This window comes from Parabacteroides faecalis (assembly GCF_022809355.1).
Classification (GTDB): domain Bacteria; phylum Bacteroidota; class Bacteroidia; order Bacteroidales; family Tannerellaceae; genus Parabacteroides; species Parabacteroides faecalis.
Genome location: NZ_JAKZMM010000008.1, coordinates 1 through 55,769, shown reverse-complemented (window position 1 = coordinate 55,769; position 55,769 = coordinate 1). Strand labels below are relative to the sequence as shown.

65 protein-coding genes and 2 pseudogenes (1 of these 67 running past the window's edge) are annotated in these 55,769 nt (G+C 48.1%); 22 read left to right on the top strand and 45 right to left on the bottom strand.

The window, feature by feature from the left end; translation table 11 throughout:
* Positions 1-1,842, top strand: partial view of a RecQ family ATP-dependent DNA helicase gene (locus tag MUN53_RS04655; RefSeq protein ID WP_243323572.1) — the 3' end only. 3,045 nt of this gene lie to the left of the window's left edge; 1,842 of the gene's 4,887 nt are visible here — the last part of the coding sequence; its start codon lies off the left edge, out of view; it ends in the stop codon at positions 1,840-1,842.
* A 140-nt stretch (positions 1,843-1,982) separates the two neighbouring features.
* Here MUN53_RS04655 and MUN53_RS04650 read toward each other — a convergent pair whose 3' ends face one another.
* Together MUN53_RS04650 and MUN53_RS04645 are read right to left on the bottom strand one after the other, a co-directional pair.
* A complete protein-coding gene (locus tag MUN53_RS04650) occupies positions 1,983-2,822 on the bottom strand; it encodes an SDR family oxidoreductase (protein WP_243323571.1) in 840 nt (279 codons plus the stop codon).
* 754 nt (positions 2,823-3,576) lie between these two features.
* Entirely contained in the window at positions 3,577-3,789 is a 213-nt protein-coding gene (locus MUN53_RS04645) for a hypothetical protein (protein WP_007837487.1), read from the bottom strand.
* A gap of 65 nt (positions 3,790-3,854) precedes the next feature.
* Between MUN53_RS04645 and MUN53_RS04640 the strand changes: the two genes are divergently transcribed.
* The 3 genes from MUN53_RS04640 to MUN53_RS04630 all read left to right on the top strand — a co-directional run bounded on the left by MUN53_RS04640 (position 3,855) and on the right by MUN53_RS04630 (position 5,853).
* The gene (locus tag MUN53_RS04640; RefSeq protein ID WP_005816332.1) at positions 3,855-4,439 is read left to right on the top strand and encodes a hypothetical protein; all 585 of its coding nucleotides are present in this window, start codon (positions 3,855-3,857) and stop codon (positions 4,437-4,439) included.
* 15 nt (positions 4,440-4,454) lie between these two features.
* Positions 4,455-4,637, top strand: a complete 183-nt coding sequence (locus tag MUN53_RS04635) for a hypothetical protein (protein ID WP_004319908.1) — start codon at positions 4,455-4,457, stop codon at positions 4,635-4,637.
* Between the two features lie 829 nt (positions 4,638-5,466).
* Positions 5,467-5,853, top strand: coding sequence for a single-stranded DNA-binding protein (locus tag MUN53_RS04630; protein ID WP_004319910.1), 387 nt, complete (start codon positions 5,467-5,469; stop codon positions 5,851-5,853).
* 355 nt (positions 5,854-6,208) lie between these two features.
* On the opposite strand, the gene MUN53_RS04625 is transcribed toward MUN53_RS04630, so the two are convergent.
* Positions 6,209-6,523, bottom strand: a complete 315-nt coding sequence (locus MUN53_RS04625) for a hypothetical protein (RefSeq protein ID WP_224204806.1) — start codon at positions 6,521-6,523, stop codon at positions 6,209-6,211.
* Positions 6,524-7,405: 882 nt separating this feature from the next.
* On the opposite strand from MUN53_RS04625, the gene MUN53_RS04620 reads away from it, so the two are divergent.
* From MUN53_RS04620 to MUN53_RS04595, 6 genes are all read left to right on the top strand, one after another.
* A complete protein-coding gene (locus MUN53_RS04620; protein ID WP_005816324.1) occupies positions 7,406-7,960 on the top strand; it encodes a hypothetical protein in 555 nt (184 codons plus the stop codon).
* Positions 7,948-8,199: a hypothetical protein gene (locus MUN53_RS04615; protein ID WP_007837480.1), complete on the top strand. Its 252-nt coding sequence runs from the start codon at positions 7,948-7,950 to the stop codon at positions 8,197-8,199. Before MUN53_RS04620 ends, MUN53_RS04615 begins: the two co-directional genes overlap by 13 nt.
* A 47-nt stretch (positions 8,200-8,246) precedes the next feature.
* Positions 8,247-8,603 (top strand): helix-turn-helix domain-containing protein, encoded by a 357-nt coding sequence (locus MUN53_RS04610; protein ID WP_007837478.1) that lies wholly within the window; start codon positions 8,247-8,249, stop codon positions 8,601-8,603.
* Between the two features lie 53 nt (positions 8,604-8,656).
* On the top strand, positions 8,657-9,082 hold the full coding sequence (locus tag MUN53_RS04605; RefSeq protein ID WP_005816321.1) for a single-stranded DNA-binding protein: 426 nt from the start codon (positions 8,657-8,659) through the stop codon (positions 9,080-9,082).
* Between the two features lie 119 nt (positions 9,083-9,201).
* A complete protein-coding gene (locus MUN53_RS04600) occupies positions 9,202-9,957 on the top strand; it encodes a ParA family protein (protein WP_005816319.1) in 756 nt (251 codons plus the stop codon).
* Positions 9,958-9,964: 7 nt separating this feature from the next.
* On the top strand, positions 9,965-10,243 hold the full coding sequence (locus tag MUN53_RS04595) for a plasmid partition protein ParG (protein WP_005816317.1): 279 nt from the start codon (positions 9,965-9,967) through the stop codon (positions 10,241-10,243).
* A gap of 306 nt (positions 10,244-10,549) precedes the next feature.
* On the opposite strand, the gene MUN53_RS04590 is transcribed toward MUN53_RS04595, so the two are convergent.
* Positions 10,550-10,801: a hypothetical protein gene (locus tag MUN53_RS04590; protein WP_225494525.1), complete on the bottom strand. Its 252-nt coding sequence runs from the start codon at positions 10,799-10,801 to the stop codon at positions 10,550-10,552.
* Here MUN53_RS04590 and MUN53_RS04585 point away from each other — a divergent pair.
* Positions 10,795-11,361, top strand: coding sequence for a hypothetical protein (locus MUN53_RS04585; RefSeq protein ID WP_005816315.1), 567 nt, complete (start codon positions 10,795-10,797; stop codon positions 11,359-11,361). The two genes, MUN53_RS04590 and MUN53_RS04585, sit on opposite strands and share 7 nt — an antisense overlap.
* A 3-nt stretch (positions 11,362-11,364) precedes the next feature.
* Positions 11,365-11,856: an SLOG family protein gene (locus tag MUN53_RS04580; RefSeq protein WP_005816313.1), complete on the top strand. Its 492-nt coding sequence runs from the start codon at positions 11,365-11,367 to the stop codon at positions 11,854-11,856.
* 300 nt (positions 11,857-12,156) lie between these two features.
* Here MUN53_RS04580 and MUN53_RS04575 read toward each other — a convergent pair whose 3' ends face one another.
* From MUN53_RS04575 to MUN53_RS04525, 11 genes are all read right to left on the bottom strand, one after another.
* Complete coding sequence (locus tag MUN53_RS04575) at positions 12,157-12,336, bottom strand: transcriptional regulator (RefSeq protein ID WP_005816310.1); 180 nt, start codon at positions 12,334-12,336, stop codon at positions 12,157-12,159.
* Between the two features lie 24 nt (positions 12,337-12,360).
* On the bottom strand, positions 12,361-12,597 hold the full coding sequence (locus MUN53_RS04570; protein WP_005816304.1) for a hypothetical protein: 237 nt from the start codon (positions 12,595-12,597) through the stop codon (positions 12,361-12,363).
* A 9-nt stretch (positions 12,598-12,606) separates the two neighbouring features.
* On the bottom strand, positions 12,607-12,813 hold the full coding sequence (locus tag MUN53_RS04565) for a hypothetical protein (RefSeq protein WP_005816302.1): 207 nt from the start codon (positions 12,811-12,813) through the stop codon (positions 12,607-12,609).
* Positions 12,810-13,247, bottom strand: coding sequence for a DUF4186 domain-containing protein (locus MUN53_RS04560; protein WP_005816300.1), 438 nt, complete (start codon positions 13,245-13,247; stop codon positions 12,810-12,812). Before MUN53_RS04560 ends, MUN53_RS04565 begins: the two co-directional genes overlap by 4 nt.
* The gene (locus tag MUN53_RS04555; RefSeq protein WP_008144459.1) at positions 13,247-13,450 is read right to left on the bottom strand and encodes a hypothetical protein; all 204 of its coding nucleotides are present in this window, start codon (positions 13,448-13,450) and stop codon (positions 13,247-13,249) included. The genes MUN53_RS04560 and MUN53_RS04555 overlap by 1 nt, the downstream gene beginning before the upstream one ends.
* Positions 13,431-13,676 carry a hypothetical protein gene (locus MUN53_RS04550; protein WP_243323570.1) on the bottom strand — a complete coding sequence of 82 codons (246 nt, stop codon included), beginning with the start codon at positions 13,674-13,676 and terminating at the stop codon, positions 13,431-13,433. Before MUN53_RS04550 ends, MUN53_RS04555 begins: the two co-directional genes overlap by 20 nt.
* 14 nt (positions 13,677-13,690) lie before the next feature.
* A complete protein-coding gene (locus tag MUN53_RS04545; RefSeq protein WP_007837469.1) occupies positions 13,691-14,266 on the bottom strand; it encodes a DUF6155 family protein in 576 nt (191 codons plus the stop codon).
* 10 nt (positions 14,267-14,276) lie between these two features.
* Complete coding sequence (trxA, locus tag MUN53_RS04540) at positions 14,277-14,576, bottom strand: thioredoxin (RefSeq protein WP_005816294.1); 300 nt, start codon at positions 14,574-14,576, stop codon at positions 14,277-14,279.
* A 194-nt stretch (positions 14,577-14,770) separates the two neighbouring features.
* The gene (locus MUN53_RS04535) at positions 14,771-15,307 is read right to left on the bottom strand and encodes a hypothetical protein (RefSeq protein ID WP_005816292.1); all 537 of its coding nucleotides are present in this window, start codon (positions 15,305-15,307) and stop codon (positions 14,771-14,773) included.
* 3 nt (positions 15,308-15,310) lie between these two features.
* The gene (locus MUN53_RS04530; RefSeq protein ID WP_005816290.1) at positions 15,311-15,994 is read right to left on the bottom strand and encodes a DUF3800 domain-containing protein; all 684 of its coding nucleotides are present in this window, start codon (positions 15,992-15,994) and stop codon (positions 15,311-15,313) included.
* Between the two features lie 16 nt (positions 15,995-16,010).
* The gene (locus tag MUN53_RS04525) at positions 16,011-16,634 is read right to left on the bottom strand and encodes a recombinase family protein (protein ID WP_005816288.1); all 624 of its coding nucleotides are present in this window, start codon (positions 16,632-16,634) and stop codon (positions 16,011-16,013) included.
* A 254-nt stretch (positions 16,635-16,888) separates the two neighbouring features.
* On the opposite strand from MUN53_RS04525, the gene MUN53_RS04520 reads away from it, so the two are divergent.
* The 4 genes from MUN53_RS04520 (at position 16,889) to MUN53_RS04505 (ending at position 19,448) form a co-directional block, all read left to right on the top strand.
* Positions 16,889-18,001, top strand: coding sequence for a hypothetical protein (locus MUN53_RS04520; RefSeq protein WP_243323569.1), 1,113 nt, complete (start codon positions 16,889-16,891; stop codon positions 17,999-18,001).
* Between the two features lie 24 nt (positions 18,002-18,025).
* Positions 18,026-18,472 (top strand): hypothetical protein, encoded by a 447-nt coding sequence (locus tag MUN53_RS04515; protein ID WP_004319947.1) that lies wholly within the window; start codon positions 18,026-18,028, stop codon positions 18,470-18,472.
* 54 nt (positions 18,473-18,526) lie between these two features.
* Positions 18,527-18,964, top strand: coding sequence for a hypothetical protein (locus MUN53_RS04510; protein WP_224204808.1), 438 nt, complete (start codon positions 18,527-18,529; stop codon positions 18,962-18,964).
* 73 nt (positions 18,965-19,037) lie between these two features.
* Positions 19,038-19,448, top strand: coding sequence for a hypothetical protein (locus MUN53_RS04505; RefSeq protein ID WP_008766906.1), 411 nt, complete (start codon positions 19,038-19,040; stop codon positions 19,446-19,448).
* Here the strand turns inward: MUN53_RS04505 and MUN53_RS04500 are convergent.
* Entirely contained in the window at positions 19,432-19,842 is a 411-nt protein-coding gene (locus MUN53_RS04500) for a hypothetical protein (protein ID WP_229127720.1), read from the bottom strand. The genes MUN53_RS04505 and MUN53_RS04500 overlap by 17 nt on opposite strands.
* Here MUN53_RS04500 and MUN53_RS04495 point away from each other — a divergent pair.
* The 3 genes from MUN53_RS04495 to MUN53_RS04485 all read left to right on the top strand — a co-directional run bounded on the left by MUN53_RS04495 (position 19,804) and on the right by MUN53_RS04485 (position 23,533).
* Entirely contained in the window at positions 19,804-20,412 is a 609-nt protein-coding gene (locus MUN53_RS04495; protein ID WP_243323568.1) for a hypothetical protein, read from the top strand. The genes MUN53_RS04500 and MUN53_RS04495 overlap by 39 nt on opposite strands.
* 208 nt (positions 20,413-20,620) lie before the next feature.
* Positions 20,621-22,072 (top strand): MobV family relaxase, encoded by a 1,452-nt coding sequence (gene mobV, locus MUN53_RS04490; RefSeq protein ID WP_005816278.1) that lies wholly within the window; start codon positions 20,621-20,623, stop codon positions 22,070-22,072.
* 54 nt (positions 22,073-22,126) lie between these two features.
* Complete coding sequence (locus MUN53_RS04485; RefSeq protein WP_005816276.1) at positions 22,127-23,533, top strand: OmpA family protein; 1,407 nt, start codon at positions 22,127-22,129, stop codon at positions 23,531-23,533.
* A gap of 140 nt (positions 23,534-23,673) precedes the next feature.
* On the opposite strand, the gene MUN53_RS04480 is transcribed toward MUN53_RS04485, so the two are convergent.
* Entirely contained in the window at positions 23,674-24,936 is a 1,263-nt protein-coding gene (locus MUN53_RS04480) for an ATP-binding protein (protein WP_005816273.1), read from the bottom strand.
* 394 nt (positions 24,937-25,330) lie between these two features.
* Between MUN53_RS04480 and MUN53_RS04475 the strand changes: the two genes are divergently transcribed.
* Together MUN53_RS04475 and MUN53_RS04470 are read left to right on the top strand one after the other, a co-directional pair.
* Complete coding sequence (locus MUN53_RS04475) at positions 25,331-25,624, top strand: hypothetical protein (RefSeq protein ID WP_005816271.1); 294 nt, start codon at positions 25,331-25,333, stop codon at positions 25,622-25,624.
* Positions 25,625-25,626: 2 nt separating this feature from the next.
* Positions 25,627-25,992 carry a DUF2958 domain-containing protein gene (locus MUN53_RS04470; RefSeq protein WP_005816269.1) on the top strand — a complete coding sequence of 122 codons (366 nt, stop codon included), beginning with the start codon at positions 25,627-25,629 and terminating at the stop codon, positions 25,990-25,992.
* 106 nt (positions 25,993-26,098) lie between these two features.
* On the opposite strand, the gene MUN53_RS04465 is transcribed toward MUN53_RS04470, so the two are convergent.
* The 16 genes from MUN53_RS04465 to MUN53_RS04390 form a co-directional block, all read right to left on the bottom strand.
* Complete coding sequence (locus MUN53_RS04465; protein WP_005816267.1) at positions 26,099-28,021, bottom strand: zincin-like metallopeptidase domain-containing protein; 1,923 nt, start codon at positions 28,019-28,021, stop codon at positions 26,099-26,101.
* A 6-nt stretch (positions 28,022-28,027) separates the two neighbouring features.
* On the bottom strand, positions 28,028-28,633 hold the full coding sequence (locus MUN53_RS04460; protein WP_005816265.1) for a hypothetical protein: 606 nt from the start codon (positions 28,631-28,633) through the stop codon (positions 28,028-28,030).
* A 72-nt stretch (positions 28,634-28,705) separates the two neighbouring features.
* Positions 28,706-28,888 carry a hypothetical protein gene (locus MUN53_RS04455; protein WP_005816263.1) on the bottom strand — a complete coding sequence of 61 codons (183 nt, stop codon included), beginning with the start codon at positions 28,886-28,888 and terminating at the stop codon, positions 28,706-28,708.
* The gene (locus MUN53_RS04450) at positions 28,885-30,441 is read right to left on the bottom strand and encodes a glucosaminidase domain-containing protein (protein WP_005816260.1); all 1,557 of its coding nucleotides are present in this window, start codon (positions 30,439-30,441) and stop codon (positions 28,885-28,887) included. The genes MUN53_RS04455 and MUN53_RS04450 overlap by 4 nt, the downstream gene beginning before the upstream one ends.
* 4 nt (positions 30,442-30,445) lie before the next feature.
* Positions 30,446-32,902 (bottom strand): MutS N-terminal domain-containing protein, encoded by a 2,457-nt coding sequence (locus MUN53_RS04445; RefSeq protein ID WP_005816257.1) that lies wholly within the window; start codon positions 32,900-32,902, stop codon positions 30,446-30,448.
* A gap of 82 nt (positions 32,903-32,984) precedes the next feature.
* Complete coding sequence (locus MUN53_RS04440) at positions 32,985-34,784, bottom strand: hypothetical protein (protein WP_005816255.1); 1,800 nt, start codon at positions 34,782-34,784, stop codon at positions 32,985-32,987.
* Between the two features lie 9 nt (positions 34,785-34,793).
* Positions 34,794-35,066, bottom strand: a complete 273-nt coding sequence (locus tag MUN53_RS04435) for a hypothetical protein (RefSeq protein WP_007897422.1) — start codon at positions 35,064-35,066, stop codon at positions 34,794-34,796.
* Positions 35,067-35,098: 32 nt separating this feature from the next.
* Positions 35,099-35,920: a M23 family metallopeptidase gene (locus tag MUN53_RS04430; RefSeq protein WP_005816253.1), complete on the bottom strand. Its 822-nt coding sequence runs from the start codon at positions 35,918-35,920 to the stop codon at positions 35,099-35,101.
* 15 nt (positions 35,921-35,935) lie between these two features.
* Entirely contained in the window at positions 35,936-36,598 is a 663-nt protein-coding gene (locus tag MUN53_RS04425) for a hypothetical protein (protein WP_005816251.1), read from the bottom strand.
* 93 nt (positions 36,599-36,691) lie between these two features.
* Positions 36,692-37,375: a hypothetical protein gene (locus tag MUN53_RS04420; RefSeq protein WP_005816248.1), complete on the bottom strand. Its 684-nt coding sequence runs from the start codon at positions 37,373-37,375 to the stop codon at positions 36,692-36,694.
* Positions 37,376-37,392: 17 nt separating this feature from the next.
* Positions 37,393-38,094, bottom strand: coding sequence for a hypothetical protein (locus MUN53_RS04415; protein WP_005816246.1), 702 nt, complete (start codon positions 38,092-38,094; stop codon positions 37,393-37,395).
* Positions 38,075-38,560 carry a PH domain-containing protein gene (locus MUN53_RS04410; protein ID WP_005816244.1) on the bottom strand — a complete coding sequence of 162 codons (486 nt, stop codon included), beginning with the start codon at positions 38,558-38,560 and terminating at the stop codon, positions 38,075-38,077. Before MUN53_RS04410 ends, MUN53_RS04415 begins: the two co-directional genes overlap by 20 nt.
* Complete coding sequence (locus MUN53_RS04405; RefSeq protein ID WP_005816242.1) at positions 38,557-39,699, bottom strand: toprim domain-containing protein; 1,143 nt, start codon at positions 39,697-39,699, stop codon at positions 38,557-38,559. Before MUN53_RS04405 ends, MUN53_RS04410 begins: the two co-directional genes overlap by 4 nt.
* A gap of 30 nt (positions 39,700-39,729) precedes the next feature.
* Positions 39,730-41,325, bottom strand: coding sequence for a hypothetical protein (locus MUN53_RS04400; protein WP_005816239.1), 1,596 nt, complete (start codon positions 41,323-41,325; stop codon positions 39,730-39,732).
* 37 nt (positions 41,326-41,362) lie between these two features.
* Positions 41,363-41,587, bottom strand: coding sequence for a hypothetical protein (locus MUN53_RS04395; RefSeq protein ID WP_005816237.1), 225 nt, complete (start codon positions 41,585-41,587; stop codon positions 41,363-41,365).
* A gap of 23 nt (positions 41,588-41,610) precedes the next feature.
* A complete protein-coding gene (locus MUN53_RS04390; protein WP_005816235.1) occupies positions 41,611-42,372 on the bottom strand; it encodes a DUF4099 domain-containing protein in 762 nt (253 codons plus the stop codon).
* A 220-nt stretch (positions 42,373-42,592) separates the two neighbouring features.
* Here MUN53_RS04390 and MUN53_RS04385 point away from each other — a divergent pair, with 220 nt between their 5' ends.
* Positions 42,593-43,222: a M23 family metallopeptidase gene (locus MUN53_RS04385; protein ID WP_007837448.1), complete on the top strand. Its 630-nt coding sequence runs from the start codon at positions 42,593-42,595 to the stop codon at positions 43,220-43,222.
* A 221-nt stretch (positions 43,223-43,443) separates the two neighbouring features.
* Here MUN53_RS04385 and tnpC read toward each other — a convergent pair whose 3' ends face one another.
* The 12 genes and pseudogenes from tnpC to MUN53_RS04325 all read right to left on the bottom strand — a co-directional run bounded on the left by tnpC (position 43,444) and on the right by MUN53_RS04325 (position 55,647).
* Complete coding sequence (gene tnpC, locus MUN53_RS04380) at positions 43,444-45,231, bottom strand: IS66 family transposase (RefSeq protein ID WP_243323567.1); 1,788 nt, start codon at positions 45,229-45,231, stop codon at positions 43,444-43,446.
* 88 nt (positions 45,232-45,319) lie between these two features.
* Entirely contained in the window at positions 45,320-45,664 is a 345-nt protein-coding gene (gene tnpB, locus MUN53_RS04375) for an IS66 family insertion sequence element accessory protein TnpB (RefSeq protein WP_243323565.1), read from the bottom strand.
* 1 nt (position 45,665) lies between these two features.
* Positions 45,666-46,034 carry a hypothetical protein gene (locus MUN53_RS04370; RefSeq protein ID WP_243323564.1) on the bottom strand — a complete coding sequence of 123 codons (369 nt, stop codon included), beginning with the start codon at positions 46,032-46,034 and terminating at the stop codon, positions 45,666-45,668.
* Between the two features lie 116 nt (positions 46,035-46,150).
* Positions 46,151-46,708 carry a DUF4411 family protein gene (locus tag MUN53_RS04365; RefSeq protein ID WP_005816230.1) on the bottom strand — a complete coding sequence of 186 codons (558 nt, stop codon included), beginning with the start codon at positions 46,706-46,708 and terminating at the stop codon, positions 46,151-46,153.
* Positions 46,699-47,841, bottom strand: a complete 1,143-nt coding sequence (locus MUN53_RS04360) for an ImmA/IrrE family metallo-endopeptidase (protein WP_007897423.1) — start codon at positions 47,839-47,841, stop codon at positions 46,699-46,701. Before MUN53_RS04360 ends, MUN53_RS04365 begins: the two co-directional genes overlap by 10 nt.
* A gap of 234 nt (positions 47,842-48,075) precedes the next feature.
* The gene (locus MUN53_RS04355; RefSeq protein ID WP_005816226.1) at positions 48,076-48,264 is read right to left on the bottom strand and encodes a hypothetical protein; all 189 of its coding nucleotides are present in this window, start codon (positions 48,262-48,264) and stop codon (positions 48,076-48,078) included.
* Positions 48,261-49,025: pseudogene (locus tag MUN53_RS04350) on the bottom strand (SIS domain-containing protein); the annotation flags it as partial. The pseudogene MUN53_RS04350 and the gene MUN53_RS04355, both read right to left, overlap by 4 nt.
* A pseudogene (locus MUN53_RS04345) lies at positions 49,022-49,336 on the bottom strand (hypothetical protein); the annotation flags it as partial. The pseudogenes MUN53_RS04350 and MUN53_RS04345, both read right to left, overlap by 4 nt.
* A 137-nt stretch (positions 49,337-49,473) precedes the next feature.
* Positions 49,474-50,832, bottom strand: a complete 1,359-nt coding sequence (locus MUN53_RS04340) for an efflux transporter outer membrane subunit (RefSeq protein WP_005816221.1) — start codon at positions 50,830-50,832, stop codon at positions 49,474-49,476.
* Positions 50,833-53,946, bottom strand: a complete 3,114-nt coding sequence (locus MUN53_RS04335; RefSeq protein WP_005816215.1) for an efflux RND transporter permease subunit — start codon at positions 53,944-53,946, stop codon at positions 50,833-50,835.
* A complete protein-coding gene (locus MUN53_RS04330) occupies positions 53,943-55,064 on the bottom strand; it encodes an efflux RND transporter periplasmic adaptor subunit (protein ID WP_005816213.1) in 1,122 nt (373 codons plus the stop codon). Before MUN53_RS04330 ends, MUN53_RS04335 begins: the two co-directional genes overlap by 4 nt.
* A gap of 43 nt (positions 55,065-55,107) precedes the next feature.
* Complete coding sequence (locus MUN53_RS04325) at positions 55,108-55,647, bottom strand: GNAT family N-acetyltransferase (RefSeq protein ID WP_032939761.1); 540 nt, start codon at positions 55,645-55,647, stop codon at positions 55,108-55,110.
* Between the last annotated feature and the right edge of the window lie 122 nt (positions 55,648-55,769).

Sequence of the window (55,769 nt, the reverse complement as noted above, 5' to 3'; positions counted from 1 at the left end):
GTTGGGGAATATGCCAATCTGATGGTCCGCGATTATAACGCGGCTTTGCAATATGTACAAGATTATTTCCAGATGGATTATCGGAAATTCATCTCCAAATATTTTAAAGGAGAACGAGGAAACGAAATACAAAGGAATCTGACACCCGGAAAATACAAGCAGTTGTTTGGCCAGTTATCCAAACGGCAAATGGAGATCATCACGGATAAAGAATCCTGCTGCATTGTTGTCGCAGCCGGTCCGGGCAGTGGAAAAACCCGTGTATTGGTCCACAAGCTCGCTTCGCTCCTGCTGTTGGAAGATGTCAAACACGAACAACTGCTGATGCTGACATTCTCACGCGCAGCCGCCACCGAATTCAAGCAACGACTGATGGAACTGATTGGAAATGCGGCCCATTTTGTGGATATCAAAACCTTCCACTCTTATTGTTTCGATCTGCTTGGACGGATCGGCAATCTGGAAGATGCCAAAAACATCGTAGCCAAAGCGGCCGATATGATTAATCAGGGAGAAGTTGAGCCCAACAGAATCAGCAAAACGGTGTTAGTCATCGATGAAGCTCAGGATATGGGCACAGAAGAGTATGCACTCGTGAAAGCATTGATGACTCAAAACGAAGAAATGCGCGTGATTGCCGTGGGCGACGATGATCAGAATATCTACGAATTCAGAGGTTCTGATTCCGGATGTCTGTTCCAACTCGCCCAAGAACCCGGAAGCCGCTTTATCGAAATGACCGAAAATTACCGCAGTGCCCGGCATTTGGTGGATTTCGCCAACGAATTCACTCAAAACATCCATAAAAGGATGAAAACCGCTCCGATTATCTCCATGAGAGAAGAGGAAGGATGGGTAGAAGTGACTTATCATTTGTCTAAGTATATGTACCAGCCTCTCGTAGAAAATCTGATGAAACACAGGAAGAATGGCACGTCGTGTATTCTTACCCAGACAAATGAAGAGGCAGCAATCCTAGTAGCTCTCTTGAGGAAGCAGGGAATCAACAGCAAACTCATACAGTCAATGGATGGCTTTCATTTCCGGAACTTAGCAGAGATGAGGTACTTCCTCAAATATATCGACCAACGGGTAAACACGCCTCTAATTCCGGACGAAGTATGGGAAGCAGCCAAACAGGCAACTTGCTCAGCCTATGCCAATAGCCGAAATCTGCCGTACGTAAAACATTGCGTGACATTGTTTGAGCAAACCAACAAAGCCAAATATGTGGGCGACTTCAACGAATTTGTATTCGAGTCGTCAATAGAAGATTTCTGTGATATCGCCGATGCCGAAGTGGTAGTATCAACCATTCACAAAGCCAAAGGAAAAGAATTCGACGACGTCTATATGCTTATTGCCGACAATTATTCGAAAACCGACCAGCTGATGCGCCGGTATTATGTGGGAATCACCCGGGCCAAGAACCGATTGTTCATCCATACAAACGGAAACAGCTTTAAGCAGCAGAGTACAGATCAATACCTGATTGATCAGCGACAATATGCCTTACCCGAAGAAATCGTTCTGCAACTTTCCCTCAAAGATGTTTATCTTGATTTCTTCAAAGGACTCAAGCGGGAAATCTTATCATTGCGGAGTGGAGAACCATTGAAGTATAAAGACTGTGTTTTATTCAATAGCCAAAACAAAGCCGTTGCCAAGCTGTCGGCCAATATGCAGAAAACAATATCCGACTGGAAAGAAAAAGGCTATGAAGTGAAAACAGCGTCCGTTCATTTTATCGTAGCCTGGAAACCCAAAGAAGCAACAAAGGACGAACCTGAGACAGCTGTTCTCTTGGCAGATTTAGTACTCAACAGGATGCAAAATACATAAAGGGAAATATCAATAACATCACGGATGCTTGCTTTATATCCTCATATCTAAGAATCTGTTGCATAGCTAAACATAAGCTGATTTACAAGCTATTTCTGGTTTATTTCGGACAGCTCCCATAAAATATAGGTATTTCTCAATTATCCATTTTTCCCAGGTTGTAAAGGTCCATAGAAATAAGAAGCTGTTGCCCCACCATCAATCAGAAAATCAGAACCGGTAATAAAGGCTGCCTTATCATCCAGCAAAAGTTCTGCTACATGTGCCACCTCATCTGCCGTTCCCGGACGTCCGGCCGGACATTTGGCAAACATATTCTTGTAGAAATCTCCACGTGGACCATTAAACTCATCGATGGCCAGCGGAGTAACAATGATACCTGGAGAAATAGAATTGATACGGGCACCTCGTTCTCCCCATTTCACGGCCTCAGACATTACTCGCTTCACATTACATCGCTTGGCCATTTGATAGGCATGCAATGTATCCCGGATATTTTCCGGACGAAGCATTTCCAAAGAGAGAAGTTCTTCTGTTGGTGTAGTGGCAAGCAGTCTGTCTTCTTCAGGCGTAAGAGCCGGCATACGATGCCCAGACTGACTGGAAATTGTTACGCCTGCTCCACCTTGAGCAATCACTTTGCCCACTTCTTCCAACAAAACAGCAGTGCCATACAAATCCACCTTCAAGATAGTTTCAATTGAAGCCTGGCTTGGTGATACTCCAGCTGAATTTACCAGATGACGGATGTTACCATACTTATGAGCCTCTGATATAAGTGAAAGGATAGAATCTCGTGATGAAAGATCGGCTTCCATCGCTACCGCATCAAATCCCGTATTGTTCAATACCTCGGCTGCAGCCTGCGCATTCACGATATTTTTATCTCCAATAATTATTTTCTTACCGGAAGCAATCCGGCGTACGATAGCAAGCCCGATTTGTCCGGCTCCTATCCAAATAACACTATCTTTTTTCATGACGAAAGTTATTAGTCGCTAATGCATCATTTTCACAAACTGTTTTTACGGGGTAAAAATAAAAAACTCTATTTACAGGCAACTTAAACGAATTACGGATTGATTTACCCGAATTGTGGTTTTACACTTATCCTTATTCAGAACTATGAAAACCACAATACAAAAAAAATAGGGTGTAACTCCGTAATTAAGTTACACCCTATTTTATATTATCGGTTATGAATGTTTACTTACTTGACCTCCTCAAATATAAAGTATATTGATAATCAGTTAGTTACTGTTATCAAGATACAAATGATATGCAAATGTAAGTATAAAACCATATAGAAAAAGTACAAATGGACATTACTTTGTATGATAACATCCTTTTCTACAGATTAAGGGTTAACACAATGTTATACTACTGATATTCAGCATATTGAAGCTGTTCTTCCTTGCATTCAACAAAGAGTGTTAAATTATATTAAATCCTACAGGGCAATTATGATTCGTGCAAAGATAATATTTTGCAGTCAAAGGAAGAAAGACTTCTTGAACCACTTCTATGGTTCTATACTTCTGTTTCTGACGTAAGCTGACCCGTACGGTTTTCGGGTTTTAGACGGACATATATACAGTTTACTTTAGGTTAGCATATATATAAGAGCTAACCAAGGTAAACTAAAGTGTTTTTGTCCTGTAGATACTGCACTTTGTGGACTCTTTTCTCCTTTGACTGCAAAAACCTCTTATAGCCTTATCTCCACCTATAACGTCACTTCACACTGCTGTACCATGCAGTCTGCCATGTACCACCCCATCGGGCTTTGATAAGAATTGTGTTGCAAAGGTACCTGTCATGGCGTTCATCCTGCAAGGTCGGTGCCTGTGGTTTGTCCGTGAAATCTCCACGCTCTGATTGTGGCAGAGGTAGTATTTGACGGCAAAACCTTGCATTGATGAGCCATAACACCTTTTGGGGCAACATAATTCTTTAATCAATCCCGATGGTAGTTGGTTCTACATAAGGGAAGAAAATAAAAATTTTATCTTATGGCTAACATTTGCGACACTCAGTACAAGGTGACAGGCTCACGCAAAGCCGTGGCAGACCTTTGGAACACACTCCAAGAGTTGGAGGTGAACAGTAATAATGTGTATCTGTATCTCTTGGCAGAACACTATGGCATTGACTACGAGAAGAAAGGCATCTCGGTGAGAGGACACATCTATTGGGCAGAGTATGAGGAGAACGTGGAAGACGATTATGCCCTCTTGTCCTTTGACACCGAAAGTGCTTGGTCTTCATGCGACTTGTTCTTTGAGGAGGTGAACAAGGCACTTGGCGATGAACTTTCAATCAGTTGGCGAGAGGTTGAGCCAGGTTGCGACATCTTCTATACGCACGATGAGAACGACTTCTTCCCCGAAGAGTGCTACGTCACTGCATACGGAGAACTCTTTGAGGATTGTGAGGGTGCTTACTCCACCTTTGGTGATGCTATCAAGTTGTGGTGTGAGAAGACTGGTGTCTCACAGGACGGAAGAAGCGAACAGAAGATGATTGACTTCATCAATGAATACGAGTATGAGGCAGAGGACACGAATTTCTGCATCAATCCAATCACATTCGGCTAACAAGGAGGAACGGATATGGCAACGATAGACATGGAGCAGTTGGACGGCGTTGTAGGGTGTTTCTGCACCTTGCTTTATCCCCGAAGAGGTCAGACAGAGGGAACGATTGTCGAGGACTTGGGTTGTGAGGTCATTGTCCAGCTCATCAACGGCAAGGAAGTGACGGAGTACAAGGATGATGTTGTCATCTGTGAATAATCAGGAGAGAGTCTGTTGGCTATGTGGCTTGCAGACTCTTTCTTCCTTTGACTGCAAAAACTCTTTTAGGACAATCCTCCAATGAGGTTATGGCTGTTGTAACTGAAATACCTTGGGAGCAAGTTGTGCGGTTTGCTCACTTGCTCCAGTCCTGTTATAGAAGCGATGCTTCGACACCTGTATAGCGATACGTCGCCAAAGTCCCTTCGCCGTTTTAAGCGTCTCTGTACCTTGTTATAGGAATGGTCATTTCGCCTTTTGGTTTTACTCGTCTGTCTTTTGCGACTCTTCCTTGTCGGACACAGAACTTGGTCTTAGCATGATGACAGTGCTATCGCCAATCCTCTGATGTCTGTCCTCTTTTGGCTTGATGCCTCTATTGCTAAGCTGACCCTTAGGCTTGTCGTTCATCGTGCATCAGTGTTCATGCTCCTCACTCTTCTGATGATACAGCTGTAAGGTCGGATTTCCCGCTTCGTTTCTCCAGGCATACAGCCATAGCAGTGCCCCTGTCTGTTGCATACGGATTGCCTCCTTGCTTACAACCTTTGTTCCATTGTTTGGCCCCGTCTTTTTCTGAATTGAGCTATTTGAAAGCCACTTATTTTTACCATGCAAAGGTAGCGTGATGCTGCGAAGGACTTCCTCCTTCTTGTGTGGCCGCTATCGCTGTGACCAATAAAATAGTGCGTAATCTTCCTTTTTCTCCCTTACCGCCAACGACAAAAAGAGTATTGCGAACGATTTTCATGGTGCTTCCCACATGGTGCCACATCCCTGCTTTTGAATGCATGTAAAAATTAAGTTTCACTTTTAAATTCAATTCAAAATGAAAAAGATCGAGAACAACTTCACAGTTTCAGGTTTCGTAGGTAAGGATGCAGAAATCCGTCAGTTCGCAAACGCCAGCGTAGCACGCTTCTCATTGGCAGTAGGCCGTCAGGAGAAGAACGGCGAGGAAACCAACCGCGTATCGGCTTTCATGAATATGGAGGCATGGCGCAAGAACGAGCACACCGAATCATTCGACAAGCTCACCAAGGGCACGTTGCTCACCGTCGAGGGTTTCTTCAAGCCAGAGGAGTGGACAGACAAGGATGGCGTGAAGCACTCCAGAATCATCATGGTTGCAACCAAGTTCTACGAGTGTCCCGACAAGGAGGAGACTCCTGCGGAAGAGCCGGCCAAGCCAGCAACCAAGAAAGGCAAGAAATAGCCTTTCCTCTCCATAACAAGGCGACCTTCGGGTCGCTTTTGTTTTGCTCAGGGACATCAATCTGCTGTTATAGCGTGTGATAATCTTCTCTAATAACAACCATGTGCATTTATTAACCATAACGGCAACGCCGTCTTCCTTTATTCTAACCACTTCGTCCCTCACCATTTGCGAAACGTCACCAAGATGGTTGGCATACAGATATTCCCGGCTGATGGCGACAAAGTCGCTATTAGCCAAGAAAGACAGTATGCCAAGGTCTGAACGCGAGAGGACTGCCATCTATGCCACAAGATGCCGAAGCCGAGGCTTCTGATAATTGTGTCCTTTACTGGCTATCCACTCGCCTTGATATTCAGACCGTCAATCTTGCGACAGCTTCACTACCCACCCACACCTGCTTTACTATTCTTCTTCTCTTTGACTGCAAAATATTTTCTGTTATAAGCGGTGGTTTCGTCCAAGTGCGTTGTATCGCTTCGCCCCACACCTTCAGAACGGCATTACTGTACGGACACCGCACGAATCCCATGTGACAGGCAGCCAACAATGTCACTATCAGAAACTGACACTTCTGATAACTGCCTTTATTGCTGTCTGGCTGTCCCATTATCGGGCTTCGGCAATGTCCGTGTAATGCCATTCTGCCCACCCATACCACCTTTACCACTAATCAACTGTTTTACAATTTCTCTTCTGCTATACAAGAGGCAGTTCTTGTCCACTCAGGCATATTGAATGTGGCAGACATGTCTGCTACGTCCAATCTGCCTCAGTGTCCTGCGGCAAGGACAAGGCACATTTGTCATGCTGACAGGAGTGCCCGATTTGTCCGTTGCGCAACTGTCTCTTCTTGCCTGATATACGTTACTATCTACTTCTAAATTATACTGCTTTGCCCCACGCCTTTGCGAAGCGTTACATGGTCTGTCGTCATACAGACATCCTTGGCTGATGGCAACACGTTGCTATTAGCCAAAGCTGACAGTATGCCGAAGTACCGACGCGAGAGAATTGTCTGTCCGTGCTACAAGCTATCAAGGCTGAAGCTTTGATGACTTGCATCCCGGTCAGCCAACACACTCGCTTTATGTCGGTACAGCAGACCTGCAAACACTTCACTGCCCACCCTTACTGTTTCAATCTTTCTTCTTACCTCTTTATATATAACACATCATTCCTCTTGCAGCCAATATCAATAATCTTCTTCCAATCAGCGCAGTGGTAGGCATATTTCCTGCAAAGTTAGCCGCGTCTGAGACAATCGTCAAATTCTGCTTGAGGTCTTGTGACTGTGAACAATCTTCCTTTTCCTCGGAAAAGAGTATTCTTCACACATAATTTGTCTTTATGTCTTTTCTTGCGGCTTGTGGGAGCAGAAAATATCCCTCCACAGGCTGAAAGGTCTCGAAAGGAGGGAAGAGAAAGAAACGGTTAAGCGAACGCAGAGGGAATTTATTCACTATGCTGAGCGTAAGTTTCTTCAACGTAGTTAAACAAGTCCAGCGACATGGGCGACAAACTTATTTGTATCACTAAAAATAGAAAGGCAATGAAGATTATCATCCTGCATGATGCTGACGCACGCATCGAGTATCTTGACGTAGCCGACCACCTTCTCGGCTCAGACATCGAGGAGTTCCTCACCAGACAGGGCTTCTCAGTGAACAACATCACATGGCTTGTCACATCGGCAGACCATATCCCAGTGGTTTACCACAAGTATGACATCGACTGCAAGACCGGCGAGGCAACCCACACCAAACGAGAGGCAGAACTGCAAGACCTCACTATCCACGGACAACTCCAGGCATTGCAGCACCGGGAGCAGGACGAGCTGAAAGCGGCTCTTCGCAAGTACGGCACGGAGGTGGACGGAGGCTTTGAGGTGCATTTCGAGGGAGAGCAGCCCATCGTGGCAGGTTATCTCTTTGACGAGCCTCGTGACATCGTCATAGACGCAGCACGTTTGGATGCCGACGGAAACTTGTCGCTTCTTGGAGAGGACAAGGAAGTGAGGGATGGACAATACGACATAGAGCCAAGCGACATATTTGGCGGTCAGTTGGACTATGTCACGTCGAGTATAGGTGCATGGATGAAGTAGGAGCATGTATGACCCAGTGCATCGTATATGACGAGACGACCAAGGAGAGCGAGACCTTTTGCTCATTGACCGCAGCCAAGAAGTGGATGCGAGAGCGCATCAAACAGAAGCATGAGGTAAGCGGACAGAAGTACAGAGTCTATTCCGACGGAGAGTTTGTTAATTGCGGCTCTATCAGTCTCACAGGCAGCAACAAGTCTTTTGTCGCCAATACAAGGCAGACGAAGAAAGGATATTAATAACAAGGTAACGGCAAGCCTAACCAACTTGCCACACATATATTGATATGGAAAAGCAAATATTGAGTTTTAATGACTTGCCATCAGCATTGTCATTAGTAATAAACAAGCTGGAGATTTTAGAAGAAAAGTTTTCCACACTAATGACTCAAATTCAGCCCGATAAGGGATTGGAATGGCTTAGTGTTTCCGAATTGAGTGAGTATCTCCCTACCCATCCAGTTGAACACACAATCTATTGTTGGACAAGCAATAAACAAATACCATTCCATAAGAAGGGGAAACGTATCATGTTCCTCAAATCTGAAATTGATGAGTGGATGCAAGATAACAAGAGTAGGTCACGAGCAGAAATTATGAATGAAGCAATAGCTTATGTTCAATCAACAAGAAAAGTCATTTAAATAACAAGGTAACGGCAAGTCTAACCAACTTGCCACTATAACATTTTCACATTATGATTTACACTCACACTATCGGACGCATCGGAGCAAAGGATTGCCGCGTCATCACAGGTACACACGGAACATTCATGGCTGTTGACATCGCAGTGGACGACTACAGTAAGGGCAAGCAAATCACCACTTGGGTAAGGGTGAAGAGCAGCAAGGAGAACCATATCCGTTTGGCTGAATACCTCACCAAGGGTCGTATGGTGCTTGTGGAAGGCACACTGACTTCTTCCATTTGGACAGACCGCAACGGAGAGAACCACATACAGCATAGCATCATAGCTGACTCCATCGCCTTTGTCAATGCAGGGAAGAAGGATGCAACCGACACACCTGCAACAAAGGCACGCAAGGCAGCCAAGGCAGAGGGCGAGGCTCCCGTACCGCCAGCCGATGCACCGCAGGACAAGAGCGAAGACCTTCCCTTCTGAGGGTAGTATCAACTGAGAGTAGTACGTACTAATCGTAGTAAATCCGCTTTTACTATGGTTAGTATGTACTATCAGTAGTAGAATAGTAAAGTAGTATTCACTAATAGTAGTATCATGTTATGACACAGATAATTGCAGTATTAAATCACAAGGGTGGTGTAGGGAAAAGTACGACCGCAGTAAGCCTTGCGGCAGCTCTGCAACTGAGTAAGAAGAACGTCTTGGCTATTGACATGGATGGACAAGCCAACCTCACGGAAGCCTTGGGATTGTCCATCGAGGAAGAACAGACAGTCTATGGCGCAATGTGTGGACAGTACACCTTGCCGTTGGTCAAGTTGCACAACGGCATCACCGTCTCACCCTCATGCCTTGACCTGTCTGCGGCTGAGTTAGAGCTTATCAGCGAGCCGGGACGGGAGCTTATCTTGAAGGGACTTATCACCAAAGCCATCGCCAAAGAGCATTTCGACTACATCATCATCGACTGTCCACCGTCATTGGGCTTGCTGACCTTGAATGCCCTCACCGCAGCCGACTACATCATCATCCCTGTTCAAGCGCAATACCTTGCCATGAGAGGTATGGCAAAGTTGATGGACATCATCCGCATCGTTCAGGAGCGGCTCAACTCCAACCTTAAAGTGGGCGGCATCGTCATCACCCAGTTCGATCGCCGCAAGACGTTGAACCGAAGCGTGAGGGAAATCGTCAATGACAGTTTTCACGAGAAGGTTTTCAAGACCGTCATCCGTGATAATGTGGCTTTGGCAGAAGCACCCATCAACGGCAAGACTATCTTTGAGTATAATCCCAAATCCAATGGTGCCAGTGATTATATGTCTTTGGCAAAAGAAGTGTTAAACTTAAAATAGCATAGCCATGAGCAAGAGCAGTATGTTGAAAGAGGGAATGAAAGGCGGTCTCAACGGACTCCTTTCTTCCACAAAGAAGCCGAGTAAGGAGCAGATAGTCACAGAAACTACACCAGCACCACCTGTGTCTGTTTCTGAGACTACCGAAGTGCCGGTGCATTGCAATTTCCTTATCAACAAGAGCATCCACACGAGGATGAAGTACCTCGCCATCAAGAAAGGGATGTCCTTGCGTGATATTGTCAATGAGGCAATGACAGAATACCTAAAGCGGCATGACACATGAGTGCCGCGCGGTATCATCGCCGAACAGACGATGATACCGCTATCTCTTCTATAAACAGACTTTACTATCCGTAGTATGGTAGTAAAAACTATTCGACTATTATACTATTCGTAGTCGATACTACTTTTAGAAAATACTATCCAACTCATTTTTAGGGCAATAGTTTTCTCTGCTTGTAGGACTGTCTCCATGCTGATAAAAGGCAATGTCGTTCCCTATTACAAGATTTTCTCTTTTTCCCTCATATCAACTATCGTCCTTCCCCATATACAGCTTCGCCCCACGCCATCCCGCCCGTTTCCTCTTTTACATAACAGATTTCTTTTCGCCTGCCTTGCCGCTGCGGATATTGTTTTGCAAAGGTAATGCTGGCGATTGTTCAAACACCAAATCGTCCATTGCATTTGACCGAAAAATCTTCCTCTGCGTGCAGAGCGTATTTTTCGCTCCCGATTTGGCTTTTTGATCGCCATCACTCTTGGAAAGCAAAAAATATCCCTTGGGCAGGCAGGAAAAGCCTCCGAAATAAGGGAAGAAAAAACATAAGAGCAATGGCACACAAGAATGACTATCAAATCCAAAAGCAGTTAGACAAGCCTCAGACTTGGTTCTGCAAATACTATCCCGCACGCATCCGCAATGTGGGTGAGAAGGAGATTGCCGACAGACAATTAGTGTTTGACTTCAAGGACGGAAGAGCCTACGAGGAAGTGGCGCAGCGCACCGCAGAGAATATGCTGACACTCTACGGCAAGGGTTGCGTGAACATCGTCTTCGCCCCCGTTCCAGCATCCACAAGCGAGAGCAACGAACTCCGCTACAAGGCTTTCTGCCACAGGGTGTGTGAATTGACAGGAGCGGAAAACGGCTACGAGCACGTGAGGGTATGCGGAGAGCGTAAGACCATCCACGATAACCGCAAGAACGAGGATGAAGTCCGCAAGGCGAATGTCGTTGAGTTTGATGAGCCGTTCTTCGACAACAAAATGGTGTTGGTCTTTGACGATGTGATAACCAAGGGTCTCAGCTATGCCAAGTATGCCAACCAACTCGAAAGGCTCGGGGCATGTGTTATTGGCGGTATGTTCCTCGCACGCACACATTATAAAGTAAGGTAAAGTATGACAAAGTACGACAAGGCAGTGTCCGTATGCTTCAGCGGACACCGCAGCGTACCTTTCGCCAAGCGGAGGGAGTTGAAGCAATGTCTCAAATCGGAGATAGCCAAGGCGTATGCCGACGGCTACCGGTATTTCTATTGTGGCATGGCAATGGGATTTGACCTGCTGGCGGCAGAAGCCGCCCTTTCGTTGCAATGCGAGTTGAAGGACTTGCAGGTGATAGCCGTTGTGCCGTTCCGTGGTCAGTCTGACCGGTGGAGCAAGGAAGAGCAAGCCAAGTATGATGCCATCCTGCGCATCGTGGATGACGTGGTCGTATTGAGCGAGCAATACTACAATGGCTGCCTTCTGAGGCGCAACGACTATATGGTCAACCGCAGTTCACGTCTCATAGCCTACTTCGATGGCAATCCCAAGGGCGGCACGTTCTACACCGTCAGAGAAGCCAAGAGGCAGGGATTGGACATAGTGAATCTTCATAATAGTGTATAACCCATAAAACAGAAAATGCTTATGGACGATATTGTTGCAATCATCGTTTGCTACTTCGTGTTCGGAGCTTTGGGCAATGTGCTCAGAGCTTTGTTCGGCGGAGAGAGACGAAACGACTTCCGCCGTGACCGCTAAGCGTCTTTAAACCAAGATACGCTGACAGCCATACGTCTGCACCTTACCCCAAAAAGATGCAGCGGATAATTGTGTCCGTAGGCAAGGATATTCAGATTCCTCACCTTAACATTTTGATAAAAATAAAGATACTGCTGCCTATATTTCAAGACAGCAGTATAAACCTTACTCTGCAGGTGCCCATTTGCAACGCACAGGAGAGACGATTGCACCCTCTGCTTTCAGCTGCTTCATGGCTGCATCTACCTCTTTGCGGTCGAGACCGCTGAGTTCTGCGATTTTACCTGCGTTGAGAGGCTGACCAGCCTCTTTCATTGTTGCCAATACTTTTTCTTTTGCGTCCATTGTTTTGATGATTTGATGTTTTGTTTATAATCTTGTTATTAACTCTTGTATTTTGTCTTCCCTTATAATCTTCGGTTGTGCCTTACCTGCCAGAACGAGAATTTTCTTCCCGTTTCTGTAGATGTGCAGCTGTCTGCTTCGTACCACTGCTGTCAAGGTCTCATCATCCTGCATGGCTTGCCATATAGGATAATACACACCTTCTGGTTCAAACAACTTCTTCTGAAGGTGTGAGCACATGTTGGTTGTATCTATTGTCATATCGTTACGTCATATCATTAACATGATTCTGCCAGCTTCTTTTGTGAACATTTCAGGGAAACGGCAGATTGTTGCATACACCTGCTTGCTTGTCACAGGCTGACCGTCCTTTCTCAGGTGCAGCCTATGACGATTGATGGCATCGGCAATCTGGTCGGTTGTCATGCCGCCATTTCGCTTTACCATCACATATACTATGGCTTCTTCTATCTTCATCCTTTATTCATCTGTTTTTCAATCCATGCCATCAATACGGCAACAGCATATTCCTGTTCTTCCTTGGTCAGTGCCCTGCCTGCTGAGATGTGATGCCACTTGAAGAAGCATCCCCGGCAACAACAGCCAGTGGCATGTTGAGCCAGGAAAACAGGATGCCCACGCATGGGAGTCTGCTTGCCGTCGTTCGGTATGACAGCCGGAGCAAGTCTTTTTGCCACAAAGTCCTCTGCGTGTTTTCGTATCGTCGGCAATCCCTTTTCCATTACATACTCCCTGTCTTGCTTGGACAGATGGAACCGGCTGCGAAAATCAGACTTTGCCAATCTCTCAAAGAGATTCGTCAGGTCATACTCTTTCTTATCACCAGGAACGCTTTCTTGCGGCTCTTCCTCTTGGAACAACGATGGATATATGTATTTCTGTGACATCATTATCTGTTGCTTCTGATTTCTAATGTTATATCCATATATGACCGCTTGCCGTCTATATAGTCTGCATAGAGTATTTCTTCGCTTCTGCCTTTCAGAATATGGCACTTACCGCACAGCTCACAGTTGTGCAGACATCTCCATTCATTCAGAACGTAATCCAAACGTTCCTCTCGTGTAGATGATTCAATAGAGGGTGTGCTCATAATCAGTGTCTCCCACAGCGTGGTCAATCAGTGCCTGAAACTCTTCTTCCGTATAGTCTTCTTCCCAACCATACGTTACGTCCTTTATGCCCAAAGTAAACCCAAATGCCTCAGAATAGGATATGCCAATTTCAGCTGCAAGGTCTCTTGCCGCTTGAAAAATCTGCTCTTCTTTGCTTAAGGGCAGTTGTTTCGCTTTCTTATGTTTTTTCTTTGGTTTCCCCATTTGAGTATATTCGTTTAATAATCAGCGTTGATGGGCATCTTGAAATTCCTGTATTTCTTTCGGAGTTCCTCATTTTGCGCCTTCATTTCCTCATACATATCATTCAGTGCGTCAGGAAATCCCCATCCACAAGGGCTTGCCCAACGAAGGCATTGCTTGATTCGGGAATCATACTTGTCCCAAAGGTCATAAAGCACGATGTGGCGCAATGTCTTGTCGAAATTACTCTCAACAGAATCATAGAATTGCTCCCACATGTCTCCATAGTCATAAGTGAACTGACAGGCATTCTCCATATAGAACACCATCAATTCTGCGACTGAATCTTCCGAAGGCTTCAGTTTCTTGAAGTCGGACAATGCCTTGCGGCACACTGAGAAGCGTGTCTTTGGCTCTCTGTTTCTGCTCGGATAGAACTCTTCCCGTATGATGTGCTTATACTCTTCCAGCTTCTGGCCCTCATTCGGCTCTGCATAGAAGTCAAGATATTCCTTTGCCTCTTTCCGTGCAGAATAAAGTTCCAATACCATTTTTATTATTTCACTCTTGTCCATGGACATGAGGACAGACTTTAATTTAGATTTTGACATTTCTGCTCTTTTATCTTAAAAACGGGTCAATCGTTGCCAGCAACTCTGATTTCTGCATCACACCGCTCGTCCTCCACAACACTTCGCCGCGTCTGAACAGCATCAATGTGGGCACAGACTGTATGCCATACTGACTTGCAGTCACCCCATACTTGTCCACATCTACCTTGATGATGCGGATTCTGTCACCCAACACTTCCTTCACCTGCTCAAGGATGGGGTGCATCATCTTGCATGGCTGGCACCAGGTGGCGAAGAAATCGACCAAGACAAGTTGGTCACTTGATATAACGTCTTTGAATGTTTCCATTACGATTTTCTGTAAAATTATGCTATTTTCTTTCCTGTTATCTTACAATACTGCCCTGCAAATGTTAAAATCGAGAAGAATTCAATGAAAAACCTTCGTTATTTCAAAGAATATTCGTACCTTTGCAGCGCTCATCTATAGATAGAAGGAGTTTCGAGACCCGGTTGCCTTTGATGCAATTCGGGTCTTGCGTTTTATAGTGGTGTCTGCAATCTCTTTTTCATCTTCTTTTCCAAAGCCTTTAGTCCATACTCTTTGTTAAGATGGTATGCTGTCAACAGATAGAATCCGTTGCTACGTTGTTGTTCCAAGACAATAACATACTTTTCCACTTTATCATAGATGTATGTTTTCTTGACCTTACGCTTTTTGCCGTCCCTCTCTTCTATGGTAAATACATCCAGATTGTCTGGTGTCAATTCTCTCACATGGTGATTTATCCAATGAAGCCTTTGTGAACGAGCCATCTCGAATACTCGCTTTGGATAAGTCGTACCGTCTTCGTTCTCAACCATGATTTCTTCACAGGTAAGATGCTTGAACAATCTTGCCATGTCAATCTCGCCATCTGTCTTTATAGGATAGATGCGCCACCCTCTGAATGAGAATTGACAGTTATCTTCTATATCACGCTTGAATATTGCATGAAGATCATGCTCTCTTTCTCGTTCACTGAGATATGCCAGTTCCAGCAGCTCAGGGTATTTCTTGATAATATTCAAACTGCTCATTGGCTATTTCAGTGCGATAAAAAACAAATTAAACTTCTTTCTAAATTTGGGAGTTGTGGTGTTGAGACTGATATTACTGTGTTTTTTTATCTTTTCAATCAGCTTCATTTTGGCTCTCACCCTTCCTTCAACTTCTCCCTTTTCATATCTAAGGTTGTAGTTGATGGCTCCCATTAGAACATCTGCCAATTGGATGAAGACACTTTCGTGTGAACGTATAAACTGAAACCTGCCAATGGAAGAGTTGTATTCCATTATTTTTCTGAGCCTCTCCAGCTTATCGCTACTGCATGTGTCCTTGATATCCATATATATGTTATATGTATAATCCATGTCCATCTTGTGATGCAGCAATTGGTAGTACATGCGAAAGTAGAAATCATTAAACGTATAGTCTTCTCGTTTCTCGTCAATCTGACTCTTGTCAACAACCACAGCCCTAAATTCCATGTCATTCATAAAGAACCAGTCTATAAGCTCTGCATAGACTTTATACGTGGCCTCGTGGACATTTGTCCATTTCAGCTCATCACTATAGCCGTGCTTCTTCTTAATATCTTTTATGGCATCTTTTGCCATGCGGATTTGTGTGTATGCTATACTTGTACATCCCAAAAGCATGTAGGGATGACCGTCATGCACCATGTGGGTGCTTTCATCACAGTAGATGTTGAATGTCTTATTCATTGTATCTGTTTTTTGTTTATTCTTTATTCCTTTTCTTCAGCGGTCCACTATGAGGTCCACGGTTCAGCGTCACACCATGCTTGTTGAGTATGCGGAACACGGAACTTCGGCTTGTGAAGCCGCTGATGGCAAAGATGTCATCTATGCTGTGCCCCTCGTTGTACATGTTCACGATATTCTTCTCACGCTCCAGTTTCGACAGTGCCCTTTCCGACTTCTTGGGCGGCCGGATATTCTGTTGCAGATGGATGATGTGTGCCGATGCCTTGCGCAGCACGGCACACTCCTCAGAGAGTGACCCGAACATACGGATGACCTGTGAGGGCTTGGTGTCGGGGAAAAGTTCGTCAAACGTATCGATGCGGTCTTGGATGGAGATGATGCGAACCACCTTCACACGGCAGTATTCTATGAATGTAGCCAGTTCACGGGTGCCACGCAGTGCGTTACTGAACCTCGACACCACCAGCTCGTCGCCGCGCTCCAGACTCGATATGAGCTGCTTCCACATCGGGCGCAGCCTCTCGTGTTCGGACAGTTCCTCTATCACCTGAACACAGCCGTATTGCTGCATCCAAGCCTTGTCTTCTGCATACTCTTCGCCATTGGTGGCGATAAAGATGTAACCTACTTTTGCCATACTGTTGTACGCTATTAAATGAAATCAAGTGCAAAGGTACACTATTTTTCCGAGAAACAATCATACTTGAACGAAAAATCATACTTAAACACGATAATTTGCCATTTTCTTTTCACTTGATTTCATTGAAAATCATACTCGCAAGTATGATACACAAATAAGATTAAACTTACTGTCATTCTTGCAAATATATCGCTGAAACGCATTAACTTTGCACCGTCAATTTCAAAATCAGACTCAAAATAATGACAACAATGAAATATGAAACCCAACTTTTCGGAGGACAAACCAACCTCCATTGCATGAAGCAAATATTGCATAATGCAAAATCAAACTCGCATGGCTGTATCAGACTTGCCATTTGTATTGCCACTGCGTTTGCCGTAGTCATGCTGACAGCATGTTCAGACGGAAACGGCACGAAGTCGTTCCATTCGAGCGATGAAGCCATCAGAGAGTATCATGGCTTTCTGACCACTCTTCGACAGAACGGCAAGGTCTCAATTCAGACATTAGTTAAGATTGTCAACGAATGGCGCGTGTTGGACGATTCCGTGACATCGTGCATCTCACGTGACACTGTCAGGAAAGCCCACTCATACCCGTTCACGGTATATCATGAGTTGAACGACTCCATCCACATCGAGCTGTGCCGTATGGCGATGTCTAAGCAACGCACCTTTCACGACCTGCTCTATCTCAGAGAACAGACCTCTTCCCATGTTGGTGATGAGGAACTACAGCAAGCCGTGAAGGAAGCACAGCCATTCTTCGCTTCCTTGGATAGCCTGCCTATATATAATAAAGGTGGTAAACAGGCGGTACTGAAGCGTTACCTGCTGTTCCTGCAAAAATCCGCCAAGCAAGGCATTCACGGCAAGGAAGACCTGCTCGCTTTCATCAAGGAAGAGCATTTGTATTTCAAATCCTTCCTGCAATACCTGCCGGATTTTGCTGACGATGACATCGGTGACATCATACGAAACACCGAACACTGCTGTCGGGAGATACTCCGTGCCGCCGACCGCAAGGATTTGTCCCACAAGGATGCAATGATATACCTCTCCATGCGCACCAACCACCGTCTGCTGCGCAACGCACAAGCGGCTATCGAGGATCTGAATAGTGGCAGGGTAAAGGACGAGCACACCATGCACGCCTACCTCCTGATGATGATGCAGCCGTTCATGACGATGGATGACCTTTCCGTGAGCGTGCTCTCCGACAAGGACAAGGCAGACCTCTACAAAATAGCCGATGCGCTCCCCAAGGAGATGGACGGTCTGGCCAAGAAACTGCACCTCGACAAGCAACGCCTGTCGGATATGCCCATGCTCATGATGAAGATTTATGTCACAAGATTATAAACACCCCAAACAGAGAATACGATTATGTTAGAACAGTTTTGCGATGATTTCCTTGCCGTCGTGCCTTTGCAGTTGCCAGAACTGCTGGACAAGCGCAAGATGGAGAAGCCTGTCAAGTATGACGATTACGTGCTTCTTACTTTCCAGTTGAACACCCCTTTCACGATAGAGGAGGTGATGGATATGCTCGAAGACGAGATGGAAATGATAATCCTCTATCACCACATTCCAAGCCGTCATACGGAGTTCGGACACAGCTGCTGTGCCTATTCCAACCCTTCTTTCGGACGGATGTTCAAGGTCAACGGCTCCACAGATGAGCGTGGCATGGTCAGCCAGATAAAAGTGACCATCTATGACTCGCTGGAGCACATGTCGGCAGATGTATGCCTCGACCTCAGTCTGCATTGCAAGAACGGGTTCTTCAAATACATGAAGCCCAAGGAGGAAGTCCTGCTCGACTTCATTTGAAAGTTACATTTGCCAGATGACAGTCCTGTTCTACCGCAACAACGCTCCATTCTGTTGTCCACAACAAAGGCCAAAGTCATGCCACAAGCTCCCGACCATCTGATGAAGGAAACGCTTTACATGAAGATTATCCATCTTCTCGACCGTCACCGCACATGGCTGGAGATTGAGAGCATCGCCACTGTCCGCAACCACACGATAGTCAGGAACGGCAGAATGACCGACATCCTCAGCCGTGTGCTTGTGGTCAAGGCCATCCACCATCATTTCCCCTACACGAGAGGGCAAGTGTGGCAGATAGCCGAGTACGACTTGGAACAGGCTATCAAGAGCCTTCGGACAACCGACGGAGCTTTCCGTCAGAGAATAATCAAGGGAGAACTGACACTGGAGGATGTGGAGCGTATCATATCCACTGCCACACACGGTGTCGTCCAGCCCGACCTGAGTCCACTTCCATTATTCACATGCTATACATATTATGACAAGTAAGATACTGTTTCTCATCCTGATGTCAGCGTTCTTCTTTGTGACGATGATTCTGCACAGAAGCCGCAGACAGTTTATGACACGGTTCTATCTGCGCATGACCGCGCTTGTGACAGCAAGGAAGCTCTACCGGTTGATGCTGCTCATCCTGCTGTACGTGTTCCACTTCCTCTACCTCTGTGTACACTATAACGACATAGGCGTAGTGGCTTCCACCATAGCGTTTGCCATATTCTTTGTCTTTATGGATGTGGAGAGGTGGCTACAGCGTCTGCACGAGGAGCGGACACCCTTCTGCATCGCCGCGTTGGCGGCAGTGGTGTTTGTCTTCACTCCTCATCTGTTCACGCTTGCTGTCACCATCTCCTTTGTCCTTCTGGCATCACTGTTCTATCCCTCGCGCATAGTCATATCGCTGTGGAAGAACAAGGCTGACCGCAAGATGCTCCTCGAAGACACAGAAATGCTCATCATATACTACTATTAAGTATCACCTGTATCATGCCGTTCCTTTTGTATAATGGAGCTGGCGACAAACAACAGTATTCACCAAACAGATTATTGAAATGAAGAAACAGAAACATAGAACGAGTTCCGGCAAGATGTCTGAACGGATGTCCCTGTTGGAGTTCTTGAAAGAGAGGTCCGGGATAAGGCTGTCGAAGCTCGAAGCCTACCTTGACCTTGTAGACAAGGCTTCTGTACAGTACATCCCCAAGGATCTGTGCAAGCAGGAGTTCAGCCTGTCCAACGGGCAGTTTGTAATCACCATTACCGAACTGGCAGGATGCTGGCATTGGCACCGCGCCACTGTCCGCACCTTCATCGAGCAGTTGGAGAAGATGAACCAGATTTCCGTCACCCGTCTCACGAAGAGCCAAATCATCACCATCCCGATGTTGGCTGAGACACCTGCCGTTTCTCCGATTGACGCAGCCTTGGATGTGTTCCGCCAGAAGATGTGTACCGCATTGGACGAATGGCGAAGCGGCAAGATGTCCGCATCGGCTTGCGCCTCGGAATGTGAACAACTCTACGAAGATGCAACAGAGGAAGTAGCCATTATCTTGCAGAAAGCCGACAATGGCAATTCAATTGGCAAGGTGCCATGCGTAAGAAACATTCCCGAATCTGTAGGACACGCCTTTTGTATGACTGCACTCACAGCTGTCTGCGAAGCCACCTTCCATCAGGTGCTTTCGCAGGAAACAGATAACGCCCTCGTTACCTCCCTTCTTCCCTTCTTTTACAAAGACCTGGGAGGAGACTGGCTCTCATTCATCGAGGCGGCAAAGGCAATATCAGAATTGGCATTGGATGGCAGCTCACCAGCCTTGCATCAGGAAAGCGCAGCCATCAAGTCACAGTTTCAGTCACTCTGCCGACCGTTCCTTGCCATTGTAGCCAACCAAGAGGGCTCCTGTCCATCAAAAGGCTGTATTAACCTCTAATAATCACCGTACAACGCTTCTTCTTTTCTACTGGCACAGTGTTTACACGTCTGCCATTGCTGTAAAATAATCGGGCTTGCCCGTTGGTCGGAAATGAGGGAATTTGGGTAGCCTAATACCCCTCTTGGTCTCCGACCATCGGGAGGCTGTCCTTACAAGCAGCAAGCTGGAGACAGGAGAGTTGTACACACATAAAAGGAAATAGGTTATGGCAACACCAAAACAGGTTATGGATTTCCGACCATCTAAGGGAATCACCACAGCACAGAGCAACGAGCACCAACGCCGTTGGACGGAAAAGGGTTGGGGATCCGCTGAATCAACAGGCAACTACGACCGCAGCCGTGAGCGGCTCAACTTCGAGGTTCGGGGCGGCAAGGTTTGTCCTATAGACAAGAGCCGAAGCATCCCGGAGCGCATGGCAGACATCCTGCGGAGCCGTGGAATCAAAGACCCCAACGAGGGACTGGCAGAGCCACGCTTCCGCACAGTGGTCAATTTCATCTTCGGAGGCTCACGAGAACGTATGACAGAATTGGCATTCGGTGACCAGAAGGTGAATCTCACTCACGGAGCGGACAATTCGCATCTAACCCGATGCAAGGACATTGAGGAATGGGCAAAGGATGTTTACCGCTTTGTTGCGGACAAATACGGTGAGGAGAACATCGTCGCTTTCATCTTACACTTGGACGAAACCAATCCGCACGTTCACTGCACCCTCTTGCCAATCAAGGACGGCAAGTTTGCATACAAACAGATATTCGCCGGAAAGGACAAGTACGAGTTTTCTGCCAGGATGAAAGCCCTGCACAGCGAATTTGCCGATGTCAACAAGCGTTGGGGCATGGAGCGCGGAACTTCCGTCTCAGAGACGGGAGCACGCCACCGCACCACCGAAGAATACCGCCGCCAGCTGTCAGAACAGTGCACCACCATTGAGCAGTCCGTCGCCACCCATCAGCGGACACTCGCCTCGCTCCAATCGGACATCCGTCTGGCAGAGCGGAGAGTAAAAGGACTCACCTCAATGGTCAACAACCTCTTGCAGGAGAAGGCTGAGAAGGAGGCGGCACTTGCTGAATTGCATCGGCAGATTCTTGCAGGTCACGACAATCCTGATGCTCTCCGTCAGCAAGTCCAAGAGCTGGAGCAGGAACTGTCCGCTATCCAGTCGAAACTGGACGACAAGCAGGAGAAGCTCTCAGAGGCTGACCGCAAGCTCGATGCCCTGCGTGAGGAGATGACCGCCATGAAGGAGCGCACGGAGGAGTTGCGGCAGGAGGCACACAGATATTCCGATACTATCCGACAAGGTGCGGACACCGTTCTCAGAAATGCCCTTCTCGAAAACATGGTCAGCGAGTTCTCCGAACGTGTGGCACGGCTTTCCAATGAGGGCAAGGACGTGTTTGACGGTTCCCTGCTTCAGGCCTTTGCGGAGAATGGAACGGAGGTGATGTACTGTGCCACGCTTCTATTCCTCGGCTACGTCGATGATGCCACCACCTTTGCCGAAGGTCATGGCGGTGGCGGCAGTTCGTCCGACCTCAAATGGGGACGTGACGATGACGAGGATGAACGCGCTTGGGCACGCCGTTGCATGATGAAAGCTGCACGCATGATGCGCCCCTCTTCCGGCAAAAGGAAGAAACGATAAGCGGCACTGTCACGTATCACCTGTTATAGTATTCACCAGATTAAATTGAACAACATGAGAAAAATACTTATTCTATCCCTTGGCTTCGCCCTTTCATTGGGTGCGCAAGCCAAAGACTATCACCGCACGGCGGACACCACCACCGTTGTATGCAGACTTTCGGCAGACGGTATGCTTCGTCCGCTTAAACCTTCCTACATGAAAGGGGCATTGGTAGCTTCGCCATGGACGGACAACTGGTTTGTCCAAGCGGCAGGAGGAACTACGGTCTTCCTCGGCAAACCGCTCGGATGCAACGACCTATTCGGTCGCATGAAACCGGCATTCTCCGTGTCGATCGGCAAATGGTTCACACCTTCCGTCGGCGGTCGTCTGAACTATGGCGGTATGCAGTTCAACGACTGCAACAACTCCTCGCAGGACTACCAGTACCTGCGTGCTGATTTCATGTGGAATGTCCTCGGCAACCTCTACAAGGACGATGTACACACTCTTGCCAGATGGAGTGTCATTCCATACGTGGGCGTGGGTATGCTGCACAACAAGGTGAATGCCCACAAGCCCTTTGCCATTTCCTACGGCATACAGGGGCAGTATCATCTCTCCCCACGCATTGCTGTTACGGCAGAGATAGGCAACATGACCACCATGCAGGATTTTGACGGCTATGGCAAGGCACACCGCCTTGGCGACCATCTGCTGTCCGCATCCCTCGGCCTCTCTGTCCGCATCGGCAAGACTGGCTGGAAGCGAGTGATAGACGCTCGCCCGTACATCGCACAGAACGAATGGCTTTCGGCATACGCCTCATCCCTTTCTGACAGCAACAGCCGCTATCACGCCCAGCACGATCGAGATTGTCAGACTCTGGAGCAGCTGCGCAAGATTCTTGCCATCGAGGGACTTCTGGACAAGTACGGCCACCTCTTTTCTGACGATGCCGCTTCTTCCGTCACAAATGGCTATCCTCGAAACGACTACAGCGGTCTCAACTCGCTGCGTGCAAGAATGAGAGACAAGTATGGTAATGGTCAAAAGACAAAGGTCATGGAGTCCGCCTCTTGTACAGAAGAATATGGCAATGCTGAAGGTGAGCCGGAAGACGATTACCTATCGCTCATCCACTCAGGAAAGGCTTGCATAGGTGCGCCCATCTATTTCTTCTTTGAACTTGGCACTGACAGGTTGCTCAACAGGTCACAGCTCGTCAATCTCGACGAAGTAGCACGCATCGCCAAGAAATATGGCTTGAAAGTTAAGGTCATCGGCGCTGCCGACAGTGCCACAGGCAGTGAAGCCATCAATGATAACCTCAGCCGTTCCCGTGCCAGATTCATTGCAGAGGAACTGATGAAACGTGGTATGGAAAATGGCACCATCTCTCAGATTTTCGATGGCGGCATTGACGATTACTCGCCCAATGAGGCGAACCGCCATACCAGAATCCTGCTGTATCTATAGCCAGACATACAGCTCCGAACAAGAGCACTAAAACTTTTTTTTCATTGATAAATTTTAGAAAGGGAGGGCTTGTCCGTGATGGATAGGCCCTCCCTTAATCATATATGTATTAACGCATATTCTATGCGCATATCTTTTTTTTATCCGTGTTTCTCAGTACTTGACCAGTCAAGCAGGAAGTCATATATACTCATTATCTGTATGCCGTTTTCGTCGCTCCACTGCTTGGTATGTTCTCCCACGATCAGCAGTTTGCGGAAAGAGTCATCTACAAGACGCAACGACCGTTTCTCCTGTTCCATCTTTTCTGCATCGGGCATACGCCACGCCGACTGGATGTAGATCCGCTCGCTCCCTTTGTTGCAGACAAAATCCACTTCCAATGTCACCCTCTGCTGCTTTCCTTCCGTATTCCTCACTCGATGATAGACGTTACCCACATCCACGAGCCATCCTCGCATACGCATCTCATTGTAGATGACGTTCTCCATGATATGTGTCGGCTCGCTCTGACGGAACGACAGAATAGCATTCCTCAGACCTACGTCCTGATAATAATACTTGGACAACGAACCTATGTATTTCCGTCCTTTGATGTCGAACCTTTCGGATTTTTCGATAAGGAAAGCATCCTGCATATATTCCAGATAAGCCGACACTGTCTTGTCGGTTATGCTCTGCACATTGCTTACGGACTTGAACGTATTGGCTATATTCAGTGCATTGACAGGTGCTCCTATACTGGATGCTACGGTCTTCGACAATTCTTCAAATTCAGGTCTCAGTTCTATGTTGTTCCGCTCGTAGATGTCACGTAGATATACCGTGCGATAAAGGCGACGCAGGAAATCAGCCTTCTTCTCATCCCCAACCTGTGTAAGTAGTTGCGGCAAACCTCCGTACAGTCTGTATTCAGCCCAACCGTCTTCTTTCGAACCATCATACACCGTCATGAACTCCTTGAAGGATAGTGGCCACACATGTATCTCGTCACCTCTGCCTCGGAATTCCGTCACCAGGTCAGAGGACAGGAAACGCGAGTTGGAGCCTGTGACATACACATCCGCCCCTTCGGTAACTGACAAGGAAGAGAGCACCTCTACAAAGTCTTCCACCTCCTGCACCTCGTCGATGATGATATAATAAGTCTCATAGTCAATCATCATCTTTTCCACCCAGTCCAACAGGTAGTCCGGGTTCTTGAACTCTCTGTTCTTCCTACTCTCCATGTCGATGACGAGAATATGGTCTTCTCTCACGCCCTCATCCAATAGATGCTGATGAAAGAGTTTCTTCAGAAGGAACGACTTGCCTGAACGTCGCAATCCTGTGATTATCTTTATGAGCCCGTTGTTCTTTGAACGGCTCAACTGTTCTATGTATCTATATCTGTTTACTATCATATTTTACGAAAAACTGTCACTTGTGACACTTTTTCGGAGGCAAAGTTATATATTTTATCCTAAATCAAAGAAAGAAATAAAGAAAAATGCACTAAAAATCAATGATTTTCCTGTTTTGTAGTGTCTATTCCACTTGCCGATGCCCATTTTTCTTTGCAAAGTTACTGCCCGGGCGAATGGTCAAGTACCGCCATGCTAACAGGCAGAGGACTGAACGACAGCTTTCCGCAAATCAAAGATTTGGGTATTTCATTAACTCCTCCGTCTGTTTTCTTGCCTTATCGCCCTCATTCCGCAGTCTTTTGATGCACGAAAAATCAGTTCCCGACAAGAGGAGCCGAAAGGCTTCAAAAGGAGGGAAGAAAAACAAGTTGAACAAATAATTTCTTTGCGTATGGAATTACACAGATTATCAGAAAACGAGCAGGCATTTGTCGAGTGCTTCTCACGGTTCGTAAACGGTCAGATGGGGTCAGCCGCCAAGGTAGGCAATGCCCTTGCAGATGACCATCGCTATCTTATCAACGAAAAGGGCAAGGTGGTGTTTGCCTTCTTGGAACGCCTTGCCAACGACTATCAAAAAGGTCGTTATGACCAGCGTGACGAGTGGGTGTGCCGATTGGCAGCAGAGGCCATCGAACACCTTGTAGAGAACAGAATGTATTACAGAACACTTAACAACGATTGACTATGGCAAGCAGATTGATTACACCCGTATTGGAGGAGATACTGAAATCCTATCCTCTGTATTCACAGGACGGCAAAGGCAAGGATGCCGTTTGTGTGGCAATATTCTTCATCGGACACGTCCGTTGGTTCGTACTTGAAGGACAGCCGGAAGGTAACGACACCACGTTGTTCACCATCGTATGCGGTCTGCATGAAACGGAGTATGGCTATACCTCCGTCAATGAAATGGAGAGCGTAAAGGTGGATGGCTCCAAATATGGAGTGGACGAGATATTTCAAGTGGAGCAGTTGGACGGCTTCAAGCCGGTGAAACTGAAGAGCATTCCAGACGAGGATTTACAAGCATTCCTTCATAATATGGAATGACCCCAAATTAAATCAGCCGCAGGGACATTACTCCTTGCGGCTGACTATTGTTAGTACCTACTATGAGTAGTAAAGCCTACGATTAGTATATACTACGATACTACTCTCATCTTCGGAAAGCGGACTTGGCAACGTGCTCCTCTTGTACCTCTTCCTTCTGGTACTCCTCCATGTCAAGCAGTTGCTCATACGCAGAGCTGATGTTTGCGTCCATAGAATGGTTGTGGCTGAAAGGGAAGGTATGCTTCACAGAGAGTCCTGCATTGGTCACAGTCCCCACATCCAGGCTATCCTTATCCTTGTTATATTGCAGGTTCAGCAAACCACCATTCGGCATTTGGAATATCGGCATTTTTCGCTGCGCCAATTCCGAAAACTCTTCGGCGGTCATCTCCCTCGCCACAGCCTTCACGTCCTCACTGGCACGTCCTATGCCATAGCGAGTGATATGGTCACGCACTTCTTGCTCCGTATGCTTCAGGAACACCTCATACGTACCGCCGACACTCCCGTTATAGACCACTGCAAAGTCCTTGTCCTCTATTAGCAGGTCATCGCCTCTGTTCTGGCACGGCTTCCTGTAGGTCTGCTCCTCGTCCATGCCGTTCCCGTCATAGTATTCCTTGGCAAGCGTCAGCAGTCCTTGATAGTCACCTTTCTCCTTTAGCTTATCCAGTTCCGATGTGTCATCCGTTGATTGGAGATAGGCGATGGAGGCATAATAGACGTTTTCTTTCGATTGTGAAGGCTCTGTCAGGCTTTTGTACTGGGCAAAAGCCTCCTGATAATTGGTGTCAAGGTCTTTGCCGTGGTCGTAAGGAACAGAGAGTTTCACTTCCAGACCGTTACTCGTCGGCACAGCAATCTTTACAGAGTCCTCCTTCTCATGATGCTGGATATATACAGCAGAACCATTATATGCCAAGACTGCATGGTCGCCGTCATCTATGGATAGATAACTTTTCCCTTGCCCGTTTTCCTGCTCAGCCTTTTTCTCCTGGTCTATCTCCATAGCAATCTTGTCGATATGCTGCGTGAGCATTGAGGTAGCTTTTTTCACATCGAGTAGCGTGGTCTTGATGAACTGCGGCGACTCCTTCAGCGAATCCAGCCAAGACTTCAAATAGGCAGCCGAATCTCCTTTCAGATGCTTTGTCATGCCATACCGCTGAGCGGTCAGCGCAGCCGTCAGTTCTGCCACCAGTTCCTCGCGTGCATACTCTGCCGAGCCGAAGGTAGCGGGCTTGATGCGGTCTAACTGTCCCTCCGCACCCGTGGAGTGTCCCATCTCGTGGAAAAGGTTCGAGTAGAAAGACTCCCCATCCTTGAACTGCCTTTTCTCAGGCATCACAATCTCATTCTTGCTGATGGAGAAATAGGCGGAATCACCGAACATCGGTTTGATGGGACATATCCAACGGTTGTCCGCTATCATCCTATCCACGGGTTCAAAGGCAAACTGCTCGTCCTTCTCTACCTTGGGCATCGAGTATTCCTGTTCCAGTTTCTCCCAAAACTCTGGTCTGACCTCCTTCAGGTTGGTCTGCGCCACATTGAAGACATGGTAAGTCTGAAGCTTTGGATATACATTGTACTTTTCGCGCTCTTCCTGAGAGAGCAGTTTGTAGTCCTCCCACTTGATGTGTTCCTTTGTTTCCTTATTGACCACCGTAAACGTGGTGAGCATCACGGGGAAAGAATGCTCACCTTTCAGTACTGACACACGGGGCTTCTGTTCCTCGTCTTTCTTGCCAGTTTTGTTAAACTGCTGTATGCGGTCGAAGGTACAGAAGCGAGGAATCTTGTAACCCTCCTTCTCGCAATGCAGGAGCAACATCATAGCGTTCATGCCATTATATTCTCGTCCGTTCAGGTTTTTCGGCCATTGCAACGCACCTTCAGTAAACCAGGGCTTTTTCCATCCGTCTTTGCCCGACAGCGACTGAATACGCTCAATCATCATATCGGCAAACAGGTCGAGTGCCTTGTCTTCGGCACTCGGACCTTCCTTAGCATAAGGCTTTCCCATAGTCAATTAACCATTATAGGGCTGCGGAACATATTCGCTCATTTCAGACACTCGGCAGGAGAAGTCCAGTTTGTCATTGAAGACACTGACAGACAATGCCCCTTTGATGTTCGCTTTCACGCCTGGTTGCAGCCATGCCTCGCATTTGCCATCGAATAGGAAGAAACTTACCCAGATGTATTCAAATCCGTCCTGTACTTTCTCTGCGCTGAAAGCGGAGAACTGGCAGTACGGCACACCATTCTTGTCCGTCTTGTCCTCAATGCTCTTGCCCACCTTGCCGCGGAACTCCATCACGCCCTTGATGCAGTCCTCTGCCTCGTCAGGCTGGTGGCTGATGCTGCTTGCCGACAGGTTGAAATAAAGGACATCGCCCCATTTTCTTGGTACCAATACACCGGCTACCTCAATGCGTTCGCCGATGTTGCAGCTGCCCACCTCCGTCAGTGTCCCATCTTTGATGACCGACACCTCGATGGTCTTGTTAATCCCGCTCTTCGCTGGAATGACTACGTTCATGGCAAAGCTCACGAATGCCTTGCCCTCCTTGTTCGTGCGGCAGGTCGCAGCCTTGCTGACCGTTCCGCACACTGTTACATTACATTTGATCATTGCTCGATACTATTTGAATTATACATATCCATCGTCCAAGTGAAATGTCTTAGCAATGACAATAATCTCTTTTCAATCATCATATACTAGCGCACGTATCAGTTCATAGACTATCCACGCTGCTATGATAAGTTGGAAGCCGAGATAGATGATGGCCACGGTCTGACCGAAAAGCCATTGGGTAAGCATGAAGTGTCCTGCCACAGCTACCATACCCACCAGCAATGTACACAGATGACTTGCTATCCTTTTCATTTCCTTTGCAGATTTTGTTGTTGACTCTCAGCCTCCATCCCTTGCTCGAAGTTCTGCGAAGCCTGCTGTGTCGCCACGATGCCTGTCACCATTCCCGCAATCTTCGTCCGTTTGCTTTCTTCCGACAGATTGGCATTGCCCAAAATGAGCGACAGGCGGTTCATCTCCGAGGAGGTCAGTTCACGGTCAATCTTCACCGTACCGCTCTCTGCATGAAGCACAGTCTTGCCGTTCTCACCCACAGTAATGGTGCATTGCCTCATGCCTGGAACAAGCGAGGTCAAATCTACGAGCCGGTTGGCTGCCATGGCAGAGATAAGTCCTTTTTGTCGTTCCTCATCATTGCTGTCAATCTGCGCTGCCAACATCATCAGCGACATGAAGGTGGTCATCGCCATGTCGAGTATAGGGTCATTCGTTCCCGAAATGCCCACGCCGCTGTCCTCCGAGGAAAGGATTTTCTTCATCCAGTCCTCCGACGAAACCTTCTGCTCCTGTGGCGCATTGCTCTTGTATTTTGCCAACAGGTCATTGCCGTTATGCAGGGCCTGTAGCTTGATGTTGCCTTTCTGTCCGATTTCTGCCAGATAAGCGGCTGGATCCATATCCCTTTTTGAGCCGTCAGCCGATACACTCTTCACTCCGAAATGCAGATGCTCGCCAGTGGTTCTGGTGCCGGTATTTCCCGACACCCCCAACTTCTGACTGGCATTAACCACGTCACCTACCTTTACTGCTATGTCAGACAGATGCAGGTAGGAGCATTGCACCTTGCTGCCATCCTCACGGCTGTATTCCACGGTGACGGATTTCCCTCCTGCCGTGTTCGCATTATGGTTCACCGCCACCACCTTGCCGCCGTTCTCCGTGGCCAACACCGCCTCATGGTTCGTCTTGATGTCAATGCCCTTGTGCATCTGCTGCTTGGTGGCATCCATCGGATCCTGGCGATTGCCGAAAGGCGAGGTGATGAAGAGAAACTCCTCTCGCTCCACAGGAAAGGAATACCCGGCAGACTGCGGTACATGGGCAGCAGGCATTTCTCTACGAGGATTATTCTCCACCCCGAACGACCGACCTTCTGCCCGCATCTCAGCCATCACCTCACTGTCATACTTGTCCAGTCCGTTGGCTTCAATGATGCGCTGCAGACTTGCAGCATAACCGCCGCCCGTGGCATAGCCGGCACGCTCAATGCCCTTCGTCCATCCCTTGTAGTCGTCAGGCGACAGCGTGAAGCACTGCGCATAACGCTTGTTCTGCTTCAGGAACTGCGAGTGATGCTCATAACTGTCACCCACGCTTTTGTACTTACAGAATTTCTCGTTGGGCCTATCATCCGTATAGACTCCATACTCTCCGCCATTCTTCAACCACGATGCCGTAGCCTTGATGCCAAAGTGGTTGTTGCATTCGCGCGACAGTTGGCTCTGTCCGTTGCTGCTCTCCAGTATGGCTTGCGCCAAGATGACGGAGGCAGGAATCCCATACATCCGCATCTGTTCTTTGGCTTCCTCCGCATATTGTGCGGCATACGCTGCGTTCTTTCCCATAAGCCTATCTCCTTAGACTGGTGTGTTGTTCTGTTTCTTGACTTTCCTGTGCCATCTGCTTTCCTGTCTCTTTTCCAGGTGACACCATCTCCGTAATTCCACGCTTCGATGATGTTGTCTGCTTCGGCATTTCCAACTGGTCACAGATGGCCACCCGTTCACCAGCACGAATGAGCTTCGGCAGATAGGTGTCGAGGGCATGATATGGGAATCCTGCCATTGCCAACGGCTTGCCTTCATCATCCTTGCGCCCATTGCTCTTTGTCAGCGTAATACCCAATATTTTGGATGCCTTCACCGCATCATCCTTGTAGGTCTCATAGAAGTCACCGCAGCGAAACAAAAGAATGGCATCAGGATGCTTCTTCTTCAAGTCAAGATATTGTTGGACAAGGGGAGAGACAGCAGCCTTGACAGCCTTTTCATCCTTCTTTTCTTCTTTCTTTTCCTCTTGTTTCTTCTCTTCCCTTTGTTCAGAGCTTTTATCTTCCTTAAGTACCACTTCCTTCTGTTCATCATGCTTATCGACAATTGCCGTCTCCGCTTGCTTCACCTCCGTCGCTTCTTCCTGCTTCTCTTGTGTACTTTGCTCGACATTGTTGTCTTTCTGCAATACATCAGCAAACAGCGAGGCGGCAAGGTTCTGCTTGTAGGAATCCCTGTCAGGAGCCACCCACAATCGTTGCCATTGTGACGGACTGACACTTCTCGGCTGCAACTTCTTGCCGTCAATAGTGGCTGCACACAGGCATTCGCCCGATTTGGCACGGAATACTGCCACACGCTGGATGCGGTTCAAATCAACCTCCTGCTCATTACCTCCGAAGATGTCCACCTTCAGGTCGGGTTTCGCCTCTGCCATAGCATAATACTTCTGTGCCAGTTCCTCACGCACACGCTCGATGTTGTCCATCGACTGCTTCAAGGTGGTGAAGAAATGATTGAGGTCTCCTTTGTCGGGATAGACGGCAAAGCCCTCCTTACCTTCGGGCTTGATGTACAATGCCCACCGCTCCTTGTCATCCTTTACCAACTGCACATTGTCGAAACCGATGTCACGGCTGTGGGTTACGGCCTCAGAAGCATCCAACGAGGATAGGTCTTCGATAGACCAGTTGCGCAGTCTTGATACCGTGATTTTCTTGTCGGCGAAATAACTGTCGTCGGGACGGAAGCCCAAGGCTCCGTCGGGATTGTAGAAACGCACGTTGTCATAACCCTCTTTCTGCAAGGCATTGGTGAAGCGTTGCTTGTTCATGCCCTTGATCTCGTTGTTCACCTCCAACGATGCACCCTGTGGCAGCACCACATCGGCGGTCTTGCTGGCATCATCACGCACGATGACCACAGTACGCTGCTCCTCGTTGGGATGCTGCTTGATTTCGTCTGCTACGAAGTAGTGGTTGGGCAACTGCACCTGTATCTGCGCCGTCTCTCGCTGATGCTGGTCGGTGGCATACTCCACCTTTTCACCCAGTTCGGCTTTCTTCAACACCTTCAGCGCACCGTTCACCTCACTCTCGATGGCATCAATCAGACAAGGGTCTTCCTTCAGTTCCCTCGTCCAATAGTCCACCATGCTAAGGCTGTCCTTTGACAGACGGGCAGGCAGTCCCAGTTCGAGCATCTTCACGCCCGAAGCTATCTCAGTGATGAGTCGTTCCTTCTTCACGGCATCCTCCGACGGGGCTTTGCCGTTCTTCATGACCATGCCCTCACGTGCCAACCGCTGCTGATGACCGGTGGCAGACACCAACTGACGCATCATCTCCTGTACATAGTCATTGTAGTGCTCGAAGTCACGCTGCCGTGGCAGGTAGATGACATCCTTCTCGGTGTCGTAGTGCGCCACACCCGTGCCGTCCTGACGTACATTCACGAGGTTGTCCTTCATCTTCTGAAGGAATCCGTTGACGCACCCATGCAGCTGCTTGTCCTCCTTGTCGCCATAACCTCTATCCTCCACCGTGCCATCCTTCTTCAATGCCGTAGTGTAGGCTGTTTCGTTAGCCATAGGCAGTAGCGTCTGGTCGATATTGAACAGCACACGGATCTCACGGTTTTTCACTCCCTTGTACTGCTGTTTGTCCTGTTCCGACAGTTCTGCGTATGCCTCCTTGGTGATGACATCGTCGGGATTGTTGCGGTTGACGTACTTATTCCAATTGTAATACAGGAACGGCACACCTTTCTCATGCTCCCTCACGCTCTCACCCCGTGCCTTCGCTTCGGAGAACTGCGTAAACAGATTGCTCTTGCAACCCTTGGCATCGGAGTCAAGGGCAAGGACAAGGGCATTGAACGGACTGACCGAAAAGCCCTTGGGATAGAGCTTCGGATAGAGTTTGCCGCTTGCATTCAACCAATGTCCCTTGGCATCCACCGCACTCGTCAGTGCCTCAGTGAGCAGCGACACCTGCTTCTCCGCCGTCCGCTTCTCAAATTCTGATTTCTCTTTCATGCTTTTATCTTTTTGTTTATCTCAATCACATTCTATAATTGGCTTACCAAGCCACCGTTCCCGACAATTTTGTTGTCGGGCTTCACTGTATTCCCCTCGGTCGCACCACGCTCTCCCGTGCCTGCTCTTCGTACTGCATTGCTGCCATCTGTCGCATCTGGTCGTTCTTGGCAAGTATGGCGTTAGCCAATGTATTCAGCGGCAATGCCCCCGACTGATGCGCCCCAATCACACTGTCAGGCAGTTGAATGGTACAAGGCACATGGTCAATGTTGGCAACGAGACACCGCCCTTGCAGCATCGGGTTGCTGATACGAGGATTGAGTGGTTCATCAGGATATTGGCGGTACTGAATGCGAGATGCAGCAGGACTAACTGTAGGTGCAATGCCTTCCTGCTGTTTCCTGCCCAGCACCTCATGTCCCGCTTTGTTGAGCAGATTGGCACCTCCCATACCCATCAACAGCATCTTCAGTATAGGATTCTTCACGAACATTCCAGCCACGATAGAGGCCAAAGGAAGGAGGCTATTGTCCATATTCAGCGATTTTGTCTTGCCAGTGAACAGTCCCACCAGTACATCGGGCAGCATCGCCAACACATAACCAAGGTTCTTGCCGATGTCTGAAAAGCCGTTCAGTCCAAAACTCTGCAACAGCCCGTCCCATCCATTTTCGTTTGTTTGTAAGGCTGTTTCCTCCTGCTGGACTACAGATGGTGTTGCCTCTTCAGTCGATGAATCAGGAGTTTCTTTCGGTTCTGCCTTCTTCTCCTTCTCAGCCTCTGCATCCAGTCTCGCCTTAACCTCCAGATACTCGTCTTCCTGTCCAGGCGCAACTATCAAGGGCACATCCTTGTACTTGCCTGTACGTTTGGTTGCTTCGTTTCTCTGAGGGTCAAGGAACGTACCTTTGTTCCAAGGAAAAGAGGTCTGCTCGGTTTGTTTCGTCCAATCCATAAAAGTGATATTGCTCGTGGGAATCTTGTTCTTGAAATGGCTGTTGGTAGCCTTGATATAGCTGTTCTCGTGGTTCTTGATGACTTTTGCCTGTTTGCGGAATGAGGCGAAGACGTTGGTGCCCGTACCGAAAACTCCCTTGCTGATACACTCCTCGACACAGACCTCTTGGCTGCTACCTTTCTTGCTTAGGTGCTCCATGCCGACATTCATCACCATATCGATACCGACAAACTTGGCGAAGGTTGCCCATGAGCCAATCCCTCCCATGGCCACGACATCGGCACCCGCTCCGGCTGCCCATCCCGCTGCCTTCTCTGTTCGAGAGGGCTTATAGGCTGCCTCTCCTTTGGCTTCTATCTCTGCGGCAAGGGGTGACTTGTTCAGTTCGTAGGGCAGACCGAACAGACTGCTTTGTGCCGCCTTGCGGATGATATAGTCGGCAGAAGATGTTGGCATACGGTCTTTCACCATTTTTTCTATCATCAGCTGCTCCATGCGGTGATCGATATAGGCGTATGCCAAATCACAACCGAGTTGTTTAGAGAGTGCATCGTACCGCTCTCGTCCTATCTCCGTCACCACCGCCTTGCGCCATTCCTCAGCCATCACGGCAAGGTCACGCTGCATATCCTTGTTGCCGACAATAGCCTCCTTGCACATCGCCAGATAGTCTTCGGTGGTCTTGCTGTTCCACTTGCCTGTAATCTTCAGCGTGGCGTATGGGTCATCACCAGGCATATTGGCAGTGGCCAATGAGCGTAGGATGCCAGCCGTACTGTTGGAGTAGGCTCGCATCTCGTCTGCCTGTCTGTTGGACAAGTCCCGTTGCACCCTGCCCATCACGGGGGCAAGGTGACACCCGAAGTAGTCGCCCATCAGACGCTCTATCTCTGCGAATCGCTGACTGTTCTTAACTGCCATATACCTTGTTTATATATTATACTGCTGTAATATCTGTTCCTTTGTCTGCTCGATGGCATTGTGATATATCTCCATCTGCTTAGGATAGTGTTCCTCCAACCATGCGTCCTTGTCCACTTGGCAGTGGATGAACTGCACGGCCATACGTTCCTCAATCTCCACGGAGGGTTCCCCCTCTTCCTTACCATTGAACCATGCCTTTGTCCACCATCTCACGCCAGCCCGGTCGGGATAGACGCTCACTATCCTCGGAATGTCGAAGCTCTGGATATCCACGTCCAAGTCGGCAAGAGGGTCGATGATGCCGTCATGCGTCAGGGCTTGCTCTTGGAGTTTTTTTTTAACACCTCGTCCATCGTGGAGAGATATACCTGATGTCGCATGGCAAGATAGTTGAGAAAGTCGGCAATGAGCAGGTTCTGCACCTTAGTCGCCAAAGGCATACAGCGGTTGCCGATGCCCAAGGGATTAGCCATGCTCGGCATGGTCTCGTAGAAATAATGCTTGCTCGCTCCCAACGAGAAGATGTTTCTCAACGACTGCTCCGTATGTTCGGGCAGAGAGTATGCTCCTTGTTGAAGGTCCTCGAAGTAGGAGGGAAGGAAGCGGAGCATCAATGCCTCTATCTCCTGACGGTCGGTGTCGTAGGGTGAAGGGATGTTCATGTCCAGTTCATTGATGCCCATTTGGGAATTGTGCTCCAATGCCTTGATATTGCCGTAGAGCATGGTGAGGAACTCCAACGGATTGATTTCCTCTCCGTCAAACCTCACCTCCATGTGCAGCAGGTCGCCACTGATGGCGATGGTCTGACCGGCCTTGACGCTTTGGGAGAAGTTGGCGAAGACATTGGAGAGATGCCTGTAAGTCACTTCGTATTTGCCGTAGCGGATGGTCTGGTAGATGCCATGCTCCGCGTCCGACCCAATGGCAGAGACGGTTCCCGTTGCCACCGCCGACAGCAGGTAATGGTTCACTGAGAAGTCTATGCCGTGATGGAAGAATGTTTCTCCCGTCACGGGATTTTTCTGCTCTCCGTAACCCAAGGACATCTGCACGTCCTGCTTTATAGGCTCCTCAAACGGCATACAGTAGCCGCTCGATGAGCGCAGTATCATTTCTTCTGTATATCTCATATCACTGTATATTGGTTATCGTTTCATCCCTCTGCTTTGGGTCTCTGCTTCTTTCATGTTCTGCCCATGTGAAGACGTACCGCCTCTGTTAGGCAGAGTTTGCGCCACCTTAGAATTGTTCCCGATGATCATCGCTCCAAGCAGGGCACCCGCAATCTTGCTCATCCAACCAAAGCGTCCGAATACCATGAAGGCGGCAGCCACCAGTCCGACGATGCTCATACCCGACACGTTGCCCTTGCCGATATTGCCAAAGAGATTGCCTATCATGTCGCATCCTACGCCTCCGAACATATTCCTAAAGAAATCACTGATGCCGCTGAACTGGGTGTCCATCTTTCCGGCTACAGTGTTCACCGCATCAACGGCTTCACCAGCCTTGCCCGTCAGACGTTGCACATCGTTGGCGGTTTGTGCCACCGCTTCCGTGGCATTCTCGCCGATGACAGCATCACCTACGATGCGTGCCACGCTCTTGTCTGTGGTCAGCTTCTCCCATGTCACATAGCCTGCGGCACTACCCACTGCGGCCGTCTGCATAGCCTTGCCGGCTCCCATAAGGGTGCGTTGCGGGTGGAGTGCCGCACTGCCTAAGGTCTTTCCAGTTACTCCGATGACATGGCCAGTACCTCGTGCCGCCTTGCCACCATATTTCAATAATGAACTCCAAAATCCCATATCTTATCGTTTTTTAATCACGGTTTGACTTCGTCTTCTTCTGTCACGACTCGGCATAGCTCGAACAAGTTCGGCTCTGCTCTCGCTGCTCCATCAGTTTACGTTCTTGCCCACCTGCTTCCACCGCCTCTTGGCAGCCGCTGCTATCTCGGCTTTGTTCGCTTTGGTGGGTCTTGCCCCTTCGTCTATCTCCATCCAAACATCGCCCATGGTGGTGTATTTCACCGCCCTCGTCAGTCGCTTCAACTGCTTGTTCATCTTCTTCAGTTTGGGTCGGATGCCGAAGACTATCTCCACACGCTCCTTCTCGGTCATCTTGTTGCCCGACAGGCATACCGTGCGTATGTCATTAACTATCTCGATGCTGTTCATAATCAGCTCGCGGTATATCTTGTTGCGCTTGGCTGACAGGGCTACGGCAAGTCCGTTGGCAGGATGGGCATCCAACTGCGCCACCAATCCACCCATATTGTCCACCAACTGACCTATCTCGTGATAGAAACCATATATCTGTGCGGCATAGCTGACGATGGAACGGAAGGAGTCCAGATAGTTGTTGAACTCCCGCTGCAGGTCGGTAGTGGCTTCCACTTCCTCCTTGGTCCAGATATGGCCGGTGGATTGTAGCAGCATCACTTTCTCCTGATTCTTCAGTTCTTTCTCCGCCTTGTTGGTGTACATCAGAATCATCCCCGCAAGAGTCGGGTCGTTCTGCGCCCGCACTCCTGCAAAAGATGATATAAACATAAAAATGGCAATTGATATGAAATACTTCATGACTGATTCCTTTATCGTTAATCACTGATGGTCATACGTCCTGCTCTGCGCCATCTGCTAAGGGCTTGGGTGGCTATCTCTCCATTGCTTCGGTCTATCATCCCTGCCGTCACGCCGTTCCACACATCGGTCATGGTGTAATATCGTATAGACAGATAAAGACGATGCAGCTTCTTGCTGAAGGCACTCAGCTTGTCGTTCAGTGCCCACAGCGTCTTGCTCCTTTCCGCACCAGTCAGCATGTTCTCTTTGCCTCCTTTGGCGACTGCATCTTTCAGCAGTGTGAAGACGGACACCAATTCCGTGGCGGTCTCCATATACAGGTTGTTCATCGAGAGGGTGGCAACGATGCCTTGCGGATTATTGTTGATGGCCTTGCGCATCTTACACAAGGTGATGAATATCTTCACTCCATCGTCGTACAGATAGGTACAGGCTTTGAGGGAAGAGGCATAACCACTGGCGGTTTTCAGATAACTGTTGTACTTCTTCTCCCATTCGTGTATCTTGGTGAACTCTGCGGCGATGGTATTCTGCAACAGGGCAGTCTTGGTCTGACCTTTGATTTCCTTCTCTATCTCACCGTTGATGGCTTCGTTGCCCTCTGCTAATGCCATCCATTCCAAAGGGTTGGCAGTCACAATCTGTGCATGGGCTGACGGCACGCTCAGTACCAATGCCACGACAATGAACCAAATCTTATCTATTCGTAATCTCATATACGCCCTTTCTTCGTTTGTTCGTTTCTACTCTTGTTCGTATCACACTCACCACGTCATAGCTGTTGCTGATGCCGGTCATTTCCAGTTTCGGTGTCGTTCTATCCATCGACAACACGGTCACGCTTTTCAGTCCGCATAACTGTTGTATCAATGTCTGATGCTCGGCAAAGTCCACCACTCGGTACAACTCCATGTAGTTCACGCTCCGCTGAAACACTCCGTGCTCACAGATGAGTTGCTCGCTCCCGATATGGTAGCGGATACTCCTCAGATAGATGAATCGGTAGAGTAAACAGAGGGAGAACAGGAGGCTGAAGACAAGCAACAGGGTACTATATGCACAACCGGGCAATCCTCCGATTAGGAGCATTGCCACGCACAACAGCAACAGAGGCAGTTCGTTGATGAAAAACTGTCCGATGCTGGGGCACAAGGTGATGATGCTATTATCTTCTTGTCTCATACGCTTCTATGATATGTGTTCTTTTCTTCTTTTTCCCTTTGTTTCTCTGCCTTGCCGGCTGCGATAAACTCGGCATAGTCGAAGGTATCTGGTTCGCCCTTGGCAATCAGTTCTGCTGATTTCTTGTTGAGCAGCGCATCGTTCCAGTCCTTGTAGCAACCCAATGGATGATAGGCTTGCACATGCTCGTGACGGAAGCCCATCTCTGCTGCCACCTTCCTGAAGTTTGCAACAAACTGCCGCCCTGCATCGTCCTTGTCAAAACCCAAATAGTGCCGTGCGTTGGGAGTAACGGACAGAAGTCCTCGCATCTGTCCCTCGGTGGGTGTGCCGCCCGTAGATACATACACCATCTTTACAGGATTTATCTGATACTCTGCCATGGCATCGTAGGCACTCTCAAACCATACAATTTCGCTTGCTTTATCCAACGGCTCGCCCGTGAGGTTGGCAATCCACAGTCCTTCACTGCTGTTGCTTCCTTCTGCCTTGCCCTTGTAACCGCCGCTACCGTCCATCTTCGGTCGTCCTCGTTCCTCAAAGCCCACAGTCTTGTCGGGTGTCTTGGGCAGTACAAGCGGAAAGGCAAGGTTGGCAAAGGTAAGTCCATCCGTCCGATGCTTAGTAGCCAGACAGAAATGCCGATGAAAAGCATACTGCGTATAGAGGTCGATGCCTCGGAACTTAAAATAGGGATAAAACCTTTTCTGCGTTTCCCTGTCCTGCGGATTGAACTTGTGGATGTCGTAGTCATTCAGGTTGAATGGCTTTCCGTCCTTTCTTGGTTCTGTAATCTTCGATGGTCTGTCCTCTATGGGTTGGTTGAGCAGTCGGTTGCAGACGAGGTTGACGAGTCGGTCAGGAGACATTCCCACCTTGTTCTCTGAAAACATTTCTGGATGCTCCTTGATGAACGAAATGACATTATACACCTTCTGCTGCGGTGGTTGGAAGCAACATTTCCCATTCTGCGTGACAATGAACTTATCACCACGCACCCGTCTGCCCTCACTGTCAGTACGCACATACGACGGATAACGCAAGCCATCTCTCTTGTTCAGATGATACCCTGCGTCCACCAGTACTTCCTGTATGCTCAACCTGTCCAGAAAGTCATCGTATGTCAGTTCACTACTCATTATAAATTATAAATTGTAAATTATACATTGTTAATATCCTCTCCTTATCTCCGTGGCAACATGATTTGCTTCTGCCTCAAAGTACCTTGCCGCAATCTCCTGTGGCGAATCCACTCCCGGTTTGAAGTAAGGACGTGGACCGCCATGATGCTCTGCATAGAACTCCGGGGCTGGATGGTGATGATGGTGGCTTATGTCATGCGCCACCTCTGCTGTAACGACTGCTCCTGCCGTCAGAGCCGCCAATATCTTCGTGCCCAGTCCGGCGTTGGTTTCGGGGCGTGTCTTCATATCCACTTCACTGAAAACCTTGGAGAAGAGTTTCATGCGATGGTAGTCATCCACCGCCAAGAACTTGTCGTAGTCCTTCTGCTTGATTTCGTGCGTGATGGCTTCTCCATTGATAATGGCGGTCATGCGATACTTATCTTCGCCTTTCTTATCTCCCTCCATCGGAGGCACTTTCTCCACCATGATGTCACCGACTTTCACTTCACGCCCATGCGCTCCCTCACGATACCAACCCTTGTTCTCATTAATCAAGGCAAGGTCTTCACCTCTCACCATGGCATCGCCTTGCAACACGTCACGTCTGACAGTCTCGTCCTCTTCCAACGGAAGCAACCGTTCCTCGTCTTGTTGCTGACGCTGCTGCAACTCCTGTTCAAGTTCGGGATGCAGATGCAGGTCGATGCGCTCCTTGCTATTCAGTGTGTCCATCAGGATTTTGTCAGCAAAGTCGTCCTTGATGATGCCATTCAGCAGTTCCAAGCGTTGAACGACGGGCACTTCCTTGATGGAGTTGGAGGTGAGTTTCTTCAGTTCCTCATCTGTCAGGTCATACACCATGTCGGCATTGACGCTGTTCGACTGAATGGTCAGCGTCTTCGCATTCTCATCAATGATGATGCCATGCGATGCCAGACACTCCTGCCACTTCTCATTGGTGAAATAGACAGGCGAGGTAATCAGTTCCTTATAAGGCTTGGCTGGCTCCGTGCTTCTCGTGCGGCTGATGGAAGGCATTATGATTCCCTCCAAATCTTTCAGCACATCCTGTTGCTGAGGGCTATAACTCTGTTGCTGTCCCTTATAATAGAACCCATAACCGCCGCTCTGCAATTCGCCAGGCTTCATTCTGCCGTCCCAACGTTCAGGCACAATCGGGGCTTCGGGGAAGAACAATCGTCCTCCAACTCTGCGAAGATGGAATCCCTCCTGACTGCGTGGTGTCCAACCTAAAAAGGGTGGTGGCATATCGATGCGCCCCATCCGTCCATACTCGCCGATACCAACACGATAGCCGTGCAGCCCCATAGCTACACGACCGTTGGCATTGCGTGCATGAACGAAGTTCTTGGGCATATAGAAGTCGTTGCCCACAATGCCCGTAAAGGTATTGTAGGCTAACTTGTTGGCATGATTCGTACCCCAGTCGGTCAGAGCCAACATCTGCTTCTCGGTGATGTTATAGGTAAGCAGCGGACTGTCATGCCCTTGCACCACAAGCTGATAGCCGCTGCCATTACTCACCACATGAGCCTGCATACCATTGCGCATGAGCAAGTCACGCATCTCTGGTTGCAGGTCCATCTGTTGGGGATTCGTATTCTTTCTTATCGCCATACTTATTCTTCACTCTTCATTCTTCACTCTTCATTTATCATGCTTCACCGTTCTCTATTGCCTTCTCCAGTTCCTCATCTTTGTGATGGACAAACTGCTCCGCACTCTCTTCACAAATGCAGAGTCCGTTGTTCAGACAATAGCTCTCATATTCTTCCTGCCATTCAGCAGAATGATGGTTGACATACTCCAACCAACCGTACTCGCCGCTCTGTATCTTCTCGACGAGCACATCCTCTGGATAATATTTATTTGATGCCATATACTTATTATATTATGTGTAGATTATTTGTGCATGGAAAAAGAGGCGCGGTTGCGCTCTCCATTCTTCTTCTGCTCATTCCAAAGTTCTTCCGTGTATTCCTCTTCAGGCACATAGTCAAGATTACCGTCATCGCCCATTACCCAACAGCCATAGCACCCGAAGGTGTATTTGTCCCACTCTCGCTTGGTGTTCTCCTTCCACTTCTGACTGTCGCCTTGATTAATCCTTATGCCGGTCTTATCGTTCAGGTCAATACCCACCGTCACCTGTTCGTCCTCCATGATGAGCGTGAGCGGCTCACCCTTCTGCATCACGGTCAGTTCTGCCGAACTCAGTTTCAGTTCATCCTTCAGCACCTCCAAGTTGCGCCCGATGACAGGCGTAGGTACCGACATCACCTGATTGGTCTCCGTGTCAATCTGCACGAAAGCCTTGCTGCTCCTGCCATCAGCATCCTTAACATCGGCAAGGATAGCCTTTCCAGCCAGCAAGTCCTCCTGCTGTTCCTGAGTAAAAGCCTCCAATGGTGATTTCTCCAACTGCGGATAGAAGACCACATCCACCTTGCCGTCCTCCATACGGACCAACGCAAATCGGGTGCGGCTCTTCAATGTCTCGCCCTCATCATTATTCACCTGAATGGGCAGCAACGGTGAACGTCGTCCCTGACCAATATCTTCCAACGCCCACATGGGCAGGTCTTCAATCTTCTCTTGTGTGAGACCAAAACGAGCCAGTGTCTGATAAGGCACCTCGCTCTCTTCAAATCGTACTTGCTTCATACTTTAACTTTGAATTTGAAATTAAACTCATGCAAAGTTATATACCTATTCAGAGACAAGCAGAATTGCATAAGATAATGCGTGTTATTTTTGACGATTATTATTATTTGAGTTTGATTTCTGCTCAAAAATCAAACTCGATTGCTATATTATGTTACAATCTTCTTGTCTTCCCTTTGTTCTTTATGCCAGTCAAAGAATTGCTTGTTACTTTTGCACCATGAAACGATTTCTACTCATCACAATAGCAGCAATATTCTGTTCATCAGCAACAGTATGCGCTCAGTTCAATACCGTCACACAGACTAAGGTACACCGCAAGGCTGTGCCAAAAACGACGCAGTCCGCAACATCCGAACAACTGCCTCCGTGCTCGCCGCATCAGCGGCGAGACTCTCTTGCCTTTGCCCCATTACAAACCCAAACGGAGCAGACCGACCGCCACACGGCACTTGTCAGTCCACTCCGTCATATCTCTGTCACCAGCCCTTTCGGCTACCGCAGAGACCCATTTACAAAAAGAAAAGCCCTACACAACGGGCTTGATTTGAAGGCAAATTACGAACCCACATACGCCATGATGCACGGCGAGGTCATCAAGGTAGGCAAGGACAAACGTTCAGGCCTCTATGTCACCCTCCGTCACGGCGACTTCACCGTCAGCTATTGCCACCTCTCCCAAACTCTCGTCACCAAAGGCACCCACGTCCGTCCCGGCATCATCATCGCGCTGACAGGCAACAGTGGTCGCAGTACTGGTCCCCACCTGCACCTCACACTCAAAGACACAAAAAAAGGACGAGCCATCGACCCGTCCATTCTTCTCAATCTTATCAAGCATCCACTCTAATAGAACGCCTTGTCTTTTGTCGTTCACATCACCCCTTCCGCATTGCAATAATGTCTTAAATATCTAATCCTCAACAATTTCTATTCTTGAAAAACAAGTGTTTTATTCACGAATATAATATGATTTCGTGAAAGGTAACCATTCTATTTTCCGCCACGACGATTTTATCGGCTGTTTTTCAGCCGATAAAATAAAAATGTCCGCAAGAAAATATTTTTGTTTTAACATTCCGGTTTATAAAAACATGGCAGAAGGGCCTTCTTGTCGCAGTCCTTACCATGAAGAATACATTCAAACAAGTGCTTCAGGTAATCCTGAGGATATATATCGTTCAACTTACAGCTTTCTATCAGGGAGAAGATGAATGCCGAGTTTTCTGCGGCTGCCTCACTTCCTATATTCATACAGTTCTTGAGCAGCAGCTTTACAGGTTTCATTCTTTGCTCACAGAGATTGTTGGATATTTCCGCCGCACCGTCCTTAAGGATATTTTTCAGGGATTTCCACTGGTTTAACGTATAGTTCACAGCCTTTCTCATCAGTTCGTTTGCCATGAGTTTGGTATCCTGCATCATCATGACCACCTTATGATGTATACGTTCAAGAACAGGTCCCGTAAGTTTAAGTCTTTTTTCCTTTATCTTCTCACTGCTGAGTTTCATTGTGCGGAACAGGTCTTCATTCCTGAATAAATCACCGATAGAATCTATTATGTCCATCGCCGTCCTGTCTGATGGCAAAGCATCAACCCACAACCTCCTGCAGTGCGTCCAGCATCCTATATGAAGCACCTTTGAGCCTTCTCCGTCGAACATCCTGTAAACCGTATATCCGTCTGTAGATATAGATCCCATAAAATGATCAAGGAAGGTCTTTGCCACATCAGATGCTCTGCTGCCGTTGTTGTAATGATAATAAACCAACTTGACATGCTTTGCAAAGAAAGCCCATAAGTACTTTCTCCTGTAAGCCTTACCTTCCGGTGTTTCAACTCCAACGAGTTCGGTAGTCTCATCAACCATAAGGTATTTTGCCTGTTGTACAAACTTCTTGAAGACATCTTCCATAAACTCCCTAAGCCTGGAGATTCCGTTGTGGATATAGCTGTTCAGCGTGGTATTGCTTATATGGATGCCTTCTCTTGCAAGCAGTCTTATCTGTCTGTTTTCAGGCATACTGAAGTCATATTTCAGACAAAGCAGACGGGCAAGCAGTTCAGGAGAGAAGATTCCTCCAAGGTTTTTCAAGGGATGCTCCATCGTGTTAGTGAAAGTGCCGTCTGCAAGCTTTACCCTTGCCACCTTGTACACATGTTCCACGTTATGGGCACGCACATGTTCTATAAACCTGTATTCCCACACATCAGCCATTCCGTTGCGGTTCATAAGCCTTGCGCCATCCGGGAGTTGGTAATAGTCTTCTATTTCATGTACCACTACCTTGTCCACCTTCAGCCTGGTCTTTTCCGCACGTGGTGCGGTTTCCTTTTTCCTTGAAGCTCTGCAGTTCTGTGCAGGTACACTACCGGAAGAGGTATTGCTGCCGGTAACGTTACCATTGGCCTTATTATCATTACCATCATTATCCGTCTTGTCAGAACCGTCATACTCAGACTTCTCCATTGCAGCCTTGTCAATGTTACGGTTGTTCAGCAGCCTTCTTTGTTCTGAGGTACGGCCGAAACGGTGTTTCCTGCCGTCCTCAAGCTGAAGCCTGAGATTGGATATCTCATTTGCCAGCATCATGTTCACCTCGTCTTTTGCTTCAAGCTGCTTCCTCATAAGTTCCATTTCTTTCCTGTAATATTCAACCGTACTCGATTGCTTTTTGAGGGATTCTTTGAGGTCATTGATTGTATCAATCAGAGCTTTTGAGTTCTCCCTGTTGGATTTTTCAATAGACTCAAGCCTCGCAATCAGTTCTTTATTCTGTTTGCGAAGCCCTGCTTTTTCCTCATTCGCCAGACCAAGCTGGCAGCAAAGTAACTCGTATGCTCTTTCATCAATCATGATATAAAGGTACGAAAAATCAGGCAGTTACGCAAACTTTTTATCGATTATTTTTGTATTATTCCTTTGTAAATCAACGCCTTATTATTCATTCTTTAGGAGTTACATACATCCTGTCGACTACGATGCTTTCCGTCAGGTAAGCCATGTCAGACCACTGTATCCGGTAGCATTTTGACAACTCGTCAAACACAGGTTTCTTGAATCTACCCATGACAGGACGTTTCTCGTAAAGCACATAAAAACCGCGTTCGTAATGAAGTATCTTGACGACCTTCCGGTTACGGGACATGAACATATATACATTGGATGCATCGCTCGGGTCAAGTGACATCTCTTCCCTTATACTCTCACACAGGCGGAAAATTCCTTTCCGCAAATCAACATTACCGTTAAACAGGTAATAGTTCAGGTTAGCACTCAGTCCAAGCATATCATCCTATCATTTTATTAAGCAACAAGCTCAAATCAAGAACTGTGGTATTTTTCAGAAACAGTGTCGCGCCGGATGTCAATTGCAGTTTCACCCACTTAATAGGAGCTTCGACTTCCGGTTGTTTCACTTCCATCTTCACGGTTGGACTGTTGCAAGGTTTACCGGTTATCTGGACTTTGGCAACCTTGGGCTGCTCAACCTGAACTGTCTTGCCTAACTTCTCGCTCCACAGCTGGTGACGCTGCCAGTTCATGAACTTGTCGTAATTTACTCCATAATCCGCACAGAACTCCCGAAGATCCTTGGTCTCGCTGCATAACTGGTAGAGGTCATATACCTCCTGGTAGTTTACTTTCTCTTTTGCCATAATCATTTTTGTTATTTGGTTATGACGCAAAGATATGTCGGCTAACAACTTATGTCAAGGCGGAAAATAGAATGGTTACTCGTGAAAGATGTCATAAGATGATACTAATATCTATGCTATTTGTCAATAAAGAACCCGTTTCTATGCAGATATTCTGAAACGGTTAGTGTTCCAATCCCTATCTGCTCACACAACAAAGGAAGTTTCTTGAACAACTTACCGTCATTCTGCTGCCTTGTTTCCTCCGTCATTACTTGCATCTCTTCCAGATGGATAGCGTCCGAGTGTCGTACATTCAGTGCATAAATGATAATCTTAGCATCACCTGTTTTAAGGTATTCTTCCTTTTGCTCTATGTATTCTTCTTCAGTCAGTTCCTGCTTCTTCAGTCTTACACAGAAATTGTTGTCTATCATGTTGCTGAATCTCTCTGGGGCACATGGAAATAGATCCTTTGTCGGAATGACCAATTTCTTGTCTTTGAGGAAAGGCATCTTTTCAACTGCAATTCCTTTGGAGGTGCGTTTTGATTCATCCAGAATCACATCAAGTAGCATCAAATCCTTGCGGGAGAACGCCTCTTCCAGGAATGAGTACAACTGTCCGTCCTTATCCAAGGGAAGATAATTCTTGGCAATCATCACCAATGAGCATGTATCAACAACTATCGCCATAACTCCCTCTCAAAATTTGCTGGTTTGACATTGAGTCTCGAACAGAAAGTGGTCTCGTTGACCACTCCATTGAAATAGGCATATTGCATGGTTTTCAAGAATAGCGGAGAAATGATGGGCTTTGGTGTTCGCCCGCCTCTCTTCTCAGAGTTTTTCAACTTTTCCTGTTCCTCTCTTCTTCTGTATTCCTCTGCCAATTCACTCTTGACATTGCTGTAGCTCGAATAGCTGATTTTCCTGTCGATATACATCCTTGTATATAAGGCAAGACGGCTAATGTGCGTCCGTGCACTGATAGCCTTGAAGAGGTCAATGCAGTAGTCGTTACGGGAATCTACACATGCTATGTTAGCAAGTGTTTCTGCTTCTTGTCCCATAATGAACTGATATGCAAAATCATTGCACCATCTTTCGACATCACTGTATGAAGTCTGTGCCGAGATGTCCATCATGTCCACCGACTCCACTTCTTCAATCCCCAATAGACAATGCCCCAATTCATGCGCCAGAGTGAATATTTCTCGCTTGTAATGCTTATGATGCTTAAGCACTATCACATTGGGCTTAAGGTAAAAACCGTCAATGTTGGTTTTCTCTTTCTTGTTCCATGTCTCTATGTATTCAAAGACAAAAATGCCATGATCGGCGATTTTTTCTATCATCTTCACAAGAAACTGCCTATGATTGACAGTTTCCCCGGGATAAAAAAAATCTCTTGCACGTACGGCTACTGTCTTAGGGTCATCTTGTAGGGTGTAGTGTTCTATGTCAAACTTCACATCCAGTTGCGACAGTTTGTTGTATGCATCCAAAGCGTTTTTCAGACTCTCGAATCGGTTTACAGTACGGATCGACTCCAAGTTCAGCTCTGTTCCGAATGAGGTCTTGCGGAAGAAGATACTGCTGCTTGCATTGGTTGACAACTTAGAATAGTCTTGAAAGAAACTGACTTCTTTGTCGAATATCTCACCTATACGCTTCAACACCCCCAAATCAATAGAATCTCCACTGATGTCTGCGGCTCCTGTTATCCGTTTCCTGCCTTTGTTCAGAAGAGACAACAAGTCATCCACCGACATCTTGTATAATGCCAGCAGGTATTCTAAACGTTTCTTGTTAATCTCTACTTTCATATCAGCCTCGATTGAACTATTGTTGTTTTGATGCAAATGCTTAGGCACAATTTTGCGTTGCAAAATTACACATTTTCACTTAAATGGGCGAATTTTCATGCTGAATATCACTGGAATTTATGTTTATTTTGCTAAATCGCTACATTTTGCCACCAAAAAGACACAAAAATAGGACGAATCATCGACCCGTCCTTTTGTTTTTAGCCTTTTTCGTTCTAACCACAGCCTGCAATGTTATTCATCAACTGGTTCATCACTCGCATGTCTCATTTCGTAAACTGTCCATAAGGCTAACACACATTCAATGGCTATCACGGTAATGGCCGCAGTCATGCCCCACCAGTGGGCAATAAGCATAAAGATGCCAGCCTCAATGCACAACGCAAAGAGGATGGTAACAATAAGTGATAATATTCTATTCATTCTACGGTAACTGATTTAGCAAGGTTTCTTGGCTGGTCAACATTCCTATCCTTGTTGATGGCGATGTAATAGGCCAGCAACTGCAATGGGACGGAAACAACGAGAGGTGTAAGGCATTCGGGTACGTCGGGCACTTCAAGGCAATGGTCGGCGATGTCCTTCATTGCGTCATTGCCCTTGGTAATGATGGCGACAACCGTACCGCCACGCGCCTTCACCTGCCTTACATTACTGATTATCTTGTCATACAGCGAGTCCGTTGGAGCAATGACCACCGTGGGCATCTCGCTATCTACAAGTGCAATCGGTCCATGCTTCATTTCCGCAGCAGGATAACCCTCCGCATGGATATAGGATATTTCTTTCAGCTTCAACGCACCTTCAAGGGCGGTGGGGTAGTTGTACCCACGACCGAGATAAAGGAAGTTGCGGGCATAGGTGTATATCTTCGACAAGTTCTTGATTTTGTCAGCAAGTCCCAACACATCTTTTATATATAGGGGCATGTTCTTCAACTCCCGGACAATCCTCTCTACGGTTGCATCATCCACAGTACCACGCATCTGTCCCACGCAGAGGGCAAGCAGCATCAGCACCGTTACCTGTCCTGTAAAAGCCTTGGTAGAAGCCACACCTATCTCAGGTCCTACATGGATGTATGTCCCGGAATCCGTATTTCTTGGGATAGAGGCACCCACGACGTTGCAGATGCCATACACAAAAGCCCCCTTGCTCCGTGCCAACTGTATGGCGGCAACGGTTCCGAGCGGTCATACTTCCTTTGTAACTCCATACACTTCTCAAAGGAGAAGTCGGATGCCTCAAAAAGAGGCTGGATAAGGTGGGCGCATTCGTTCAGCAGTCCCTTGACGATGTGGATGTTCATCTCGTGGCAGTTTCGGCAAATTGCACTGTTGCAGTTGATATACCGATGACTGTTGATGAAGTCATCCACATAGCGGTCATACCGCTTGCCATTCAAAATCACATCCTGAAGATAGAGTTCTCTCGCTTCTAAGAGTAACTCAAACAATTCTTCTGCTACATCCTGTTCGGTAGCGAAGTGGGTCAGGTGTTGCTTCTCTTCAAAAAAAGAGAAGACTTTTTAATTTGTTTTTGCATACTAAATTACTTATTTATAAGTTTATGACGACTGAAATATAAAAATTACACAACATGGTTCAGTATTAGGTTATAATTCTTGTAAAGTTACATTCCTCCTCCCAACGCATGGTAAAGTTTAATTATACTTTGTATGCGTTCAAAACGAGTTTGTAACTGTTGCACTTCCGCTTCGAGAAGAGACTGTTTGGCGGTCAGCACTTCCAGATAGGTGGTATTGGAATGACGCATCAGCGATTCTGTCTTTCGCACAGCGTCGCATAATGTTTCAACCTGCCGAGCATTGATTTCAATTTGCGATTTTGCCGTCTGCCATGCGGTCAGAGCATCGTTCACTTCCTTTCCTGCGTTCAGTAATGATTGCCGGAACAACAGTTTGGCTTCTTCCTGACGGCTTTTGGCTATCTTCAAGTTGGCGATGTTTACGCCCCGGTTGAATAACGGCTGTGTCAGGGAACCGATGGCATTAAGTAACCATTGTCCGGGATTTACGATTACGCCACCGCCGTTATTAGTCCATCCAAGAATTCCCGAGAGGGTAATATTGGGATAGAAGGCGGCACGGGCCGCATTGGTGGCGTAGAATGCTTGCGCCAGTTCCATTTCAGCCTGACGCACGTCGGGACGGTTGGAAAGCAGTTGCAAAGGGACTCCGATCGAGACAGTATCGGGGAAAGCAGCCTCGGCCAGATCACTTCGTCCAATCGAGTGTGACGGCATGGCAAGTATCGCAGACAGGGCGTTTTCTGTTTCGGAAATACTCTTGCGTATGGATAACAGGGATGCTTCGAGTCGCATCACGTTCGCCTTTGCCTGCAATACGCCAGCCTCGTTTGATTTCCCCACTTTTTTCAACGCTTCAAGAGTGCGTACGGTAGTCCGCCAGTTCTCCAAAGTCCGGTTACTTATTGTCATTTGTGCGTCAAGCATGGCAAGGGTGTAGTAACTGTCTGCAATAGTGGCGACAAGCTGTGTCTGTACGGCCTGCCGGTAGGCACGGCTTCCTTGTAATGCGGCGGCTGCGCCACGCTTTGCCGCCGTAAGTTTGCCGAAGATGTCCAGTTCCCAGCTTGCCGACGCTCCCACATTATATGTCTTTGCCGTTGCTCCGTCATGTTTATTGGCATTACCTTCGGCAGTCAGTCCCAGTGATGGAAGATATGATAGTCTGGCAGTCATCAGGACGGCTTCTGCCGCTTCCACGCGTAACCGTGCCACATTGAGGTCTGCGTTCCGTTCAAGTCCGGTTTCAATCAAGGACTGGAGTTTCGGGTCGGTAAACATTTCCCGCCACGACAGGGACGCGATGGTCATTGTATCAATGTCCGCCGGCATGTCCCGATACAGATTCTCCGTTGAGAGGTCAGGGCGATGATACCGGCTGTATGTGCCACAGCCGGCAAGCATCCATCCCGACAATATGATATATATTACTGTCTTCTTCATTTAATTATGCTTAACACGTTCTTGGATATATTGGAATACAATAAACAATGACGGCACAAGGAACAACAGAGCCAAAGTACCTACAATCATTCCACCGATTACACCTGTGGCAAGCGAACGGCTGCCGTTGGCACCCACTCCGTGCGCCATCATCAGCGGGACAAGACCGAACACCATGGACAACACAGTCATCAATATGGGGCGCAGGCGGACTTTTGCCGCACTGTATGCCGCCTGTGCCAGCGTCATGCCTTCCGACCGCCGTTTACCGGCGTATTCGGTAAGCAGGATCGCTGTCTTGGCAAGCAGGCCTATAATCATGATAAGTCCGGTCTGCATGTAGATGTTGTTCTCCAGACCGAAGAGCCACGCAAACAGGAAACTGCCCATCAGTCCGCAAGGCACCGACAACAGAACCGCGAAGGGTATGAACACGCTCTCATACAAGGCGCACAGAATCAGATAGACCAGAACCATGCAGAGCAGGAATATAAGCGTGGCATTGTTGGTCGTCTTGCTTTCCTCACGCGAAATGCCGCCAAACTCGTATGTGTAATTTGACGGAAGCACTTCACGTGCCGTCTCGCCGATGGCTTCGAGCACCTGCCCCGAACTGTAGCCCTGAGCCGGAGACCCGCTAATCGAGATGGCGTTGAACAGGTTGAAACGGGTGAGGTCTGACGGGCCGTTGGTCTTGGTCAGGCGCACGAACCGGCTCAAAGGCGACATGCCGCCATCGGTGGCACGCACATACATGTGGTGCAGGGATTCCGCATTCACACGATATTCCGCCGGAGCCTGCATGGTCACATGGTAGAGCTTGGAGAACCGGTTGAAGTCGGAAACATATTGTCCGGTATAATAGCCCGACAATGTGGAAAGCACATCTGCGGGCGACACACCCGACTGTTCGCATTTGGCGGCATCGATATCCACCCAGTATTGCGGATAATCCGTGGCAAAGGAGGAATAGACTTCGCCGATTTCGGGTCGCTGCGACAAGGCTTCGACAAACTTGTCTGCCTCTTCCTTGAAGGCGGCGATGTTTCCGCCCGCCTTGTCCTGCAAATAAAGCTCGAAACCGTTTCCCATGCCGTACCCGGCAATCATCGGAGGCGACATGGCGAACACCGTGGCATCGGGAATATCCGAAGTGGCGGCATAAATCTTTCCGATGACATCATTGACCGACTGCCCCTCTCCCTTACGCTGCTCCCAGTCTTTGAGTGTCACGAAATACATCGCCTGCGAGGGACCGGAACCGCTGAAAGAGAAACCGGCGACCGCACCGCTGTATTCAATCTCGCCGATGCTGTCGAGACGGCTGTTGATACGCTCCATCACCTTACTTGTCTGAGCCATGGATGTGCCGGGCTTCGTGTTCATGCTCACCATGACCGTCCCGGTGTCCTCTTCGGGAATAAGTCCCGTCTTTGTGACATTGACCAGCAGCACCAGCAACCCGAAAGAAATGCCTATGATGCTCCACAACAGCCATCGGCGATGGATAATGAACATCACTCCACGTACATAGCGTCGGCTCAGACGGTCGAAGACGGCATTGAACGCTTTACGGAAACGGGCTGCAAAATTGTTCTTGGTGTTGCCCTGCTCATCGATATAGGGTTTCAGCAGCAGCGCGCAAAGTGCCGGTGAGAGTGTGAAGGCATTGACTGCCGAGATTCCCACGGCAACAGCCATCGTGATACCGAACTGCGTGTAGAACGCTCCCGAAGTCCCGCCCATCATGGCAACGGGGAAAAACACTGCCATAAAGATGATGGTAGAGGTCAGGATAGCCGACGAAACGCCTTTCATGGCATCATCAGCCGCGAGAACCGCAGACTGATAGCCCTCGTCGAACTTCGCCTGCACCGCTTCCACCACCACAATGGCATCATCGACCACAGTTCCGATGGCAAGCACAAGCGCGAACAGGGTGAGCAGGTTGACGGAGAAGCCGATCATGGACATCACGGCGAACGTACCGATAATGGAGACGAAAATGGATATCGTAGGAATAAGCGTGGACTTAATATCTTGCAAAAATACATATACCACCACGATAACCAGAAGTATCGCTTCAATAAGTGTCCGGATAACAGAATTGATGGAAGCATACAGGAACTTGTTGGTATCGGTAAGCACCACGAATTCCGTCCCTTCGGGCAAGTCCCGGCTGAGGTCGTCAAGCACTTCGTGAATCTCCTTGATGGTGCTTGAAGCATTGGACCCGGCTTTCTGGTTGATGAGCATCATGGCTGCCGGATGCCCGTTCACTTCGGAGGAATAGTTGTAGTATTCATCGCCCAGTTCCACATCGGCAACCTCCTTCAGCCGAAGCACATTGCCGCCCGGCAGTGACTTGATGACCAACTCACCGAACTCTTCCGCGCCGGACAAGCGTCCGCGGTATTTCATCGTGTATTCATTGGCGGTAGGATGATTGGCACCGAAGGAGCCGGTGGCGGCCTCGATGTTCTGTCGTGCGAGTACGGTGGATATGTCATCGGGGATAAGCCCGTATTGCGCCATCTTGTCGGGACGCAGCCAAAGTCGCATGCTGTAGTTGGAACCGAACATCTGTGCCTTTCCCACGCCGCTGATACGTTTCAGCCTCGGCTCGACATTGATTTTCACGTAATTGTTCAGGAAGGTCTGGTCGAAGCGGTCATCGGGCGAATAGAGCGCGAAAGTCATCAGTTCGGCATTCTGCTGCTTTTCAGTGGTGACACCGGTCTTGGTGGCTTCCGCCGGAAGCTGGCTCAGCGCGCCGTTCACGCGGTTCTGCACGTTTACCGCCGCCATGTCCGCGTTGGTTCCCTGCTTGAAATAGATGTCGATGGAAGCATCGCCCGTATTCGATGCCGTGGAAGTCATATAGGTCATGTCTTCCACGCCGTTGATGGCTTCTTCCAGAGGGGTTATCACTGCCTTCTGCACAGTTTCAGCGTTTGCTCCAGGATAAGTTGCGAATACGTTGATGGTCGGAGGTGCGATGTCGGGGTATTGTTCCACCGGCAAGGAAAACATGGAAATCATGCCCAACAGTACAATCACCACCGAGATAACGCCCGAAAACACCGGGCGGTCTATAAAAAATCGCAGGTTCATTTCGTTTCGTTTTTAGGGGTTATGCTCATGCCTTCTCTCACCAGTCCCACGCCTTCGGCGACAATGGTGTCACCGACCGAAAGACCTTCTTTTACGATAAACCGGTTGCCGTCGTTCAGGCGGTCCACCGTGAGATAGGCGGCTTCCGCCTGTCCGTTTTTCAGACGGTAAGCGATAATCTTGTCCTGCAGTTCCACGGTGGCGGTCATGGGAATGGTTACGGCCTCCGTTTTCGGGTTTTGAAGGATGACATTGCCGATGCTGCCACTCAACAGTTCGCGGTCGGGATTGGGGAACAGGGCTTTGATTTGTACCGTTCCGGTAACAGGATCCACCACGCCGCTTACGGTTTCAATACGTCCTTTCGCCTTGTACAGGCTGCCGTCGTTGAGTTGCAGGCCCACTTCCGGCATCCCGGCTATCATGCTGTCAATCGAGCCATAGCGAGCCAAATATCGCCGTAGCATATTCTCCGAAATGGAGAAATAGGCATACATCTCCGCATTGTCGGACACGACCGTGAAAGGCTGTGCCATATTGGGACCGACAAGCGCACCGATGCGATAGGGCAATGTGCCTACTACTCCGTTGCTCGGGCTTTTGATTTCCGTATAGGAGAGATTGTTGCGTGCATCCGATTCTTGTGCCTTTGCCTGTTCGAGTTCAGCACACGCCACTGCCAGTTGGTTCCGGGCGAGAGAAAGCTCGTAGTCGGATATGACCTTCTCGTCAAACAATGCCTGCTTGCCCCGCAGCTCGATTCTTGCCGTTTCCACTTTTGCCTGTGCCGCGCTGACATTGGCCTGCGCCGTGCGTAATGCCGCCCGATAGGGCACTTGGTCAATTACAGCCAATACTTGACCGGTCTTCACCCGTTCACCCTCTTTCACTTTCAGACGGATAATGCGCCCGGATATTTGCGGCAGGATGTCCACATCCTGCCGTCCGCGTATGGCGGCGGAATAGGACTCGGAGATTTCCACCGGACTTGCCGCGACCTTTATGACCCGATAACTCTGCACCGCATCCTGCTTGCCGTCCGCCTGCCTGCATCCGGTCGGCAGGAACAGCATGAGAGCAAATGCTGCGAAATTCGTGATAATGAATTGCTTGTTCATATTTTCTTCTTGTTTTGTATTAATTCATAATAGGTTTGGTGTGTCACCACTGACGGATGGTATTCCACTCTTTTTCGAGAATGGCATAAACACAGGTATCTTCATATTTTGGGGAGCCGTCAGGATTGTTTACGAATGTCACAAACTCTTTGAAACATCCTTCGCGGCGCATACCAAGACGTTCGCATAAGCGTTTGGAGCGGATATTGTCATCTTCCACAAATCCATAGATACGCCGTGCGCCCGCCTCTCGGAAAAGATAATCCAACAATCCGGCTGCCGCTTCACAAGCGAATCCTTTGCCTTCAAAACGTTTGTTGAAATGCCACCCCACATTATAAGTGTCTTCATTCTCACGCAAAGCGAACACGTCACCGATAATAAAGTCATCTTTTTTCAGACTCACCGCATAGCGCAGCATGTCTTTCGGGGAATACTGCATATATGCCCATGCCGCCTCTCTGGAACAAAGGCGGTCTCCGGCAAAGCAATTCACACGCGGATGGGAAAGATACTCCAACAACCCTTCGGCATCCTTCTGTTTGAAATTTCGAATGATAATTCGTTCGGTTTCGATATATATTTCCTTGTAATCCTTGAAACGGCAGAGCATACTGTCCATTGCCATACGCCGTGCATGGTAATGCTCGATATCTTTATCGTTCCATTCCAGTATTGTTTCACCCAATAGAGAAAATTTTATCA

Excerpts from the sequence above, each read along its gene's own strand:
- MUN53_RS04530 (WP_005816290.1), bottom strand. The coding sequence starts at position 15,994 with ATGAATAAGACATTCAACATCTACTGTGATGAAAGCACCCACATGGTG.
- MUN53_RS04440 (WP_005816255.1), bottom strand. The coding sequence starts at position 34,784 with ATGGCAGTTAAGAACAGTCAGCGATTCGCAGAGATAGAGCGTCTGATG.
- MUN53_RS04470 (WP_005816269.1), top strand. The coding sequence starts at position 25,627 with ATGGCAAGCAGATTGATTACACCCGTATTGGAGGAGATACTGAAATCC.
- MUN53_RS04560 (WP_005816300.1), bottom strand. The coding sequence starts at position 13,247 with ATGATGTCACAGAAATACATATATCCATCGTTGTTCCAAGAGGAAGAG.
- MUN53_RS04600 (WP_005816319.1), top strand. The coding sequence starts at position 9,202 with ATGACACAGATAATTGCAGTATTAAATCACAAGGGTGGTGTAGGGAAA.
- MUN53_RS04445 (WP_005816257.1), bottom strand. The coding sequence starts at position 32,902 with ATGAAAGAGAAATCAGAATTTGAGAAGCGGACGGCGGAGAAGCAGGTG.
- MUN53_RS04340 (WP_005816221.1), bottom strand. The coding sequence starts at position 50,832 with ATGAAGAAGACAGTAATATATATCATATTGTCGGGATGGATGCTTGCC.
- MUN53_RS04515 (WP_004319947.1), top strand. The coding sequence starts at position 18,026 with ATGTTAGAACAGTTTTGCGATGATTTCCTTGCCGTCGTGCCTTTGCAG.
- MUN53_RS04385 (WP_007837448.1), top strand. The coding sequence starts at position 42,593 with ATGAAACGATTTCTACTCATCACAATAGCAGCAATATTCTGTTCATCA.
- MUN53_RS04610 (WP_007837478.1), top strand. The coding sequence starts at position 8,247 with ATGGAAAAGCAAATATTGAGTTTTAATGACTTGCCATCAGCATTGTCA.
- MUN53_RS04575 (WP_005816310.1), bottom strand. The coding sequence starts at position 12,336 with ATGGACGCAAAAGAAAAAGTATTGGCAACAATGAAAGAGGCTGGTCAG.
- tnpB (WP_243323565.1), bottom strand. The coding sequence starts at position 45,664 with ATGCTTGGACTGAGTGCTAACCTGAACTATTACCTGTTTAACGGTAAT.
- MUN53_RS04365 (WP_005816230.1), bottom strand. The coding sequence starts at position 46,708 with ATGGCGATAGTTGTTGATACATGCTCATTGGTGATGATTGCCAAGAAT.
- MUN53_RS04505 (WP_008766906.1), top strand. The coding sequence starts at position 19,038 with ATGACACGGTTCTATCTGCGCATGACCGCGCTTGTGACAGCAAGGAAG.
- MUN53_RS04640 (WP_005816332.1), top strand. The coding sequence starts at position 3,855 with ATGGCTAACATTTGCGACACTCAGTACAAGGTGACAGGCTCACGCAAA.
- MUN53_RS04580 (WP_005816313.1), top strand. The coding sequence starts at position 11,365 with ATGACAAAGTACGACAAGGCAGTGTCCGTATGCTTCAGCGGACACCGC.
- MUN53_RS04370 (WP_243323564.1), bottom strand. The coding sequence starts at position 46,034 with ATGGCAAAAGAGAAAGTAAACTACCAGGAGGTATATGACCTCTACCAG.
- MUN53_RS04585 (WP_005816315.1), top strand. The coding sequence starts at position 10,795 with ATGGCACACAAGAATGACTATCAAATCCAAAAGCAGTTAGACAAGCCT.
- MUN53_RS04615 (WP_007837480.1), top strand. The coding sequence starts at position 7,948 with ATGGATGAAGTAGGAGCATGTATGACCCAGTGCATCGTATATGACGAG.
- MUN53_RS04460 (WP_005816265.1), bottom strand. The coding sequence starts at position 28,633 with ATGATCAAATGTAATGTAACAGTGTGCGGAACGGTCAGCAAGGCTGCG.
- MUN53_RS04465 (WP_005816267.1), bottom strand. The coding sequence starts at position 28,021 with ATGGGAAAGCCTTATGCTAAGGAAGGTCCGAGTGCCGAAGACAAGGCA.
- MUN53_RS04620 (WP_005816324.1), top strand. The coding sequence starts at position 7,406 with ATGAAGATTATCATCCTGCATGATGCTGACGCACGCATCGAGTATCTT.
- MUN53_RS04495 (WP_243323568.1), top strand. The coding sequence starts at position 19,804 with ATGAACCAGATTTCCGTCACCCGTCTCACGAAGAGCCAAATCATCACC.
- MUN53_RS04535 (WP_005816292.1), bottom strand. The coding sequence starts at position 15,307 with ATGAGCAGTTTGAATATTATCAAGAAATACCCTGAGCTGCTGGAACTG.
- mobV (WP_005816278.1), top strand. The coding sequence starts at position 20,621 with ATGGCAACACCAAAACAGGTTATGGATTTCCGACCATCTAAGGGAATC.
- MUN53_RS04450 (WP_005816260.1), bottom strand. The coding sequence starts at position 30,441 with ATGGGAAAGAACGCAGCGTATGCCGCACAATATGCGGAGGAAGCCAAA.
- MUN53_RS04425 (WP_005816251.1), bottom strand. The coding sequence starts at position 36,598 with ATGGGATTTTGGAGTTCATTATTGAAATATGGTGGCAAGGCGGCACGA.
- MUN53_RS04480 (WP_005816273.1), bottom strand. The coding sequence starts at position 24,936 with ATGATAGTAAACAGATATAGATACATAGAACAGTTGAGCCGTTCAAAG.
- MUN53_RS04390 (WP_005816235.1), bottom strand. The coding sequence starts at position 42,372 with ATGAAGCAAGTACGATTTGAAGAGAGCGAGGTGCCTTATCAGACACTG.
- MUN53_RS04570 (WP_005816304.1), bottom strand. The coding sequence starts at position 12,597 with ATGACAATAGATACAACCAACATGTGCTCACACCTTCAGAAGAAGTTG.
- MUN53_RS04405 (WP_005816242.1), bottom strand. The coding sequence starts at position 39,699 with ATGAGTAGTGAACTGACATACGATGACTTTCTGGACAGGTTGAGCATA.
- MUN53_RS04335 (WP_005816215.1), bottom strand. The coding sequence starts at position 53,946 with ATGAACCTGCGATTTTTTATAGACCGCCCGGTGTTTTCGGGCGTTATC.
- MUN53_RS04550 (WP_243323570.1), bottom strand. The coding sequence starts at position 13,676 with ATGGGGAAACCAAAGAAAAAACATAAGAAAGCGAAACAACTGCCCTTA.
- MUN53_RS04330 (WP_005816213.1), bottom strand. The coding sequence starts at position 55,064 with ATGAACAAGCAATTCATTATCACGAATTTCGCAGCATTTGCTCTCATG.
- MUN53_RS04485 (WP_005816276.1), top strand. The coding sequence starts at position 22,127 with ATGAGAAAAATACTTATTCTATCCCTTGGCTTCGCCCTTTCATTGGGT.
- MUN53_RS04605 (WP_005816321.1), top strand. The coding sequence starts at position 8,657 with ATGATTTACACTCACACTATCGGACGCATCGGAGCAAAGGATTGCCGC.
- MUN53_RS04455 (WP_005816263.1), bottom strand. The coding sequence starts at position 28,888 with ATGAAAAGGATAGCAAGTCATCTGTGTACATTGCTGGTGGGTATGGTA.
- MUN53_RS04565 (WP_005816302.1), bottom strand. The coding sequence starts at position 12,813 with ATGAAGATAGAAGAAGCCATAGTATATGTGATGGTAAAGCGAAATGGC.
- MUN53_RS04595 (WP_005816317.1), top strand. The coding sequence starts at position 9,965 with ATGAGCAAGAGCAGTATGTTGAAAGAGGGAATGAAAGGCGGTCTCAAC.
- MUN53_RS04645 (WP_007837487.1), bottom strand. The coding sequence starts at position 3,789 with ATGTTGCCCCAAAAGGTGTTATGGCTCATCAATGCAAGGTTTTGCCGT.
- MUN53_RS04555 (WP_008144459.1), bottom strand. The coding sequence starts at position 13,450 with ATGAGCACACCCTCTATTGAATCATCTACACGAGAGGAACGTTTGGAT.
- MUN53_RS04635 (WP_004319908.1), top strand. The coding sequence starts at position 4,455 with ATGGCAACGATAGACATGGAGCAGTTGGACGGCGTTGTAGGGTGTTTC.
- trxA (WP_005816294.1), bottom strand. The coding sequence starts at position 14,576 with ATGGAAACATTCAAAGACGTTATATCAAGTGACCAACTTGTCTTGGTC.
- MUN53_RS04400 (WP_005816239.1), bottom strand. The coding sequence starts at position 41,325 with ATGGCGATAAGAAAGAATACGAATCCCCAACAGATGGACCTGCAACCA.
- MUN53_RS04410 (WP_005816244.1), bottom strand. The coding sequence starts at position 38,560 with ATGAGACAAGAAGATAATAGCATCATCACCTTGTGCCCCAGCATCGGA.
- MUN53_RS04525 (WP_005816288.1), bottom strand. The coding sequence starts at position 16,634 with ATGGCAAAAGTAGGTTACATCTTTATCGCCACCAATGGCGAAGAGTAT.
- MUN53_RS04650 (WP_243323571.1), bottom strand. The coding sequence starts at position 2,822 with ATGAAAAAAGATAGTGTTATTTGGATAGGAGCCGGACAAATCGGGCTT.
- MUN53_RS04415 (WP_005816246.1), bottom strand. The coding sequence starts at position 38,094 with ATGAGATTACGAATAGATAAGATTTGGTTCATTGTCGTGGCATTGGTA.
- MUN53_RS04630 (WP_004319910.1), top strand. The coding sequence starts at position 5,467 with ATGAAAAAGATCGAGAACAACTTCACAGTTTCAGGTTTCGTAGGTAAG.
- MUN53_RS04395 (WP_005816237.1), bottom strand. The coding sequence starts at position 41,587 with ATGGCATCAAATAAATATTATCCAGAGGATGTGCTCGTCGAGAAGATA.
- MUN53_RS04355 (WP_005816226.1), bottom strand. The coding sequence starts at position 48,264 with ATGAATAGAATATTATCACTTATTGTTACCATCCTCTTTGCGTTGTGC.
- MUN53_RS04420 (WP_005816248.1), bottom strand. The coding sequence starts at position 37,375 with ATGAAGTATTTCATATCAATTGCCATTTTTATGTTTATATCATCTTTT.
- MUN53_RS04520 (WP_243323569.1), top strand. The coding sequence starts at position 16,889 with ATGAAATATGAAACCCAACTTTTCGGAGGACAAACCAACCTCCATTGC.
- tnpC (WP_243323567.1), bottom strand. The coding sequence starts at position 45,231 with ATGATTGATGAAAGAGCATACGAGTTACTTTGCTGCCAGCTTGGTCTG.
- MUN53_RS04545 (WP_007837469.1), bottom strand. The coding sequence starts at position 14,266 with ATGTCAAAATCTAAATTAAAGTCTGTCCTCATGTCCATGGACAAGAGT.
- MUN53_RS04430 (WP_005816253.1), bottom strand. The coding sequence starts at position 35,920 with ATGAGATATACAGAAGAAATGATACTGCGCTCATCGAGCGGCTACTGT.
- MUN53_RS04475 (WP_005816271.1), top strand. The coding sequence starts at position 25,331 with ATGGAATTACACAGATTATCAGAAAACGAGCAGGCATTTGTCGAGTGC.
- MUN53_RS04360 (WP_007897423.1), bottom strand. The coding sequence starts at position 47,841 with ATGAAAGTAGAGATTAACAAGAAACGTTTAGAATACCTGCTGGCATTA.